The 42,768-nt window shown below is 44.8% G+C and carries 48 protein-coding genes, 1 rRNA gene, 1 pseudogene and 1 riboswitch; of the genes and pseudogenes, 26 read left to right on the plus strand and 24 right to left on the minus strand.

Features of this window, described 5'->3' with window-relative positions; translation table 11 throughout:
* Positions 1-21: 21 nt before the first annotated feature.
* Positions 22-136, plus strand: a 5S ribosomal RNA gene (gene rrf, locus Q7V21_RS10950).
* A gap of 543 nt (positions 137-679) precedes the next feature.
* Here rrf and Q7V21_RS10955 read toward each other — a convergent pair.
* The 6 genes from Q7V21_RS10955 to Q7V21_RS10980 form a co-directional block, all read right to left on the minus strand.
* Positions 680-1,630, minus strand: coding sequence for an endonuclease/exonuclease/phosphatase family protein (locus tag Q7V21_RS10955; RefSeq protein ID WP_304917330.1), 951 nt, complete (start codon positions 1,628-1,630; stop codon positions 680-682).
* Between the two features lie 304 nt (positions 1,631-1,934).
* Complete coding sequence (gene hpnC / locus Q7V21_RS10960; protein WP_304917331.1) at positions 1,935-2,828, minus strand: squalene synthase HpnC; 894 nt, start codon at positions 2,826-2,828, stop codon at positions 1,935-1,937.
* Entirely contained in the window at positions 2,818-4,104 is a 1,287-nt protein-coding gene (rmuC, locus tag Q7V21_RS10965; RefSeq protein ID WP_304917332.1) for a DNA recombination protein RmuC, read from the minus strand. Before rmuC ends, hpnC begins: the two co-directional genes overlap by 11 nt.
* Positions 4,095-4,754: an HAD family hydrolase gene (locus Q7V21_RS10970; protein WP_304917333.1), complete on the minus strand. Its 660-nt coding sequence runs from the start codon at positions 4,752-4,754 to the stop codon at positions 4,095-4,097. Before Q7V21_RS10970 ends, rmuC begins: the two co-directional genes overlap by 10 nt.
* Positions 4,754-5,455, minus strand: coding sequence for a bifunctional 2-polyprenyl-6-hydroxyphenol methylase/3-demethylubiquinol 3-O-methyltransferase UbiG (gene ubiG / locus Q7V21_RS10975; RefSeq protein WP_304917334.1), 702 nt, complete (start codon positions 5,453-5,455; stop codon positions 4,754-4,756). The genes Q7V21_RS10970 and ubiG overlap by 1 nt, the downstream gene beginning before the upstream one ends.
* Positions 5,452-6,771, minus strand: a complete 1,320-nt coding sequence (locus tag Q7V21_RS10980; RefSeq protein WP_304917335.1) for a TRZ/ATZ family hydrolase — start codon at positions 6,769-6,771, stop codon at positions 5,452-5,454. Before Q7V21_RS10980 ends, ubiG begins: the two co-directional genes overlap by 4 nt.
* Positions 6,772-6,808: 37 nt before the next feature.
* On the opposite strand from Q7V21_RS10980, the gene mtnA reads away from it, so the two are divergent.
* Genes mtnA through Q7V21_RS10995 form a run of 3 tightly spaced genes read left to right on the plus strand, consistent with a single transcriptional unit; the run spans position 6,809 to position 9,427 of the window.
* The gene (gene mtnA, locus Q7V21_RS10985) at positions 6,809-7,861 is read left to right on the plus strand and encodes an S-methyl-5-thioribose-1-phosphate isomerase (protein ID WP_304917336.1); all 1,053 of its coding nucleotides are present in this window, start codon (positions 6,809-6,811) and stop codon (positions 7,859-7,861) included.
* Positions 7,862-7,871: 10 nt separating this feature from the next.
* Positions 7,872-8,546, plus strand: coding sequence for an SDR family oxidoreductase (locus Q7V21_RS10990; RefSeq protein ID WP_304917337.1), 675 nt, complete (start codon positions 7,872-7,874; stop codon positions 8,544-8,546).
* Positions 8,540-9,427 carry a phosphotransferase gene (locus Q7V21_RS10995; RefSeq protein WP_304917338.1) on the plus strand — a complete coding sequence of 296 codons (888 nt, stop codon included), beginning with the start codon at positions 8,540-8,542 and terminating at the stop codon, positions 9,425-9,427. The genes Q7V21_RS10990 and Q7V21_RS10995 overlap by 7 nt, the downstream gene beginning before the upstream one ends.
* On the opposite strand, the gene pnuC is transcribed toward Q7V21_RS10995, so the two are convergent.
* From pnuC to Q7V21_RS11025, 6 genes are all read right to left on the minus strand, one after another.
* Entirely contained in the window at positions 9,424-10,047 is a 624-nt protein-coding gene (gene pnuC / locus Q7V21_RS11000; RefSeq protein WP_304917339.1) for a nicotinamide riboside transporter PnuC, read from the minus strand. The two genes, Q7V21_RS10995 and pnuC, sit on opposite strands and share 4 nt — an antisense overlap.
* Positions 10,047-10,304 (minus strand): YkoF family thiamine/hydroxymethylpyrimidine-binding protein, encoded by a 258-nt coding sequence (locus tag Q7V21_RS11005; RefSeq protein WP_014706177.1) that lies wholly within the window; start codon positions 10,302-10,304, stop codon positions 10,047-10,049. The genes pnuC and Q7V21_RS11005 overlap by 1 nt, the downstream gene beginning before the upstream one ends.
* 43 nt (positions 10,305-10,347) lie before the next feature.
* Positions 10,348-12,453, minus strand: coding sequence for a TonB-dependent receptor (locus Q7V21_RS11010; protein WP_304917340.1), 2,106 nt, complete (start codon positions 12,451-12,453; stop codon positions 10,348-10,350).
* 61 nt (positions 12,454-12,514) lie between these two features.
* Positions 12,515-12,620: riboswitch (TPP riboswitch) on the minus strand.
* A gap of 113 nt (positions 12,621-12,733) precedes the next feature.
* Entirely contained in the window at positions 12,734-13,303 is a 570-nt protein-coding gene (locus tag Q7V21_RS11015) for an SRPBCC family protein (protein WP_304917341.1), read from the minus strand.
* Between the two features lie 87 nt (positions 13,304-13,390).
* The gene (gene cysB / locus Q7V21_RS11020; protein ID WP_304917342.1) at positions 13,391-14,311 is read right to left on the minus strand and encodes an HTH-type transcriptional regulator CysB; all 921 of its coding nucleotides are present in this window, start codon (positions 14,309-14,311) and stop codon (positions 13,391-13,393) included.
* Positions 14,312-14,394: 83 nt separating this feature from the next.
* Complete coding sequence (locus tag Q7V21_RS11025; RefSeq protein WP_304917343.1) at positions 14,395-14,616, minus strand: hypothetical protein; 222 nt, start codon at positions 14,614-14,616, stop codon at positions 14,395-14,397.
* A 413-nt stretch (positions 14,617-15,029) separates the two neighbouring features.
* Here Q7V21_RS11025 and Q7V21_RS11030 point away from each other — a divergent pair, with 413 nt between their 5' ends.
* The 4 genes from Q7V21_RS11030 (at position 15,030) to Q7V21_RS11045 (ending at position 19,241) form a co-directional block, all read left to right on the plus strand.
* Positions 15,030-15,728 carry a phosphoadenylyl-sulfate reductase gene (locus Q7V21_RS11030; protein WP_304917344.1) on the plus strand — a complete coding sequence of 233 codons (699 nt, stop codon included), beginning with the start codon at positions 15,030-15,032 and terminating at the stop codon, positions 15,726-15,728.
* 11 nt (positions 15,729-15,739) lie between these two features.
* Complete coding sequence (gene cysD / locus Q7V21_RS11035) at positions 15,740-16,642, plus strand: sulfate adenylyltransferase subunit CysD (RefSeq protein WP_304917345.1); 903 nt, start codon at positions 15,740-15,742, stop codon at positions 16,640-16,642.
* Between the two features lie 115 nt (positions 16,643-16,757).
* Positions 16,758-18,185, plus strand: a complete 1,428-nt coding sequence (cysN, locus tag Q7V21_RS11040; protein WP_304917346.1) for a sulfate adenylyltransferase subunit CysN — start codon at positions 16,758-16,760, stop codon at positions 18,183-18,185.
* A gap of 288 nt (positions 18,186-18,473) precedes the next feature.
* On the plus strand, positions 18,474-19,241 hold the full coding sequence (locus Q7V21_RS11045) for an EAL domain-containing protein (RefSeq protein ID WP_304917347.1): 768 nt from the start codon (positions 18,474-18,476) through the stop codon (positions 19,239-19,241).
* On the opposite strand, the gene Q7V21_RS11050 is transcribed toward Q7V21_RS11045, so the two are convergent.
* Both Q7V21_RS11050 and Q7V21_RS11055 read right to left on the minus strand, forming a co-directional pair.
* A complete protein-coding gene (locus tag Q7V21_RS11050) occupies positions 19,224-19,745 on the minus strand; it encodes a DNA-deoxyinosine glycosylase (RefSeq protein WP_304917348.1) in 522 nt (173 codons plus the stop codon). The two genes, Q7V21_RS11045 and Q7V21_RS11050, sit on opposite strands and share 18 nt — an antisense overlap.
* A complete protein-coding gene (locus tag Q7V21_RS11055) occupies positions 19,742-20,185 on the minus strand; it encodes a DUF3465 domain-containing protein (RefSeq protein WP_304917349.1) in 444 nt (147 codons plus the stop codon). The genes Q7V21_RS11050 and Q7V21_RS11055 overlap by 4 nt, the downstream gene beginning before the upstream one ends.
* Before the next feature lie 307 nt (positions 20,186-20,492).
* Between Q7V21_RS11055 and Q7V21_RS11060 the strand changes: the two genes are divergently transcribed.
* The 7 genes from Q7V21_RS11060 to Q7V21_RS11090 all read left to right on the plus strand — a co-directional run bounded on the left by Q7V21_RS11060 (position 20,493) and on the right by Q7V21_RS11090 (position 26,011).
* A complete protein-coding gene (locus Q7V21_RS11060) occupies positions 20,493-22,151 on the plus strand; it encodes a nitrite/sulfite reductase (RefSeq protein WP_304917350.1) in 1,659 nt (552 codons plus the stop codon).
* A complete protein-coding gene (locus tag Q7V21_RS11065; protein ID WP_304917351.1) occupies positions 22,135-22,617 on the plus strand; it encodes a DUF934 domain-containing protein in 483 nt (160 codons plus the stop codon). The genes Q7V21_RS11060 and Q7V21_RS11065 overlap by 17 nt, the downstream gene beginning before the upstream one ends.
* Positions 22,618-22,627: 10 nt before the next feature.
* Positions 22,628-23,503 carry a symmetrical bis(5'-nucleosyl)-tetraphosphatase gene (locus Q7V21_RS11070; RefSeq protein WP_304917352.1) on the plus strand — a complete coding sequence of 292 codons (876 nt, stop codon included), beginning with the start codon at positions 22,628-22,630 and terminating at the stop codon, positions 23,501-23,503.
* 69 nt (positions 23,504-23,572) lie between these two features.
* A complete protein-coding gene (gene ribE / locus Q7V21_RS11075) occupies positions 23,573-24,055 on the plus strand; it encodes a 6,7-dimethyl-8-ribityllumazine synthase (protein ID WP_304917353.1) in 483 nt (160 codons plus the stop codon).
* On the plus strand, positions 24,056-24,517 hold the full coding sequence (gene nusB, locus Q7V21_RS11080) for a transcription antitermination factor NusB (RefSeq protein ID WP_304917354.1): 462 nt from the start codon (positions 24,056-24,058) through the stop codon (positions 24,515-24,517).
* A 47-nt stretch (positions 24,518-24,564) separates the two neighbouring features.
* Complete coding sequence (gene thiL / locus Q7V21_RS11085) at positions 24,565-25,542, plus strand: thiamine-phosphate kinase (RefSeq protein ID WP_304917355.1); 978 nt, start codon at positions 24,565-24,567, stop codon at positions 25,540-25,542.
* The gene (locus tag Q7V21_RS11090; protein ID WP_304917356.1) at positions 25,523-26,011 is read left to right on the plus strand and encodes a phosphatidylglycerophosphatase A; all 489 of its coding nucleotides are present in this window, start codon (positions 25,523-25,525) and stop codon (positions 26,009-26,011) included. The genes thiL and Q7V21_RS11090 overlap by 20 nt, the downstream gene beginning before the upstream one ends.
* A gap of 34 nt (positions 26,012-26,045) precedes the next feature.
* Here Q7V21_RS11090 and Q7V21_RS11095 read toward each other — a convergent pair whose 3' ends face one another.
* The 5 genes from Q7V21_RS11095 to moaB are packed head-to-tail and all read right to left on the minus strand — an operon-like array spanning position 26,046 to position 29,877.
* Positions 26,046-26,981, minus strand: a complete 936-nt coding sequence (locus Q7V21_RS11095; RefSeq protein WP_304917357.1) for a carbohydrate kinase family protein — start codon at positions 26,979-26,981, stop codon at positions 26,046-26,048.
* Positions 26,982-26,983: 2 nt separating this feature from the next.
* Positions 26,984-28,132: a ribonuclease D gene (gene rnd / locus Q7V21_RS11100; RefSeq protein ID WP_304917358.1), complete on the minus strand. Its 1,149-nt coding sequence runs from the start codon at positions 28,130-28,132 to the stop codon at positions 26,984-26,986.
* 36 nt (positions 28,133-28,168) lie between these two features.
* A complete protein-coding gene (locus tag Q7V21_RS11105) occupies positions 28,169-29,059 on the minus strand; it encodes an alpha/beta fold hydrolase (RefSeq protein WP_304917359.1) in 891 nt (296 codons plus the stop codon).
* 54 nt (positions 29,060-29,113) lie between these two features.
* Positions 29,114-29,365, minus strand: a complete 252-nt coding sequence (locus tag Q7V21_RS11110; protein ID WP_304917360.1) for a glutaredoxin family protein — start codon at positions 29,363-29,365, stop codon at positions 29,114-29,116.
* The gene (moaB, locus tag Q7V21_RS11115; RefSeq protein ID WP_304917361.1) at positions 29,362-29,877 is read right to left on the minus strand and encodes a molybdenum cofactor biosynthesis protein B; all 516 of its coding nucleotides are present in this window, start codon (positions 29,875-29,877) and stop codon (positions 29,362-29,364) included. Before moaB ends, Q7V21_RS11110 begins: the two co-directional genes overlap by 4 nt.
* A gap of 95 nt (positions 29,878-29,972) precedes the next feature.
* On the opposite strand from moaB, the gene Q7V21_RS11120 reads away from it, so the two are divergent.
* The 9 genes and pseudogenes from Q7V21_RS11120 (at position 29,973) to radA (ending at position 37,637) form a co-directional block, all read left to right on the plus strand.
* Positions 29,973-30,653: an OmpA family protein gene (locus Q7V21_RS11120; protein WP_304917362.1), complete on the plus strand. Its 681-nt coding sequence runs from the start codon at positions 29,973-29,975 to the stop codon at positions 30,651-30,653.
* A 40-nt stretch (positions 30,654-30,693) separates the two neighbouring features.
* Entirely contained in the window at positions 30,694-31,419 is a 726-nt protein-coding gene (rlmB, locus tag Q7V21_RS11125) for a 23S rRNA (guanosine(2251)-2'-O)-methyltransferase RlmB (RefSeq protein WP_370654061.1), read from the plus strand.
* A 104-nt stretch (positions 31,420-31,523) separates the two neighbouring features.
* Positions 31,524-31,868, plus strand: a complete 345-nt coding sequence (gene rpsF / locus Q7V21_RS11130; RefSeq protein WP_069296734.1) for a 30S ribosomal protein S6 — start codon at positions 31,524-31,526, stop codon at positions 31,866-31,868.
* A gap of 15 nt (positions 31,869-31,883) precedes the next feature.
* A complete protein-coding gene (gene rpsR, locus Q7V21_RS11135) occupies positions 31,884-32,111 on the plus strand; it encodes a 30S ribosomal protein S18 (protein WP_014706206.1) in 228 nt (75 codons plus the stop codon).
* A 38-nt stretch (positions 32,112-32,149) separates the two neighbouring features.
* Positions 32,150-33,058, plus strand: a complete 909-nt coding sequence (locus Q7V21_RS11140; RefSeq protein WP_304917363.1) for a DUF2232 domain-containing protein — start codon at positions 32,150-32,152, stop codon at positions 33,056-33,058.
* Positions 33,059-33,106: 48 nt separating this feature from the next.
* Positions 33,107-33,550, plus strand: a pseudogene (gene rplI / locus Q7V21_RS11145) (50S ribosomal protein L9); the annotation flags it as partial.
* Between the two features lie 205 nt (positions 33,551-33,755).
* The gene (gene dnaB / locus Q7V21_RS11150) at positions 33,756-35,171 is read left to right on the plus strand and encodes a replicative DNA helicase (RefSeq protein ID WP_304917364.1); all 1,416 of its coding nucleotides are present in this window, start codon (positions 33,756-33,758) and stop codon (positions 35,169-35,171) included.
* Positions 35,168-36,256, plus strand: a complete 1,089-nt coding sequence (alr, locus tag Q7V21_RS11155) for an alanine racemase (RefSeq protein WP_304917365.1) — start codon at positions 35,168-35,170, stop codon at positions 36,254-36,256. The genes dnaB and alr overlap by 4 nt, the downstream gene beginning before the upstream one ends.
* On the plus strand, positions 36,249-37,637 hold the full coding sequence (radA, locus tag Q7V21_RS11160; protein WP_304917366.1) for a DNA repair protein RadA: 1,389 nt from the start codon (positions 36,249-36,251) through the stop codon (positions 37,635-37,637). The genes alr and radA overlap by 8 nt, the downstream gene beginning before the upstream one ends.
* A gap of 12 nt (positions 37,638-37,649) precedes the next feature.
* Here the strand turns inward: radA and Q7V21_RS11165 are convergent, their stop codons facing one another.
* On the minus strand, positions 37,650-38,027 hold the full coding sequence (locus Q7V21_RS11165) for a PilZ domain-containing protein (protein WP_304917367.1): 378 nt from the start codon (positions 38,025-38,027) through the stop codon (positions 37,650-37,652).
* A gap of 42 nt (positions 38,028-38,069) precedes the next feature.
* Positions 38,070-38,255 (minus strand): hypothetical protein, encoded by a 186-nt coding sequence (locus Q7V21_RS11170; protein ID WP_304917368.1) that lies wholly within the window; start codon positions 38,253-38,255, stop codon positions 38,070-38,072.
* A 97-nt stretch (positions 38,256-38,352) separates the two neighbouring features.
* Between Q7V21_RS11170 and hemJ the strand changes: the two genes are divergently transcribed.
* A complete protein-coding gene (hemJ, locus tag Q7V21_RS11175; RefSeq protein WP_304917369.1) occupies positions 38,353-38,784 on the plus strand; it encodes a protoporphyrinogen oxidase HemJ in 432 nt (143 codons plus the stop codon).
* 42 nt (positions 38,785-38,826) lie between these two features.
* Here hemJ and Q7V21_RS11180 read toward each other — a convergent pair whose 3' ends face one another.
* The 3 genes from Q7V21_RS11180 to Q7V21_RS11190 all read right to left on the minus strand — a co-directional run bounded on the left by Q7V21_RS11180 (position 38,827) and on the right by Q7V21_RS11190 (position 41,593).
* Positions 38,827-39,360 (minus strand): BON domain-containing protein, encoded by a 534-nt coding sequence (locus tag Q7V21_RS11180; RefSeq protein ID WP_304917370.1) that lies wholly within the window; start codon positions 39,358-39,360, stop codon positions 38,827-38,829.
* A gap of 83 nt (positions 39,361-39,443) precedes the next feature.
* Positions 39,444-39,800, minus strand: coding sequence for a YraN family protein (locus Q7V21_RS11185; protein ID WP_304917371.1), 357 nt, complete (start codon positions 39,798-39,800; stop codon positions 39,444-39,446).
* Between the two features lie 5 nt (positions 39,801-39,805).
* On the minus strand, positions 39,806-41,593 hold the full coding sequence (locus Q7V21_RS11190) for a penicillin-binding protein activator (RefSeq protein ID WP_304917372.1): 1,788 nt from the start codon (positions 41,591-41,593) through the stop codon (positions 39,806-39,808).
* A gap of 164 nt (positions 41,594-41,757) precedes the next feature.
* Between Q7V21_RS11190 and rsmI the strand changes: the two genes are divergently transcribed.
* The gene (gene rsmI / locus Q7V21_RS11195) at positions 41,758-42,603 is read left to right on the plus strand and encodes a 16S rRNA (cytidine(1402)-2'-O)-methyltransferase (RefSeq protein ID WP_304917373.1); all 846 of its coding nucleotides are present in this window, start codon (positions 41,758-41,760) and stop codon (positions 42,601-42,603) included.
* The last annotated feature ends 165 nt before the right edge of the window (positions 42,604-42,768 follow it).

A 42,768-nucleotide genomic window follows, 5' to 3' on the forward strand; every position in this document is an offset into this window, starting at 1 on the left:
AAAAGCAAGCAGCCAGTTATGCCTGGCGGCCATAGCGAGTTGGCACCACCTGTTCCCATCCCGAACACAGAAGTGAAACAGCTCAGCGCCGATGATAGTGTGGGAGTTCCCATGTGAAAGTAGGTCACTGCCAGGCTTTAATATAAAACAAGCCCGACGCGAAAGCGCCGGGCTTTTTTTATATTTAAAACGGGTGGTGTTCTTGCCTGAGCATGGCAACACCCCATGTGACATTTTTGCCAGGAGCAAAACTGGACAGCGCTAGCTGCCCGCAGGGTGAAGTGCATGGATGCACTTCATCTAAGTAGGTCACCGATAACCGCTCCTGCGTTATCGGCATACGATGTGTAAGGGTGCACAAGTGTCGCGTTAGCACGATAGCGATAGCGACTTATACATCCATGACAATAACTGCCAGCTTTAATACAAAAAAATACCCGGACCTCATAGAGAACCGGGTATTTTTTTGTCTGGTGTTTTTGAGCTTAATGTTTCTTGTTTTTATTATGCCCAGGAGCATTTTCACTATTCCCGGGACCAGCAGGATCATGGCCAGGCGGAACATGACCATGTTTATTGTGGTGACTGCATCCAGTAAGTATTAAAAATGCGAAGACAAGAAATATTGAAACAATTTTTGATAACAAAATACTTTCCTTAACGTTAACTGCAAAAAAAACTAGGTTGGGCTCGGTACATCATTTTGTTTTACATTTTCAGAAGCCATTTTTTGTCTAGCAAGATTTACATCTTCTTTTGTGGCTTCAAGTTCTGATCCTGAATTTTCAACTGAGCTAGTTGTATATATCAATTGTGTTAGCAAAGCAAAATGATCAGAACCAAAATGAGACAAACGACGAATATCATATAGCTTGAAATGCCGGCTATGGAAAAGATGATCCAGAGGCCACCTCATAAACCAGTAATCAGCATGAAATGTATTAAACATTCCTCTGCCAATACGTGGATCTGATAACTGACTTATTTTACGAAATAAGCGGGTCGTCGTAGACCAGGCGACATCATTAAGATCTCCTGTCACAATAACAGGAATATCTGCCTTGGCGACGCTTTTGGCGATCATAATGAGTTCAGCATCGCGTTCAGAAGATTCGTCATTTTCAGTTGGACTTGGCGGAGCTGGATGAAGGAAATGCACACGTATATTTTGTCCGGATGGCAGAGTCAGCAATGTGTGCATAGATGGAATGGTGTCTTCCACCAAAAACTCGGTTATAGATTCTGATAATACATATCTAGAATAAACATGCATGCCATACAAATTTTCCTGTGGGCAACTTATTCGATACGGATAATCACTTTCGATGACTTTAAGTTGGTTTTGCCACCATTGATTGGTTTCCAGAGTAACTAAAATATCGGGATCATTTTCATTTACCAAAGCTATAAGTTTTTCAACATTTTTGTTGTGCATCAGAACATTGGCGGTCATGATTTTTATGCTGTTTTCAGCATCCAAATGATCGGCTTGTGATACTTCTCGCGAGTGAAGTCTTGTGTATGGCAATATCCACCACGAGTGATATGCAATTACAAACAATGTTGGAATAAACAATAGCCAAAAGCTGAGCTTGGAATAATCCAGCAACAACGCCTCAGCGATCAGCAATAAAGTAGCCAGAACAACATATTGTATCCGTGGAAAGTCATGCACCCGAATCCACCATTTTTCATTAGTAGATAAGCTGAGAAATGAAGCGCCAAGTAATAAAATGACTAATGGTGCGAACAGATAGATTAGGTTCAAAAGGATTCCACAATGGTAAGCTTGGTTTGTATGACGTTATCATAAAATAGTGACAAAACAGCCAACTATTGTTCTGTAATTTTGCTAAAACTGGGGGGGACTTACGACAGGAGTCAAACAATATCAACATCATAGCTTTGCAGTGAAAATATTTGATGTATACCCGCTAAAGTAATTTATAAATGGTTTTTCTATAACGTGAGTTCAGGGCACTGTTTAAAATCACTGCAATCATTGTTTTGCGAGTTAGTCTGGGGCGATTCAACATCGCATGATTAGATTGTTGTTTGAGTGCTGACAAAGTGGTTATTCCAGCCAAAGTCATTGCCCTGATTTCCCAGCCCAAGCGACCAGGAATTGTTGAACCAAGCTCGATCCCCTCGGTTATTATCTTTTCGGTACGAAGATAAAGACTGCGGAGTACGGGAGCTAATTTACTGGTGTCAGTCTGAATCAAACTTGCTGCATCAATCCCTATCGCTGCAAGTTCGTCTTCAGGAATATATACACGGTTCTGTTCAGTAAAGTCCTGCTCCAAATCTTGATAGAAATTGATTAGTTGCAGTGCAGTACAGATAGCATCGGATTGCTGAAGCTGTTGCTGGCTTGGGTTACCTTCTAAATGTAAAAGAAGTCGCCCCACCGGATTTGCAGAAAACCGGCAATAGTCGAGAACTTCATTAAATGTCGCATAACGAGACTTGACCACATCCTGCCTGAATGCAATCAGTAGATCTTCCAGTAATTGAATGGGCAGATTAAAACGAATGACAGTGTCTGCTAAAGCAAGGAAGATAGGATCGTTGCCCTGATATTTATGTTCAGCGATGTCGGATATGTGCTGACTGTAACCATTAAGTTGACGCAAACGTTCTTCCGCGGCAATCGTATCCTCGTCGGCAAAATCATCGGCAGTACGGGCAAAAGCATAAATGGCCGCGATAGGGCGGCGTAATTTCTGGGGTAATAGAATGGATGCTACCGGAAAATTCTCGTAATGCGATTTCGCCAAGTTTTGACAAAATGCATACGCTTTTTCAAGCTCAGTTTTATTCCTCATCACTAAGGTTTTGCACTGGCCGTGGTAGTTGTTCTATGGGGGGTAATTCAGTGATCTCGTTTTTACTGCTAATGCCCATTTCAGTAAATTTACGAGCGCCAGGCAAGACCTGACGTTCTAATGAGCCCACGGCGCTATTGAAATGATTAACGCTGCTGCCAAGACTATTTCCAAGCTTGCTCAGGTGATTACCGAAGGTGGAAAGCCGTTTGTAGAGAGTTTCACCCAGCTCCCGAATGACTTCAGCATTTTCGGCCAATGCCTGTTGTTTCCAACCATAGGAAACAGCACGTAATAAAGCGATGAAATTGGTCGGGGTCGCTAAAATAATGTTCTGACTCATGCTGTCTTCCAGCAGGGCAGGATCCACTTCCAGTGCAGCGGAAAGAAACTGTTCGCCGGGAATAAATAACACGACAAATTCAGGTGATTGAGAATATTCTGCCCAGTAATTTTTGCGGGAAAGTTCTTTAATACGACCACGAATGATTTGCGCGTGACGCTTTAATTCCAGTTTGCGTGTAGCATCGTCTTTGGCTTGAATAGCAGACAAATAAGCATCCAGCGGTGTTTTGGCATCGACGATGATTTCGCGCTTTTCAGGTAATCGAACAATCATATCGGGCCGAATGCTGCCGGTTTCAGTGGCGGTATGGGTTTGTTCGTAAAAATCACAATGCGCCACCATGCCACTGAGTTCAGCTAAACGACGTAAAGTCATTTCACCCCATTGCCCTCGAACTTCCGGACGACGCAATGCCTGAACCAGATTCTGCGTTTCCTGCTGCAACTGCTGCTGGCTTAGATTCATTTGCGCAATAGTGGTGTTCAGACTGCCGTAGGCTTCTTTGCGGTCCTTTTCAATTTCCTGAATTTGCTTGCTAGTTTGCTGCAAGGCTTCATTTATCGGTTTGAGCATTTGTTCGATGGCTTTTTCTTTGGTGCTTAAATCTGCTTTAGCTTCACTTTGAAAGCGTTTGAGATTTTCTTCAGCCAGTCGCAAAAAATTGGTGTTATTCTGCGTTAATGCTTCATTGGAAAGTTGATTAAACGTGTTGGCTAATTGCTCACGGGTTTGGGACAGGATGTCATCCATCTGCCGTTTGTTCTTTTGTTCCAATTGTAATATCAGGTCTAATTCAGCATTGTTTTTTTCCAGCTCACGAATTTTGCCACTGCGAATAAACATACCGATAGCAATGCCGAGCAAAATGCCAAGCAGTAGAACAATCAATAAGTCCTGGTGCTGCTGAAAAAACTCGGGACTTAAATCCATTGCAAAATCTCATAAGGATGATTAATCATACAATCTGCCTGCCAAGCTTCAGGGTTATCGGTTTCGGAAATATAGCCGTATAAAGCTACGACAGAACGCATATGAGCATTATGTGCCGCTTGAATATCCCGCTCTGCATCACCGATATAAATACAATCCACCGGCTTGGCATCCAGCAATTCACAGGCATGTAACATCGGTGCCGGGTGAGGTTTGCTAAATGGCGTGGTATCGGCGCTGACAATACAAGCTGCAGTTTCGGTTAATTGCAATGCGTTCATTAGCGGGATGGTGAGAAATGACGGTTTGTTAGTGACTACTCCCCAGCGAATGCCTTGAGCCGTCAGTCCATCAAGCACTTGCTGCATGCCGATAAACAAAGCCGATTCACGGGCAATATTTTCGGCATAAAGACTTAAAAAGCGTTGCTGCAATGCCGGATAAATTGGATCTTCTTTTTCAATACCAAAACCCAGTTTTAACAATCCAGCACTTCCATGACTTGCTACCGGGCGGATCCGGGCATGATCTAATGGGTGATGACCTTCTTGTTCTAATAAGGTATTTAACGCAAAGCCCAGATCAGGCGCGGTATCGACCAAAGTGCCATCCAAATCAAATAGTACGACATTAAAAGGAGAAATAAACATCAGATCCGTCGGCAATGAACAAGATAATTAACATCGACATCTCTGCTGAGCTTGTAACGTCGGGTCAGCGGGTTATAACTGATGCCAGTGATGTCATAAACATGCAGACCTGCTTCACGGCAGCAACGCGCTAGTTCCGCCGGACGAATAAACCGTGCGTAATCATGAGTGCCTTTCGGAAGCATTTTGGCGATATATTCGGCACCAAGGATGGCTAACAGATAGGCTTTGGGATTACGGTTTAACGTTGAAAAAAATACATCGCCATCCGGTTTAGCCATCGCCGCACAGGCGTTAACAATCGCTTGCGGATCGGGCACATGTTCCAACATTTCCATGCAGGTTACTACATCAAATTCTTCTGGATGTTTTTCTGCCATGGCTTCTGCAGTGGTCAGCTCATATTTGATTTTCAACCCAGCTTCCAAAGCGTGCAATTTGGCAACATTCAAGGGCATTTCACCCATATCAATACCAATGGTTTCTGCGCCACTTTTCACTAATGCTTCGGTAAGAATGCCACCACCACAACCAACATCGACAGCTTTGGCATTTTTTAAACGTGTTCTTTCAGTAATGAATGCCAGTCTTAAAGGATTAATTTCATGTAATGGTTTGGATTGACCTTCGGGATCCCACCAACTTGATGCCAACGCATCGAATTTAGCGACCTCGACCGGATCAACATTTTGTTTTGTCATGAGGTAGACCTTATTTTTGTTGCCCATTGCTGAGCCTGGGCAGATATATGTTGTGTATTCATAGTGGTCAGTTGGCGTTGTTTCAGCAATTGCTTGCCCGCTACCCAGACATCAGAAACCTTATCGCGACCCGTTGCATAAACCAATTGTGACGGTAAATCATAAAAGGGTAGGGTTTCTATATCACTGAGATCGATAGCGATAATATCGGCAGCTTTACCGATTTCCAGCGTACCGGTGATGGCATCAATACCCAGTGATTTAGCTGCATTAATAGTCGCCATTTGTAAGGCTTGGTAAGCTGGTACCACGCTGGGATCACCTGCCACACCTTTTGCTAATATCGCGGCCTGGCGCATTTCAGCAAACATATCCAGATTATTATTGGATGCTGCGCCATCGGTTCCGATGCTGACATTAACACCGCGCTTAATGAGTTCGGCGACTGGACAAAATCCACTGGCGAGTTTCAAGTTAGATTCAGGGCAGTGAGCGATGTGAACACCCGCTTCGGCGCACCAGTCCATTTCTTCTTCGGTCAGCTGTGTCATATGTACAGCAATCAAACGTGGTGACAGCAGACCTAAATCCTTCAGCCTTGCTAATGGCCGTTTGCCAAACTGAGCAAGACTGTCATTGATTTCTGCAGCTGTCTCATGAATATGCATCTGAATAGGCAAATCCAGTTCTTCAGCATTAATAATGATGGCTTGCAATGTTTCGTCAGAAACAGTGTAGGGGGCATGTGGTGCGTAGTTTGTGGTGATGAGCGGATGATGTCGGTACTTGTCATGTAAGGCTTGTCCTTTATGTAAGTACTCATTTACATCTTTGGCCCAATTGGTCGGAAATTCGATCACCACCATGCCAAGGCTGGCACGTATACCGCTGCTATCAACTACTCGCGCAGTAGCTTCAGGGAAAAAATACATATCACTGAAACAGGTAGTGCCACCACGGATCATTTCGGCGATGGCCAAAGCCGATCCTGCTTCTACAAATGCATCACCGACAAATTGTTGTTCAGCTGGCCAGATATGGTTATTGAGCCAGGTCATCAAAGGCAGATCATCGGCTAAACCACGGAATAATGTCATGGCGGAATGGCCATGATTATTAATTAATCCAGGCATCACGCAATGTTCATCAAGATCCTGTGTCTGAGTAGCTTTATACAGCTGTTCCGCTTGGCTTTGCGGTAATAGCGCTACAATATTGCCCTCTTGGACAACAATAGAATGATTTTCAAGAACGAGATGTTCAGCCGTCATCGGCAGACACCAGCGGGCATTAATGATCAGATCGACGTTTTTCATAGCGTTCGATTATAACCGCCATCAGCAGGAGAACACAGTGCAAAGCATCAGTGAAATGATTCGGCCTATCAAATGGCATGATCAACAACTGCATTTACTGGATCAACGATTGCTTCCTTTACAACAGGTTTGGCTCAGTTTTGAGCATACCGATGATGTGACCAGGGCGATTCGGGATATGGTGGTAAGAGGTGCGCCGGCAATTGGTGTGACAGCGGCATTTGCAGTGGTATTGGCTGCACGTGAAGCCTGGAATAAGGCTGGTGTGAACTGGAAACAAGCTATGTATGAGCCCTTGGCAAAACTGGCCGCATCTCGTCCTACCGCGGTTAATCTGACCTGGGCAATCGAACAAATGACAGCGATTTACGTCAATTTACCGGAAACTTATTCTCCGGAAGCGGCTTTATTGGATGCGGCTATGCAAATTCATCAGCAGGATATTGCGGCCAATCAGACCATGGGGAAACTGGGGTCAGCTTTGATGAATGCTGACAGCATGGTGTTAACGCATTGTAATGCAGGTGCATTGGCGACTGGCGGCTTTGGCACTGCGTTAGGGGTGATTCGGCAGGGATATACCGATGGCAAAATAAAACATGTCTATGTCGATGAAACACGGCCCTGGTTACAAGGTGCGCGACTAACTGCCTGGGAATTAATGCAGGATAAGATCCCCTGTACTTTACAAGCCGATGTCGCTGCTGCAGCGTTAATGGCCTCAGGCAAGATTGACTGGATTATTGTCGGTGCTGATCGTATTGCTGCTAATGGCGATGTGGCCAATAAAATTGGTACTTATTCATTAGCTGTATTAGCCAAATATCATCAGGTAAAAGTTATGGTGGTGGCACCATTATCCACGATTGACTGGCAGACGGAATCGGGTAAACAAATCCCAATTGAACAACGCCCGTCTATTGAAGTGACCCAGATAAGCAACCAGCAAATTGCGCCAGATGGCGTGCAGGTATCCAATCCAGCATTTGATGTCACACCGGCAGAGCTGATAAACGCTATTGTTACTGAAGCAGGCGTTGTTTTGTCACCATCAACGGCTACAATGAAAACCCTTCGTAAGCAGATGTAAGGAGCAGGATATGTCACAAACCGCACTGGTAACAGGCAGCAATCGGGGTATTGGTCTCGAATTGTGCCGGCAATTAAAAGCCCGTGGATTTGATGTTATTGCGACATGTCGTCATCGATCTCCGGCATTGGCTGAGCTTGATGTCGAAATTATCGAAGATGTTGAAGTCAGCGACCCCATCAGTCTTAAAGCGCTTGCAGAGAAACTTGGCGATCGTAAAATTGACTGGCTGATTAATAATGCCGGTATTGCAGCAGGTCTGGGGCTTAATGATATTGACTCTAATGCTATTGATAGTTTTAAGAGCATGTTTGAAGTGAATAGTCTGGGACCATTATTAACCACACAGGCATTAATGAACCATCTGAAGCAGGGCAGTAAGGTCGGTATTATTACCAGCCGTATGGGCTCTATCGCCGATAATGATTCCGGTGGCAGTTATGCCTACCGTATGTCCAAAGCCGCAGTAAATGCTGCAGGTAAATCGCTGTCGATTGATTTGAAACCCAAAGGCATTGCTGTGGCCATTTTGCATCCGGGTTGGGTCAGAACAGATATGACCGGCCATGGCGGCTTGATTGATGCTGACGAATCAGCAGCAGGTTTGCTCGATCGAATGGCAGAATTGAATCTCGATAACACCGGCACTTTCTGGCATATGAATGGTGAAGTGTTGCCTTGGTAAAATACCCATCGCTCTCTGAGCAACAGCAACAAAACTTGCCGGCACTGCTAAAACCGGCAAGCAGAATTCCCGCCCAGTTTAGCGACAGCAGCCATCAACTGTGGTTTTGTGACACAGTTGATGGGCCGATGGTGTTGAAATTATGTGATCATGCCAATATTCAACAATCGAATTTCTGGCGGGGCATGAATAGTCTTTTTGTCATCGATTTTCCAGCATCTCTGGCAAATATCACCACTGTTTATCAACAAATTTCAACGCTGAGTTCTTTGGATATTCCTCCATTGGTTGCCACCGAAAAATCAGCTTTTCTATTGACCAAATGGTTATCCGGCGACGAGGTTAACGCCTCAATGTTAAATCTGGAAACGATTAAATCGCTCGCCAGCCACCTTGGCCGCTTGCATCAGCAACAGCTTCCACAATGGGGTAGTTTGCAACAGCCGGAATTCACAGCAAAAGACTGGCCGTTTCGCCTGAAAACCACCTTGCAGCAATTAGCTCATCAACAAGCCGATTTGATTGATCAAGCTGTTTTACAACAGGCATTGAGTCAAACCGAACAAATTGCAGAAAACCTGTTTGTGCCGATAATGCCCGATTTGCGCTGGGATCAGTTTTTGATGCAGCAAGGCAAACTCTCTGCGTTGGTGGATTTGGATGCAATTGTATATGGGCCAAAAACATTAGAGTTTGTCTTACTCGAATATTTATTGGATTCTGAACAAGCAGAAGTTTTTGCTGCGGAATATCAGAGCTATCAATCTATTCCAGATCTGACGGCTGTCCGGCTGCCATATCGACTATTACTGTTTTTGATGAATGTCTTAGGTGAGACAGATTTGAGTTCCTGGCTCAATCATCCACAACGCTTTCATTAGGCCGTTTGAATATGCTGCTGTGCTGCTAATAACTTGCGCCATTTGAAGTACCCGGCCATGGCGAGAAACAGATAAATACTGAACATCACGATAGTGGCGTAAAACCCGGTCAGGGCATAAAGCACAATTGCAGAACTGTTGATGACTTGCCAATACAACCAGTTCTGCAGAACTTTACGTGCCATTAATACGGTATTCATCACTGAAAACACCATCACAAAGGCATCGAGATAAGGATATTGAGTGGCATGGGCTGACAGGTAATAGCCAAAGATAAGGCTGAGAAAACCACCCGTGGCAATAAAGATCAAATGATATTGCCAAGGCCAGCTGTGAATATAAAGTTCGGCCGTCTGGTTCTCATGTCGATGCCAGAGAATAAAGCCATAGACTGCCATGCCGATGTAATACAGATTAAGCAGCGCCTGCATTGGCAACTGGTTTTCCCAGAACAGGATGGTGTAGATAATGGTGCTGATAAACGCTAAAGGCCAACACCATTGTGACTCCCGGGCGGCAAACAGGATATAACCAATACCCAGTAGAGCGGCAAACACTTCCCAGCCACTCATACTCGCCAATCCCGTTAGCGTAATATCCCACCAGCCTGTTTCAGACATTAGTCTTTGACTTGATGACGATCGTTACCGATCAGTTTCAACACAAAAACGCTATGCGGCATTTGAGCAAATACGGCTTCAATTTCACTGTCCATTGCATCCATCACATCCCGGTATTCACCAAAAATCTGCGTGCTTAAGGTATTACGATGCACGATCAATTTTGGGTTATTTTCCAACTTGGCAATAAACGCCAGAATCGGCTCAACAAATTGTTCAGTCAGCGGATAAAGGCTGATATCTACAGAAATTCGCATACTGGTTTCCTGAGGAAAAGGGGGCACTTGTGCCCCTGGTAAATTAGTAGTCGTAAGAGACGGTCATGCCAAATGTCCGTGGATCGGCATATTGGGTATAAACACGATCTTCATATCCGGCAGAAGGATCGATACCAAAGAAGAAGCCGCGGGTGTAATAATCTTTATCAAGCAAATTACGACCCCACAAGGTAAAGGTCCAGTTTTGTTGCTGATATTGCAGACTGGCATTGGTAATGGCATAGGAGCTGGATTTTGCATTATGGCTGTTGGAGTAATAAAACTCATCCTTGCCCTCAACATTGGCACGCAAGGTCCATTGTGGAGTCAGATACACTTCGCTGCCAACACTGAACGTATAGGCGGGAGCATGGGCTTGTCTTCTGCCCTGGATTTTTACACCAGCTTCATCAAGCTCCGGATTGTCGTATTCATCAAAAGTTGCATGTAACAGGCCCAATGCTGCAAAGGTTCTGAAGCGTTCATTTACAAGCCAGTCCACACTGGCTTCGAGGCCCATATTGCGGCCTTTCGCGGCATTATCCTGATAATCAATAAAACGGGTGCCACCACTATCACGCGGAACACTGACCGAGGTTTTTACCTGGGCGTCTTTTCGTAAACCATAAAAAGCGGTGATATCGGTCCTCAGGCTGCCATCCAGCCACAATGACTTCATGCCTGCTTCCAGATTCCATAAATATTCATTATTGAATTTACGTAAACCGGGTGCCAGATCTGCTTCGGTATTAACACCACCAGCCTTATAACCACGGGATAAAGATGTGTATAAAAGATGTTGTGGGCGGAATTGATAATTCAGGCCGACTTTGCCGCCGAATAACACGTCGCTGTCATCCAGATCCAAGCCTTGCGAATCTTCATAATCTGCATCCCAATGCTCCACACGCAATCCGGTAATCAATGTGAGTTTATCGGTTAAGGCGGTATCCAGTTGGCCATAAAGGGCGCTGTTAAAGGTTTTATAGATATTGTTCAGAGGATATACATCAGGGGTATCATTATCGAAGTATTTACGCTTCAGATCCTGGCGTTGATCGGCCAGATAAATACCCACTGACCAGTCTGTTGTATTAGCAAAAATACGGCCATCTTCATTTGATAAAGCCCTGAACTCAAATGAATAATTTTCCCGTTCACGTTTGTACTGATCAAAACCACTATAAGGAAATAAACTTGGATCGAACTGGCCTTTATACGACCAGTCATCATCATAGCTATATTCCAAATCAGATTTGGAATAGGTCAAAGTTGATTGCAACTGCACTTTACTGTTGGCGCGCCAGTCAGTTTTCAATGCAAACGCATTGGTGTGCTGTTTGTCTTTACCCGGCTGATCTGACAGGCTATTCCGGCTGTTATCCAGCGTGAAAGCGTCATACCCATTGTCGATATTTAAATGCAGCAAATTGAGATCAATGGTCAGCTCATCGTTGACCAGCCATTTCAAATGTCCCCGCGCAGTCAGTTCATCCTGATTTTGCGTGTTATCGCGGCCTAGAAAATCATTATCCATATAACCGTCTGAACGATGGGTATGTACAGCTATCCGACCGAGTAATGTGTCTTTGATTAATGGGCCGCCAACAGCAACACCGACACTACGGGTATTGTAATTGCCAACTGTGGACTGAAAATTCATATCCAGATCGTTGGTCGCCTGCTTGCTTTGCATATTGATGACACCAGCTAATGCATTGGCACCATATAAAGTACCTTGCGGTCCGCGTAATACTTCAACTTTTTCGATATCGAATAAGGTCGCCGCTCCACCACTGCGACTAAAGTCTATGCCGTCAATATAAAGTCCTACCGATGGATTGAGAGGTGCTAGAAATTCACTGCGTTCGCCAATACCGCGGATCTGAAAAAACTGGCCACGTGAAGCACCACTGGAAAGATTCACATTGGGGGCCAGATTCAACACATCTTCAATATGTTGAGCGCCGCGACTCTCGATAATGTCTTCATCAAACGTTGTCAGACTGATCGGAATATCCTGGGCTTCGGCAGGACGAAAGTCTGCACTGACCAACATCGACGGTAAATCATTATTGGTGTTTTGAGCAACTGCACAGGGGGAAAAAAGTGCACTGGTAACTGCGATGGAGAGCAGTGTTGGTTTCATGTCTATCCTTTTTAATTTCATAAAAAGGACAGGGGATCACGCCATTTGCATTGATCTAGCAAGAAGGTGTTGCCGCCTGTCCCTACGCCAGTATTACCTGGATCAGGTTCATCGGGTCTCCACCAACTGGTGAATCTCAGGCCTTTCGACCACCCCGAGGCTTGTATTAGCAAGTAGGTAAAATATACAGAAAAATATGGTTTTTTCCCATCATTAATATTTTCTGCCACATACAAAAAAGGCATCCGAAGATGCCTTAAATGTTCAAGTTAGTGATAACTTAATTTTCGATTTTGGCTTTTAATGAATCCAGACCGGTACGGAAAATACCTTGAATCGCATTTGTTGCAGTTTCATCATTTAACTCTTTAGGTTCATGATGATTGCCAGTGTAGCCACGGAAAAATTTAGCTAACCAGATAACTTTGGTTTGATCGCCTTCAGCTTCAACTGTTAGCCATGCTTTATAACGACTGACTGGAACAGCAGGGATATCATGCATTTCACCTTCAATATCTACTTGACCCACAGAGCTCATGGAATCGATATCATATTGATAGCTCATTTTTTCAGCATCGAAACGCTTCAAGGTTTCCGTGATAGTGGCATCATTTTCAAGCGTTAATGTACGAGTAGCGCCTACTTCATTTCCACCTTGCGCTTCTGTTGAAGCAATGGTTGGATGCCATGTATGCAGACTGTCAAAATCTTTAACCATGTTCCATACAGTTTCAGCATCAGCATTAATCAACACAGTTTCTTCGACTTGCAGACGTGAAGCACCATGAGCGAATACCAATGCTGGTAACAGGAACAAGCCTGTAATCAGGCCTTTTAATACAGCTTTCATTATATTTCCTTCTTATATTTCATTTGGAATGCCAAAAATCAGCCCAAATAAACTACCATCACATTCCGAAATGCTAAAGGGAAAAATTCACAACGCAATAGCGTTTTGAATCGTTGAACGTTGTAAGTGCGGTGCAAAAAACTCAATAAAAGCATAGCTATACCCACGCAGATAGCTGCCTTTACGAATTCCCATATGCGTTATACTTGGTTTAAATAAACCACTGGCATCCATTGCCTGCAAAGGAGCATCTTTAACTGGATCAAATGCCATGCTAGCGATAATGCCGATTCCAAGACCAAGTTCCACATAGGTTTTAATGACATCGGCATCGGTCGCTGTGAAAATTACATTAGGTTTCAAACCCTGTTCAATAAAGGATTGATCTTGTTGAGCGCGACCAGTAAACCCCATGACATAAGTAAGAATGGGATATTTTGAAATTGCTTCAAGAGTTAGCTTCTTTTCATTTAACAGCGGGTGTCCTGGCGGCGTAATCACCGTACGATTCCACTCATAGCAAGGCAAAATCGCCAAATTATCGAACTTAGATAATCCTTCGGTGGCTATAGCCAAATCCACTTTTCCGGTAGCGGCCATTTCAGCTACTTCGGGTGGTGTTCCTTGCACCATATTTAAATGCACATCCGGATATTGTTCTGAAAATGCTTTTATAGCTTTGGGTAAAGCATAACGAGCTTGAGTATGTGTGGTGCCAATTGAAAGTGTACCTTTCTTTTCATGGCGGCTATCAGCAGCTTGTTCACGTAAATTGTCTACTTCCTGCAATACACGCTCAGCCATAGCAATCACGGATTCTCCAAGCGGAGTGATTGCTGACAAACGTTTGCCATGACGTTCAAAAATCAATAAACCCAATTCATCTTCTAACAACTGGATCTGGTTGCTGACACCCGGTTGGGAAGCATGTAATGCTTGAGCTGCAGCCGAGATGCTAAGACCACGACGAGCGACTTCACGTACATACTTAAGTTGTTGCAACTTCATGCGCTATATCCGTTTCTGTTTCGAAAGTAAGTTAAATGTATATCGTTTTTGATATAAATGGGATGAGAAAAATTTACCCTAAATTACATCTCAATTACCGGTACACCACGTTGTGGAAGTTGTAATGGGACTGTGATTTGATATTCATCACTTTGCGAAGTTGATTCATTTTCCGTTGACAACAGATTTTGTGCTTCGGTTTGACTCAACGCGATGTATTCGCAACTATTTGCGGTACAAATTCTTATCGCCATGGTTAATGGTTCCGCAACATTCTGTGATTCATTAACTATAGAATTATCCATTTGCATCCAAACCGGGGGAGCCGGATTTTGGACTGGATTAGTTAATCCATCCGAGTTAGCGGGATTTATTATTAAAGCCGTAATAAGAGCAGAACACGCTGCTGTTATAACTAACAAAATTCGGTAAGTTATCATCTTCAGCCTCTCATCCTGGAGTTGATTTGGAAATAGAGCATCGGTTAAACACCGTGAAAGAAATGTGAACACTTGAGAGTCTTTATCAGTACAGGTTAAGGCTTTGTTAACAACAATGAATAACCTGATTAGTTTAAGAGTTTCTTTATATATTTAAAATCTATATAGATAGAAAATAATATTCATTGATTGAATATTGCCAGCTGTTAAACTTGCTGCCCATAACAACATTTTCAAGATTAGTTGTAAAAACCAGATGAATAACAAAGTAATTTGATATGACTGAAATAAATGAAAAACTTCAACTGAAAATTGATGCAGCAAAAAATCTGCTTGAACAGATTGCGGCTGATTATAGTCCTGCTGTTTTAGCGACCAGTTATGGCGCTGAAGATATGGTGCTGATGGATCTGATCGCTAAATTTGCACCGCAAATCGGTATTTTCACGCTAGATACTGGTCGACTGCCCAAGGAAACCTATGATTTAATGCAACAGGCCAAAAATCATTATCAGCTTGAGGTTGAAGTTTATTACCCCGATGCTTTAACTCTTGAGCAGTTTGTTACCCATAATGGACCCAATGCGTTTTATGACAGTGTAGAACTGCGTAAACAGTGCTGTGGTATCCGTAAAGTTGCTCCATTAAATCGTGCCTTAGCGGGTAAAAAGGCTTGGCTGACCGGCATGCGTCGCTCACAGTCGGTTACCCGTAATGAGTTACCGGTATCGGAATGGGATGCCGATCATGAGTTGCAAAAATTCAGTCCATTGACGGACTGGTCCAATGGCGAAGTATGGAAATATATCCGCGCTTTTGATGTTCCTTTTAATGAATTGCATAACCAGGGCTATGCCAGTATCGGTTGTGCGCCCTGCACCAGAGCGATTACTCCTGGCGAAGATATCCGTGCTGGTCGCTGGTGGTGGGAAAATCCTGAAACAAAAGAATGTGGCTTACACGTAAAGGCTAAGTAACAGAGAATTTTATGACTGAAAAACAACTTACACACTTAAAACAACTCGAAGCAGAAAGTATTCATATCATGCGTGAGGTGGCTGCCGAGTTTGAAAATCCGGTCATGCTATATTCGATTGGTAAGGATTCTGCGGTCATGCTGCATCTGGCGATGAAAGCATTTTATCCGGGCAAGCCGCCATTTCCATTAATGCATATTGATACCACCTGGAAGTTTCAGGAAATGGTCAGATTCCGCGATCAACGAGCCAAAGAGTTGGGACTTGAACTCATTGTGCATACTAATCAGGAAGGCGTTGAAGCGGGTATCAATCCTTTTGATCATCCTCGTTACACCGACATCATGAAGACTGACGCACTAAAACAGGCGTTGAGTAAATATGGATTTGATGCGGCATTTGGTGGTGCCCGCCGTGATGAGGAAAAGTCTCGTGCTAAGGAAAGGGTATATTCGTTCCGTGATAAAAATCATCGCTGGGATCCTAAAGCTCAACGTCCTGAATTATGGAATATCTATAACAGCCGGGTGAATAAAGGCGAAAGCATTCGTGTTTTCCCGCTTTCAAACTGGACAGAACTGGATATCTGGCAATACATCTATTTGGAGCAGATCCCGATTGTGCCCTTGTATTACGCTGCTGAACGCCCAGTCGTTGATTACAACGGTCTGACCATTATGGTGGATGACGACCGTATGCGTATTCCGGAAGGGCAGCAGATCCGCATGGAAAAAGTTCGTTTCCGTACCTTGGGCTGCTATCCATTAACCGGTGCCGTGAAATCCGATGCTGATACCTTGCCTGAAATCATTCAGGAAATGTTGCTGACAACAACCTCTGAGCGCCAGGGGCGAGCCATTGATCACGATGAAGCCGGCTCGATGGAGAAAAAGAAACAGGAAGGTTATTTCTAATGCTCATAATGAGAGGAGCATTGACTCTCTCATCAAGCAGCAAACCGAATTGAATATGATGCTCAAATTGATGAGTATCTTGACCCGTTAAAGATAATTAAACCAGGCACTCAACATGACATACGAAACTGATGCGCTGATTGCGACCGATATCGAAGCCTATCTCAAGCAACACGAAAACAAGGAACTGCTGCGTTTTCTGACCTGCGGTAATGTGGATGATGGAAAAAGTACGCTGATTGGACGGTTGTTACACGATTCCAAAATGATCTATGAAGATCAGCTGGAAGCGGTGACACGTGACAGTGTGAAATCTGGAACTACTGGCAATCAAGTCGACCTGGCTTTGCTAGTTGATGGACTGCAAGCTGAACGTGAGCAGGGCATTACCATTGATGTGGCCTATCGTTATTTTTCCACCACAAAACGTAAATTTATCATTGCTGATACACCGGGACATGAACAATACACTCGTAACATGGCGACCGGTGCTTCAACCTGTCAGTTGGCAATTATTCTGATTGATGCCCGTTACGGAATGCAGACTCAGACCCGTCGCCATAGTTTTATTGCTTCATTATTGGGCATCAAACACATTATCGTTGCCATCAATAAAATGGATTTGATGGATTTCAGCGAACAGGTATTTAACGATATTCGTAAAGCGTATAGCGAATTTGCCCGTGAGCTGGAAATTGAAGATATTCACTTTGTACCGATGTCGGCATTAAACGGCGACAATGTGGTGAACAAAAGCGAAAACATGCCTTGGTATCAGGGCAACACAATGATGGAGCTACTGGAAAATATTGAGATTGGCAAGGATGCCAATATCCAGGATGCGCGTTTCCCGGTGCAATTTGTCAGCCGGCCGAATCTGAACTTCCGCGGTTATTGTGGCACCCTGTCTGCCGGTATTCTGAAACCCGGTGATGAAATCACCGTGTTGCCATCCGGTAAGGAAAGCAAAGTGAAAGCGCTGGTGACCTATGATGGTGAATTGGATTATGCGGTTCCGGGTGAGTCGATAACCGTTACCCTGCAGGATGAAGTCGATGTCAGTCGTGGCGATATGATTGTACATCGTGATCATCAGCCGCATGTTTCCAGTCGTTTTAAAGCCATGGTGGTATGGATGACAGAACAACCGCTGGTGGCAAACAAACAATACAATATCAAGGTTGGCGTATCTGACAGCACCGGGGTGATGACACAGGTTGATCATCAGGTGGATGTAAATACTCTGGCTCATAATCATGTGACTGAGCTCAAACTTAATGAAATCGGCTTATGTGAATTTTCATTGAACAAACCGGTCGTGTTTGATGCCTACAAACGCAATCGTACCACCGGTGCCTTTATCATTATTGATAGGCTGACCAATGTTACGATTGGTGCGGGAATGATTACTGAAGCAATTACCGGCATTACGAATGAAGCAGCGGTTACGGATATTTCAGCATTTGAGCTTGAACTAAATGCCTTAATACGTAAACACTTCCCGCATTGGGATGCCAAAGATATCAGCCAACTGCTGAACTAAAAAATGCAAAAACAAATCAGGCCGCGTACGCGGCCTGATTTGTTTTAATGGCAAGCAATAGTTTTTTTATCACTCAATTAGTACCAAGCATGTTGCTAAACCTTTTGAATAATCAAATGTTGGAACTTAGCGCGTTTGAAATGCAAAATCTCTACGGAGCCTTAGTTAGTTTGCTATTTAGTTAGCTGCGATAAATGCGAGTGAAAAAATATCAGAATTATGTGAACCGGTTTTAGTAGAAATTTATGAATTGCGTTAAATTCTGCTGAAATTGTGATGGTGAATTAAATGAAAGAACAGGCGGATTTTCGAAAAATTGGTTGTGGTGAGTGCTTGAAAAGCAGTTTACTCGGCTTTGATTTTTCGATGGCCTTCCAACCCATCGTCAACACTGCCACTCAAACGGTTTATGCTCAGGAAGCTCTAGTAAGAGGTGTGGAAGGACAGGGTTCTGCATTTGTTTTTGCCAATGTGAATGACAGTAACCGCTATCGCTTTGATCAGGCATGTCGAGTCAAAGCAATTAAACTTGCCGCAGAGCTCAACATCGATTCTAAACTCAGCATCAACTTTATGCCCAATGCAGTGTACAAACCCGAGTTATGTATCCGAACGACACTTGAAGCTGCAGAGATCTATAACTTCCCGATTGAACGTATTATTTTCGAAGTGACGGAAGGTGAACAGATTAACGACCATGAACACCTGCAGGATATTATTCAGTCTTATCAGCAGCATGGATTTTCAACTGCCATAGATGATTTTGGGGCTGGCTATGCGGGGTTGAATCTGCTGGCAAATATGCAGACCGATTTAGTGAAATTGGATATGGCTTTAATACGCAACATACATAACGATAAAGTCAGGCAGTCCATTACGCGAGGCATCATCGCTTTCTGTAATGATTTGGATATTACCGTGATAGCGGAAGGTATCGAATCTGCAGATGAGCTTTATGTTTTACAAGAGATGGGGATTGAGTTATTTCAGGGCTATTATTTTGCTAAGCCAAGCTTTGAATCCCTGGCCACGGTTACATCAGATTGGTGGCGCTGATAATGCTTGATGCCAAAGCTTTTGTTTCATTTCATATGACATAGCTGCATGTGCCGGGCTGGTTGAAGGTAGTCTTTGGTAATCTAGTAAAATGCCAGCGGATTCCAGCTGTTTCATCACATAACGTTTGAATAGCTGTTCTGCTTTACCACCATTAAAAAAGATTTGCCCTATTGTCGGATGACGCTGCAGCAAAGCCACAAAATCATTGGTAATTATCGACTCCGTTTCAATATGCTGATCCAGACTTCCCGGGCGACGGCAACTTTTCAATACATCCCATACGGCAATCTGCTGTTGTTTCAATATGTCACAACGTTGTTCATAACCTAACAAGTCTGATTGACCAAAAAAAGACGTCATAACAGGCCAGAATGCATTACGAGGATGAGCGTAATAACGTTGCTGTTTTAATGATTCCATTCCTGGCATCGAGCCGAGAATAAGGATTCGCGGAGTTAAACCGACAATAGCTGGAAAGCTGGTGGCGTGTTCTAGGGTCACTGATAGAGACTATCCTGATGTCTTATCCAACCATGTGGATGGCGGTTGGCTGGATCATGATGGGTCCAATGAATCAAGCCGCCTTTATCATTCCAGATATATTCGCCGTAAACGCGGACTTCGTCGCCTTCTCTAATATCATCAATTCTTGGTGCCAAATCAATATTGTGAACAATTAACAGAGTTTGCCCGCTGGGTAATTCAATAATAAACCGTTGATGTCGACTGCCTTCATGATCATCTGATAATAGCCGTGTTACCGTGCCGGACACCTCAATCTGAACATCACTTTGCCGCTGTTCAAACAGTTGTTCAACACTGCCAGCAGGTGAAGAGACATTATTTTGCGGTTCGGGCTCATAAAAGCTTCCCATAAAGATCAAAATGGCAAAGCCAAACAGGATCCAGATGCGTTGCTGCATACGGGTAAATTTCGACATTATTGATTGCTCCACCAATAACTCAATCGAATGATTTACTGGTTGTTTTTCAAATTACCTGAGATTTTCAAATGATAAACTGTTTACCTGCTTGACCATAGCAAAGGTTTTAATCATCAGAAGATTAGTTTTCAGATAGCTCAAAAAGCGAATGAGTTTTGTCGATGAAAATTAAAATAGCTCAATGAAATGGCTTTAGTGGATTCTTTAAGTAACAATTAATATCGATATAGCCATTTATAATTTCCTGTTATAAGCCAGCATCGTTATAATGTGCGGTTCCATTGAAACCGTTTAGAGACCATAAATGTATCAATACGACAAGTATGATCAGACGATGATAGATCAGCGAGTTGCACAATTTCGCGATCAAACCCGTCGCTTCCTTGCCGGCGAATTGACTGAAGAGCAATTCCGTCCGCTGCGCCTTATGAATGGTTTATACATTCAGATCCATGCGCCTATGCTGCGAGTCGCCATCCCATACGGCATGATGTCATCGCGTCAGGTACGGAAAATTGCTGAAGTTGCCCGCCGCTATGACAAGGGTTTTGTGCATTTCACCACCCGCCAGAACTTTCAGATGAACTGGCCAAAACTTGAAGATGTGCCGGATATTCTGGCAGAACTGGCCAGTGTGCAAATGCATGCCATTCAAAGTAGTGGTAACTGTATCCGTAACACTACTTCCGATCATCTGGCCGGTGTTAATGCCAACGAGATTGAAGATCCGCGGCCATGGGCTGAAATCATTCGTCAATGGTCAACGTTTCATCCAGAATTTGCCTACTTACCTCGAAAATTCAAAATTGCTGTTATCGGTTCCAATGAAGATCGTGCAGCGACCAAATTACATGATATCGGTTTGCATCTGGTTAAAAACCATGAAGGTGAAGTCGGTTTTGAAGTGCTGGTGGGTGGTGGTTTAGGCCGTACGCCAATTATTGGTGAACAGATCCGACCTTTTCTGGAAAAACAGGACTTGCTGTCTTATCTTGAAGCCATTCTGCGTGTTTACAACCGTCTTGGTCGTCGTGATAACAAATACAAAGCACGTATCAAAATTACTGTCCGGGAACATGGTATCAATCATATCCGCGAATTGGTCGAAGCAGAGTGGGTGCATATTCGCGATCAGCTGAAACTGGATGCGAAAGAAATCGACCGGGTAAAACAGTATTTCACTGAACCAGCTTATGAGTTGGATGCGGTTGATTCCGATAGCAGCTATGCCGATCTGTTGGCACAAGACAAAGAGTTTGCGCTTTGGGTCAAACAAAACACTGCCGATCATAAAGTTCCAGGTTACCGGGCGGTCTATGTTTCATTGAAAAAACCGGGACAAGCGCCTGGCGACATTACTTCCGAGCAACTGGAAGTGGTTGCTGACTTGGCAGATGAATTCAGCTTTGGCGAAGTACGTTCAACCCATACGCAAAATCTGGTTTACACCGATGTAAAACAAGCTGATTTATATGCCTTGTGGTTACGTTTGAATGCCGAAGATTTGGCAACACCAAATATTAATACTCTGACCGATATCATTTGCTGTCCGGGGCTGGATTATTGCGGTCTGGCTAATGCGACTTCTATTCCATTATCCAAAGGCATTGCTCAACGCTTTGATGATTTGGATTACCTGCATGATCTGGGCGATATCAAAATTAAGTTTTCCGGTTGTATGAACGGTTGTGCACATCAAAGCGTCGGTCATATCGGTATATTGGGTGTCGATAAAAAAGGTGAAGAGTGGTACCAGTTCACCTTGGGTGGCAGCTCAGAAGCTGATGCTTCATTGGGTGAGCGTCTGGGACGGGCGATTCCAAAAGACGAAGTTGTCGATACCGTAGCGCATTTGCTAGATGCTTATATCGACCTGCGCCATGAAGATGAGAGTTTCCTCGCGACTGTGCGCCGGGTTGGCGTTGATCCATTCAAGGAGCGTGTTTATGCAGAAGATCATTAAAGATCGCGAGATCGTTGACGACAACTGGCAGCATCTTGATGATGAGGCGGCTCTAGTTGCCGGCAATATCACGGTTTCGATCACTCGTTGGCAGGAACAGCACGAAACATTAAGTCGTCATGAGGGTGGCTTGGGTATTCGACTTTCAGGTGATGATCCCTTGGAAGAAATTGTTCCTGATTTGGGACGTTTTCAACTCGTTGTCTTGCTGTTCCCTGCATTCACCGATGGGCGTTGTTATTCTTATGCACGTTTACTGCGGGATCGGTATCACTTTAAAGGTGAAATTCGTGCCCAGGGTGATGTGTTATACGATCAATTGTTTTACATGTCGCAATGCGGCATTAACAGTTTTGAACTGGCAAATCCAAACCGTTTGGTCCAGGCGCTGGCGGCATTCGATGCTTTCAGCGAAAGCTATCAGGCCACCGTTTTAAGGCCTGAACCTTTGTATCGCCGTCGTTAATTTCTCGAAGATGGCTGTTTATGCAATCGGTGATGTTCAGGGATGTTTTGATGAACTGATTAAATTACTTGAAGCAGTCAGATTTGATCCTCAGCAGGATCAAATCTGGTTGGCTGGTGATTTGGTTAACCGAGGCCCAAAATCGTTAGACACTTTGCGTTTCGTGCGACATCTGGGTGGGCAGACAGCAAAAGTCGTGTTGGGCAATCATGATTTGCACATGTTGGCGCATGCTGCAGGGAATAACGAGTTCAGTCATCGCCTGGATACCATTGAGCCGGTTTTAACGGCGGAAGACAGCGATGAATTGATTGACTGGTTGCGTCATCAACCGCTGTTTTATCATGACAAACAATTGCAATTCTCCATGGTACATGCCGGTTTGCCACCAGAATGGAGTATCGATGAAGCACTGTTGCGTGCTGCTGAAGTGGAGTCTGTTTTACAATCCGATAACTGGCGTGATTTTTTCAAACATATGTACGGCAATAAACCCAAACGTTGGTCTGCCGATTTAACAGGTTGGGATCGGTTACGTTTTATTACCAACTGTTTTACTCGTTTACGTTATTGCCATGAAGATGGCAGTCTGGCGCTGAAATTCAAAGGTGCGCCCAAAGATAAACCTGCAGAACAGAAACCCTGGTTTATGATGCCGAATCGTGCCAGTGCTAATGACAGGATTGTGTTTGGCCACTGGTCGCAATTAGGCACGGGACAGTATGACAATGTTTTTTCGTTGGATAGTGGTGCGGTGTGGGGCGAACAGTTAACGGCAGTAAGGATTGATCAATCGCCTTATCAATGGACCGTGGTAGATGCTGATGCAGATGCTTTGCCGCATGCACGAAATAAAACGGCTGCTGAAAAGCAGCGCTGGCTGTAACTGACTGTTAGGCATTCATTTTTAAACACAGTACAATATCTTTTTTTCTCTTTTGGACATTTCTGAAATATGAGCAATATCAAAACCTTTTCAGGTGACTTTTCCGCAAAAGGCATGCGAGTGGGTATCGTTGCTGGCCGTTTCAATGATTTTATCGTTGATAATCTGATTGCCGGTGCAGTGGATACATTGTTACGTCATGGTGTTGCGGAAAAAGATATTGAAATCGCCCGTGTTCCTGGCGCAGTGGAAATTCCCTTGGCTGTACAACGGATGGGTAAAACCGGCAAATACGATGCGATCATCGCATTAGGCGCAGTTATTCGCGGTGGCACTCCTCATTTTGAATATGTTGCGGGAGAGTGCTCTAAGGGACTTGGTCAACTGACGCTACAACTTGATATACCAATTGCTTTTGGTGTACTGACCGTCGATACCATTGAACAGGCCATTGAACGTGCTGGCACCAAAGCCGGTAATAAAGGAGCTGAAGCCGCGATGGGCACTATTGAAATGGTCAATGTATTACGTCAAATCGGAGCTGCCAAATAAATGGCTGGTGGACTGCCCCGGACTCAAGCTCGACGTGCCGCTGTGCAAGCGCTTTATCAATCATTGGTTAATAATCAGGCTCCTGAAAAAGACACCATGGATTTTGTTATTGCTGAATACGCCAACAAAATCGACAAAAACTATTTTCAACTGCTGGTCGAAGGTGTCACCAAAGAAATCGATACCATTGATGCTGAACTGACCCATGCGGTAGATAGAAGTTTATCCACCATTGATCCGGTTGAGGTTTCAGTATTACGACTGGCAGTTTTTGAATATATGCATCGTCCTGATATCCCATATCGCGTTGTGTTAAATGAAGCTGTTGAACTCGCCAAGTCATTTGGTGGTGAACAAGGCCATAAATACGTCAATGGCGTGTTAGATAAGATGGGCGCACGTTTGCGCCAGGTCGAATATCAGGCGGCCAAAGCAGCACGCGCCCAGAAAAAAACGAATTGATTATCAGCCCCGAAAAGATGCAACCATCCAGACGGGGCTTTTTTTGAATGAAGCAATCTCCTGAGTTTTCACTGATACAGCAGTATTTCCATGCTTTAACGGCTAGCCGTGAAGATGTGATTGTGGGAATTGGTGATGACTGCGCCGTTTTAAACAATCCGCAAGATACCTATACCGCGATTTCCATTGATACCTTAGTGCAAGGCATACATTTTTTTGCCGATGTTGATCCGTATCGTTTAGGCATCAAAGCGCTGGCGGTTAATCTCAGTGATCTTGCTGCAATGGGAGCGGAGCCGGCTTGGTTTACATTGGCGCTAACATTGCCAGAAATAAATGATGACTGGTTGAAACAGTTTTCAGCCGGTTTAGCTGAAATTGCTCAACAACATCGGGTTCAACTGGTCGGCGGGGATACGACTCGCGGCCCGTTAACCATTACCATTCAGGTTCATGGGCATTTAGCCAAAGAAAATATTTTGCAGCGCAATGCTGCTCAAGGCGCTGATTTGATCTGTGTGACCGGTTGTTTGGGAGATGCTGCCGCAGGCCTTCAATACAGATTGGGGCAACTCGATAGCGCATTATTAACTGATACGGATATTGAATACTTGCTTCAACGTCTGGAAATGCCCACACCACGTAATCAAATTGGTCAGCAACTGGTTGGCCACGCACATGCGGTGATTGATGTGTCGGATGGTTTACTAGCCGATTTGAATCATATTCTTAAAGCCAGTAATAAAGGTGCAAAACTGGATTTATCAGCTTTGCCATTCTCTACCGTGCTGCAAAAATTGCCGACTGAACTGGCCAGACAACTGGCGTTGACTGGCGGCGATGATTACGAATTATGCTTTACCGCGACGGCTGACAATGTAGCGAAACTCAAACAACAGTTTCCGGACATGATTCATGTGATCGGTGAAATCACTGAAGACAAAGGTATTAACTATCAGAATGCCCAGGGTGAGTGGCAAGCATTCTCAGAGATAAAGGCTGGCTATGACCACTTCGCTAGATAAGGTCACATTTCAAGACTTACTTAAAAGACCTGCCTGTTTGCTGGCCTATGGTTTTGGCTCAGGTTTATCGCCCAAAGCACCAGGCACCATGGGCACGATTGTGGCGTTGCCTCTTTATTGGCTGATCCACGATCTCGACTTGTTGAGTTATTTACTGATCACGTTGATAGCATTTATCGCCGGGATTTGGATTTGTCAGCAAGCCGTGAACTGGTTGAAACAGGACGATCCCTCTGCAGTGGTATGGGATGAAATTGTTGGTTATCTGGTGACAATGATTGCGGCTCCAGCGGGATGGCAATGGATGTTGCTGGGGTTTGTATTGTTCAGATTGTTTGATATCTGGAAGCCGTGGCCGATATCACTTGCCGACCGCAAGCTACATGGCGGCTTTGGCATTATGGTCGATGATGTGATCGCAGGGGTATTTGCTGCGGTGATTTTGCAGCTTTGCCATTATTTGCTCTGAAACTGCCATACAGCAGTCTCAGAGCCAGATGGTGTTAACTTAAACGCATTCCAAAGTTTTGCTCAAACCGTTCAGCAAAACTTTCGCTGGTAAATTGATGATTCTGCGTTCCAGGCTGTTCAATTTTAATGGCACCTAATAACGATGCGATTCGACCAGTGATTTCCCAGTCCTTGCCATGCAGAATGCCGTGTAACAATCCCGCTCGATAGGCATCACCACAGCCTGTTGGATCGGAGACTTTTGCCGCTTTGGCGCAAGGAATATCAATGCGTTTGCCTTCAGTATAGATAGATGAGCCTTCAGCACCACGCGTAATGATTAGTGCCTCAACCAGCTTGGCAATTTCATCGGGTGGCAAACCGGTTCTATCTTCAAACAGCTGGGCTTCATAATCATTAAGCGCAATATAGGTTGCCTGCCGGGCAAACTGCAATAAATCCTCACCATTAAACATCGGTAGACCCTGGCCCGGGTCAAAGATAAACGGAATACCGGCATCAGCAAATTGCCGAGCATGTTGAATCATGCCATCACGCCCATCTGGAGCAATAATCCCCAGCTTGATACCCTGAGCTTCACTGATCGAAGTTTCATGGGCCAGGTTCATCGCTCCGGGATGAAAAGCAGTGATCTGATTATCATCAATGTCAGTAGTGATATAAGCCTGAGCAGTGAAGTAATTATTTTTGACGTGTACATGACGACGGTTAATCGCAAACTTATCCATCCACGCGGCGTAGGTACCGAAATCACTACCAACCGTGCCCATTGGAATCGGTTCATCACCCAGCATTTTCATATTAAAAGCGATATTACCTGCACAACCACCAAATTCACGACGCAGCTCCGGCACCAGAAACGACACATTCAACATGTGTACTTTGTCAGGCAAAATGTGATTTTTGAATTGATCCGGAAACACCATAATATTGTCGTAGGCGAATGAGCCACAGATTAGTACCGACATATTTATACCTCTTTTGTATGAATCTGTTGTGTATCAGCAGTAACCGACAGATGACCTTCAATAAATGCAGTTAGATGATGCCCAACAATTTGATTACGCCAACCTTGTAATAATGGCAAATCGGTTTCACCACGAACCAGTCTCTCAATATCCTTGCGGCTGGCCACTGCGATGGGGGTAATCGATTGGTCATCACAGAATTTGCGCAGTAATGCCATCAATGCATCGATCAGCGCTTCCTGCTGGTTACTCAGTGGTTCAGGTTTAAGCAATATCGGCCATTGTTCCGGAGGAGTTTGTTTTGCTTTGCTGATGACTTCAATTATCGCGCGACCGCTACGTTCAATATCTCGAGCTTCAAGACCTCGGATCTGACTGAGTTTTTCAATTTTTTCCGGTGCAAAACGAGCGAGATCCAACATCACTTCATCTTTGATGATCCAGCGTCTCGGCCGATCTCTATCAATAGCCCGTTGCTCACGCCAGGCTGCCAGTTGCTGTAATACGGCAAGTTGCACACCTTTTAGTTTGCCGGCACCGCGAATCTTACGCCAGATAGTCTCCGGATCAGCGATGTAATTATTAGCATTGGCAAGGTCAGCAAAATCTTCTTTAAGCCATTCAGTACGACCTTGTTTTTCAAGATCGGCTGACATTTGATGGTATAACTCACGCAGATATCGAACATCATCAGCAGCGTATTCCAGCTGTTCGGCACTTAACGGACGTTGGGTCCAGTCTGCTCTGGAATGAGCTTTATCCAGATTCACATCCAGTCGTAATTTAACCAGATTGCCATAACCAATCTGATCACCATCGCCCAGAATGGTGGCGGCTAATTGTGTATCAAACAGATTCTGTGGCAGGGAGTTTTTTAATAAATACAGTAATTCGAGATCTTGTCTTGCAGCGTGGAAAACCAACGTTATTTGCGGTTGATACATAAGATCAAGCAAAGGCGATAGATCTTTGATGGCGATAGGATCAACGCAGGCAATGACATCATCATTGGCAATCTGGATCAGGCAAAGTTGGGGGTAATAGGTCTTCTCGCGCAGGAATTCTGTATCAATAGCCAGCCATTTACTGTGCTGAATATCCTGGCAAAATTGCGTTAACGCCTCATCCGAATCAATGTAAAGAACAGTCATGTTATCCAGCTAAAAAAGCAGGCAGTATAACTGTTTTTAGAGGACATTGCGGGCATGCACCCGGCTGACAATATCGTTAATGGCTTCAATGATGATTTCTGGTTGTTCATGCGGAATAGCATGGCCACTTTGATGGGCAAACATATGTGAGCTGATCGGCGAGAGCCTGGACAAATCCTGTTGCAGATGAATCCAGGTTTTCTCCCGTTGTTGTTGGCCTGCATCCCCATACCATTCAGGTTTGCCACGGCTGATGACAATTAAAGGCACCACAGGTAAAGCTGAATTTTTCTGTAATTGTGCTGAACTTTCATCCAGTGCTGAGATTTCAGCCCTGGCAGCATGAAAAGCCCGTTCACGCAAAATTGGTGGTTTATTGGCATGAGCCTGGCTATCGGTAGCTTTTGGCAAAATCATGATAGTGCCGCGGCGATCGAAATTGTTAGGAAGTTTAATCTGAAACTGGTTGTATTGATCTTCATGAGAAGCATCTACTAACACCATGCCAGCGACCATTTGCGGATTATTGGCTGCAAAAATACGGATGTTGTACCCACCAAATGAATGACCCACCAGAACATACGGTGGAGCAATATCAGCCTGTTCAAGTAAAATCTCTAACTCACTGGCAATTCTGTTGCTGGTTCGTGGTGCTGGGCCAAAATCACTCCAGCCGTAACCGGGTCGGTCAAACACACAGATCCGAGCATTATGGGAAACCGCTTGCTGAATTGGCAGCCAGTCAGTTGAATCGTCGCCAAGGCCTACATCAACAATAACAGTCGGGCTGCCAGACCCCGAACAGTGAATATGTAACTGATAGCCACCAACATCAAAGCGTTTGCCGGGAATTGCTGGAAACTCCGCAGCAATCAGGGGTGTGGAGACAGACCAGAACACTAAAAAAGGCCAGATCAACACTTTCATTTGGTGGCTCCAAAAAGGATAACTCGACAGTAAAGTTAAGAGCCGCTGGTGACGCTAAAGTTCCTCTGTAGCAACAGCAGTTTTTTGCAGAATATCGTGTTGCTCAAATGGCCAGTTTAATTCACTGTTATCAGGAAATTTCAACACTGGAATTCGAATGCCATATTGTTCAACCAACAGATCATCATCGCCGATTTCAACGATTTGCAAATTGATCTGAGCAGCATTGGGGAGGGTGTTGACTCGCTCAATGGCAATATCACATAAATGGCATCCTGCCGTGGAGAATAGTTGCAGAGTTATCATTTCTCTCGCAGCCGGGGAATCAGTTCAACAAAGTTACATGGCCGATGTCTTACGTCGAGCTGGTATTGCAAGATGTCATCCCAGCCCGTTTTACAGGCACCGGAAGATCCTGGCAGGCAAAAGATAAACGTTCCGTTGGCCACACCTGCGATCGCTCTTGATTGCACTGTCGATGTGCGGATAATGTCATAGGAGATTTGCCGGAACAGTTCACCAAAACCAACAATCTCTTTATCAAATAAAACCTGAACTGCTTCCGGCGTGCCATCACGTCCCGTCAGTCCAGTACCGCCTGTGGTGATAATAACGTCAACCTGTTCGTCGCAAATCCATTGAGAAATAATGGCGCGAATTTGATAAATGTCATCGGCAACAATCTGTTTATCTGCCAGTTCATGGCCCGCAGCGAGCAATCTGTCCTGTAAAGTCTTGCCGGACACATCATCGGCTTCAGTGCGAGAATCGGAAATGGTCAGTACGGCAATTTTGACTGGGATAAAGGGGCGATCCATATCGAATGGTTCTCATTTAATTTGGTGATAAGCAAGTATAGTCACCATAGCACTTAGGGTCTAGAATGCAACGCAATAGTGAGGGAGTTAAAATAATGAAAAAAATTCTATTAGTCTCAGCCATTTCATCAGCGATCGTTTTGTCGGGTTGTGCTGCTGATGATCCAAATATGCGAACCAAAAGAGGAGCCGCGATTGGTGCAGCCGCTGGTTCAATCATTGGTTATGCAATTGATGATGGTGCAGGTGGAGTTTTAGCCGGTGCTGCTGTGGGAACATTGGCTGGTGCAGGCGTTGGTCGTTACATGGATAATCAGCAACGTGAAATGAAAGAGGCCTTGGCTCAAGAGCAAGCTCGTAATGAATTGCAAATCCAGCAGTTACAGGATGAATCATTAAAAATCGATATTTCTAACGAAGTGTCTTTCGATTTTGACAGTGCTGCGATTAAACCGGCGTTTGAACCGACGTTAAACAAAGTGGCCGACGTGTTACAGCGTTATCCAAAAACCATCATTCATGTTATCGGTCATACCGACAGCAAAGGTTCTGAAAGTTATAACCAACAACTTTCTGAGCGCAGAGCACAATCTGTCACCAATTATTTTGCTGCACGAGGAGTGATGAAAGAGCGCTTGGTCGCAATGGGCCGTGGTGAACTTGAACCTCGTGCCAGTAATGAAACTGAGGCAGGACGCCAATTGAATCGTCGAGTCGAAATTATCGTAAAACCAATTGTTGAGGGACAGGAAGCTGAAGCCTACAAAGCGCCGTAAAGGCACATCAGAAAGAAACCAGGCACCATCACAAGATCTGATTTTTGGTTTGCATGCAGTACAGGCGGCTCTTGAGTCGCCTGTTTCACGTGTGGCGGAAATCTGGGTGGCCGATGAGCGCCATGATCAACGTGTGGAAATTATTTATAAATTAGCCAGTGATTTGGGCATACGTTTACACAAAACCCAGCGCCAGCAACTGGACGATATGGTTCCGGAAAATCGTCATCAAGGCTGTATTGCGCGCTGTCATCCGTTGGCTGTGCTTGATGAAACCGATCTGGATGTATTGCTGGATAATTTGCAGCAAACGCCGTTTTTATTAATTCTGGACGGTGTGCAAGATCCACATAATCTCGGCGCTTGTTTGCGAACAGCCGAAGCGGCTGGAGCACATGCGGTAATTGCACCGAAAGATCGTGCCTCCGGTTTGACGCCGACCGCTATCAAGATCTCCAGCGGTGCGGCCGAACGCTTGCCGTTTATTCAAGTGACTAATCTTGCGCGCGTTTTGCGGGATCTGCAGCAACGTGGGATTTGGTTGGTTGGAACCTCGGGTGATAGTGAGATGAGTCTTTATCAAGCTGATCTCAAAGGACCTTTAGCGATCATTCTTGGAGCAGAAGGGCAGGGTATTCGCCGTTTGACCAGAGATCATTGTGATCAGGTAATGCATATACCCATGCAAGGAGGAGCAGAAAGTCTCAATGTATCCGTAGCTGCGGGCGTGTGTCTATTTGAGGCAGATCGTCAACGTCGCTTGTGAGTAAGTACTAAAATGAAGTAAAATCCGCGATTGCCTTTTAACAGGTAAAACTCCTTGCTTTCTGAAATTTTTCAGGAAGCTGTATAAACCGTGAGGAGCTCAAATTGAGACATTACGAAATCGTGTTTCTGGTCCACCCTGATCAGAGCGAACAAGTGCCCGGCATGATCGAGCGCTATACCCAAACATTGACTACTGCTGGTGGTCAAGTTCACCGTCTGGAAGACTGGGGTCGTCGTCAATTAGCTTACCCAATCAACAAAGTTCATAAAGCACATTACGTGTTGATGAATGTTGAATGTGATGTTGAGCAATTGAATGAAGTTACCACTGCATTCCGTTTCAATGATGCCGTTATTCGTCACCTTGTTGTCAGCATGGACGAAGCAGTTACTGATGCTTCACCAATGATGCGCAAAGACGACGAAAAACCCGTATCACAAGCCTAATCAGGAGATATCACGATGGCACGTTTTTTCAGACGTAGAAAATTTTGTCGTTTCACTGCCGAAGGTGTGAAACAAATTGATTACAAAGACGTAAACCTGCTTAAGAATTTCGTTACTGAAACAGGCAAAATCGTTCCTAGCCGTATTACCGGTACAAAAGCTCGTTACCAGCGTCAGCTGTCAACTTGTGTAAAACGTGCACGGTTTTTGGCATTGCTGCCTTACTGTGACATGCACAAGTAATTTAGCTTCCCAGTTGTAAGGTTAAGATCAAAATAATTATGTTGCGCGGTATAGCTGATTTTGCAATGAAAGGTCGCTGGCAAGCTGCATTTGCAGCGGCTTTGCTATCGGTTGCTGCAATGTTGCTACCGCCACTCAATTATCTCGCTAGCGGGGTAATTGTGTTAGCCACTTTACGCGTAGGTCCTAAAGAAGGTCTACGGGTAATGGCCGCAACATTGGTGGTATTTGCAGTTGTTGCCGGACTGCTCTTAGGGCAGATCTGGATTGCTTTGGCGTTATTACTGACCAGTTGGCTACCGGCTTATTTGGTGACTCTGGTATTAGGATACACTCGATCTCTGGAGCGGGCTCTTTTGGCCGCTGCCGGCGCGGGTATTCTGGTGGTATTGATAGCACATATTTTTCTGCCTAATCCTGCGTTATGGTGGCAGGAAATGTTGGCACCGTTTGTTCAGTTACTGTCAGAGCAATCTGGATGGCAATTGAATGCAGCAGACACCCAAAACTTTCTGGTCCAAATGGCCGGCATGATGACTGGGTTGATTGCCGCAGCAGTTAGCGTCAATATTATTTTGGGTATTCTGATCGGTCGCGCATGGCAATCCGCGTTATATAACGAAGGTGCGTTTGGTAGCGAATTTACCCAAATTACATTAGGTAAAACGTTGGCAATACTGACCGCTGCGCTGATGGCTCTGTCACTGACGCCGATAGCCGGTTCGCTGATGCTGTTGATAGATTGTTTGCCGGTTCTGCTGGTGCTGTTTGCAATACAAGGTATTGCAGTGGCCCACGCTATTGTCCGGGCGAAACAGAAATCAGTTGCCTGGTTAGTGGTAATGTATGTGCTAATGGTATTAATGCTGCCGCAAATGTTGATTTTGACCGCCACACTGGGTGTTTTGGAACAATGGTTTAATTTTCGCAAACGCGCACAAGCGTAATGCGGTTATTTTATAAGCAGTCTCTGACTGCGAATGAGGGTTAGAACGATGCAAGTAATTTTGCTGGAAAAAGTTCAAAAGCTTGGCAATTTGGGTGACGAAGTTAGTGTAAAAGCTGGCTATGGTCGTAACTATCTGGTTCCTGCTGGTAAGGCTCTGCCTGCTAACAAGAACAACAGAGTTAAATTTGAAGAACGTCGTGCTGATTTAGAAGCTGCGGCGGCCAAAATACTCACTGCGGCTCAAGAACGCGAGAAAAAACTGGTAGCAGCCGGTGATGTTGATATCATGGCTAACGCTGGTATTGAAGGTAAATTGTTCGGTTCAGTTACTGCTGCAGATATCGCTGATGCGGTAAATGCTAAAGGTGCTGATGTAGATCGTAACGAAGTACGTTTACCAACAGGTCCATTGCGCCACACCGGCGAATACAACATTGATGTGCAATTGCATGCTGATGTTATCGTCAGTGTAAAAGTCAATATCACTTCAGAAGCTGAACTTGCCGCTATTGCTGCTGCAGAAGAAGCGCGTAAAGCACGTGAAGCTTCACGTGAAGAAGCTGAAGCGATCGCTAAAGCGCAAGAACAAGAGTAATAGTTAGATCAACAGGAGCATAGAGTTTTCTATGCTCCTGTTATTTTGTGATTCAATTGTATTGAATCAAATGCTTGTATAACCAGCTTGGACAATTGCTGTGGAACAGATAACTTATCCAGAAAGCTATCAAGACAGCGCAACTCAGGCCCTGAAGGTACCACCGCATTCAGTTGAAGCTGAACAATCTGTGTTGGGCGGATTAATGCTTGATAACAGTGCCTGGGAACAGGTTTCTGATTTATTGGTTGAGCAGGATTTCTACCGTCACGATCACCAGCTCATTTTCCGCGGCATCGCGGAGCTAATGGAACAAGCCAATCCCGTAGACGTAATCACGCTGGCCGAATGGCATAATCAACGTGGTGAACTCGATAAAGTTGGCGAACTTGCCTATCTCGGCGCGCTTGCGCGCAATACTCCCAGTGCAGCTAATATCAAAGCGTATGCAGCGATCGTTCGCGAACGATCAATTTTGCGTCAGCTGATTCAGATTGGTAATAACATTGCCAATATGGCTTTTACACCAGAAGGGCGCAACAGCGAAGAAATGCTCGACACCGCTGAGCGACGTGTTTTTGAAATCGCTGAAAAAGGCGCAAAACGCGGTGGCGGCTTCATTCAGGTTAAAGATGTTTTAAGTAAAGTTGTCGATAAAATCGATACGCTGTTTGAGCAAGATAGTGGTATTACCGGCCTGCCAACTGGCTTTATTGATTTTGATGATCAAACTTCCGGCTTACAACCTGCTGATTTAATCATTATCGCTGGCCGACCTTCGATGGGTAAAACCACATTTGCGATGAATATTGCTGAAAATGCAGCAATTCACAGTAAACAACCGGTTGCGGTATTCAGTATGGAGATGCCTGCCGACTCATTAGCTATGCGGATGTTGTCGTCATTGGGTCGTATTGATCAGCATCGATTACGCACTGGCCGCCTGAATGATGATGATTGGCCCAGACTGACTTCGGCAATTGCATTGTTGAACGAAGCACCTTTATTTATTGATGATACCGGTGGTTTGACACCATCGGAACTGAGAGCACGGGCAAGACGGTTAAAACGTGAACATGGTTTGAGCTTGATCATTATCGATTATCTGCAATTGATGAGCGGCAGCTCCAATGGGCGGCAGGCCGAAAATCGGACTAATGAAATTTCAGAGATTTCACGTTCGTTAAAAGCCCTTGCCAAAGAATTAAATGTACCTGTTATCGCTTTGTCTCAGTTGAATCGTTCACTCGAGCAACGTCCAAATAAACGCCCAGTTATGTCGGATCTGCGTGAGTCAGGAGCGATTGAGCAGGATGCTGATATTATTGTATTTATCTACCGCGATGAAGTTTACAACGAAGATTCAGCAGAAAAGGGCAAAGCGGAAATCATTATCAGCAAACAGCGTAATGGTCCAATCGGTACTGTCGCATTAACCTTTCAGGGCAAATACACCCGTTTTGAAAATTTTGCTCCTGCATATTACCAACAAGATTACGGTGATAATGAATCGTGAGCCGCTATCCGTTTGCCCGAATTGATCTGGCAGCACTGAAACATAATCTGCAGCAAGTTCGCACCTACGCTCCACACAGTAAAGTGATGTCGGTCATTAAAGCTGATGCGTATGGGCACGGCGTGATTAAAATTGCTGAAGCATTAGATCAAAGTGATGCTTTTGCAGTGGCGAGATTAAAAGAAGCATTACAGCTTCGGCAGCATGGTTTTGAACAGTCAATTACCATTTTTGAAGGCGTCAGCAGTATTGAAGAATGGCGCTTAGCCGCTGAGCTGGGTTTCTCCCCTGTTCTGCATCAACAACAGCAGCTGGACATGTTGTTAGCTGCTCAGATTCAGCAGCCATTACCTTTTATATGGCTAATGCTGGAAACCGGAATGCATCGTTTAGGTTTAGCTGATCAGTCAATTCAACAGATTATTGATCAACTTGAGCAGCGAAAGGATTTGGTTGAACAACTTGGTCTGATGAGCCACTTTGCCAATTCCGATTTACTCAATGATGTGCGAAATCAACAACAATTAGCAGTCATGCAGAAGTTAGCTGCATCCTCTGGTTTAGCTGTTTGCATGGCCAATTCAGCCGCGATTGTCAGTTTGCCAGAATCTCATTATGACTGGGTCAGACCCGGGCTGATGCTTTATGGTGCTTCTCCTTTTGCCGATAAATCCGGTGCAGATCTGGGATTGATGCCGGTTATGCAAATGGTGTCCAAACTGATTGCTACCCAACAGTTACAACCCGGCGATGAAGTGGGCTATGGTGGTCAATGGACAGCAGATAGAGCTATGCGTATGGGTGTTGTCAGTATTGGCTATGGGGATGGTTATAGTCGTCATTTATCCAATACCGGCGAAATATTTATCAGAGGTCAACGCGTACCGGTTATCGGCCGTGTTTCGATGGATACCATCTGTGTCAATTTACAGGAATGCCCACAAGCCCAACTGGATGATGAAGTGATTATCTGGGGGAACGATGTCTTGCCAGTGGAACGGTTAGCCGAAAAAGCCGGAACCATTCCCTACGAATTATTATGCTGTGTGACACCGCGAGTAAACAGGGAGTATAAACATGGCTAAAGCCAAGCGTGTTTATGTGTGTCGTGAATGTGGCGCGCAGACACCACAATGGGCCGGTCGTTGTACAGACTGTGGTGCCTGGAACAGTCTGGAAGAATCGGTGCAAAGTGGTGTTAAACCTTCGACTGTAATGAATAAACATACTGGCTATGCCGGCCAGCAACAAAACACCGTTCAAGCATTAAAAACTATCACTTCAGAACAAGCTGTTCGCTGGTCTACCGGATTACCGGAATTGGATCGTGTGCTGGGTGGTGGCCTGGTTACAGGTTCCGTTGTGTTAATAGGCGGCGATCCTGGTATTGGTAAGTCGACTTTACTTTTGCAAGCCATGGCCAGTATGGCGGAATTAAGTGGTATTAATCCGCTGTATATCAGTGGTGAAGAATCGTTACAGCAAATCCGCCTGCGAGCGGAACGTCTGCAATTGCAGGACACTCCGGTGGATCTGCTGGCAGAAACGCATGCCGAGCAAATGATGGCAATCGCCCAGCAACGCCAACCACAGGTGATGGTTATTGATTCTATTCAGACGGTATTTACTGAGTTGCTACAGTCAGCTCCTGGAACCGTGGCACAAGTGCGTGAAAGTGCCGCGCAATTAGTCAGATTTGCCAAATCCAGTGGCATCACAATGATTCTGGTGGGCCATGTCACCAAACAAGGCGCTTTAGCCGGCCCCCGTGTGTTGGAACATATGGTTGATACCGTGTTGTATTTTGAAGGTGATAGCTCGACGCGTTTTAGAATCTTGCGTGCAGTCAAAAATCGCTTTGGCGCGGTCAATGAACTCGGCGTATTTGCGATGACTGAACTTGGATTGAAAGAAGTCAGTAATCCATCCGCCATCTTTTTATCGCGTGGAGAACAGGCCGTTCCCGGCAGTATGATCACGGTGATACGCGAAGGCAGTAGACCCATGCTGGTGGAAGTGCAGGCATTGGTTGATGAGAGTCCATTGGGCAATCCACGCCGTGTATCTGTTGGTTTAGAACAAAATCGCCTGGCGATGTTATTGGCAATTTTGCATCGTCATGGTGGCATAACCTGTCATGATCAAGATGTGTTTATCAACGTCGTGGGTGGGGTTAAATTAAGTGAAACCGGCGCCGATCTGGCAGTATTAACAGCGGTTATTTCCAGCTTACGTAATAAAGCCATACCGCAGGATTGGGTGGTGTTTGGTGAAGTGGGATTAACGGGTGAAATTCGTCCGGTTCAAGCAGGTGAAGAACGGATACGTGATGCGGCTAAACATGGTTTTAAAGTAGCGTTAGTGCCAGCTGCCAATGCGCCGCGCAAAGCTGTTTCAGGCTTGAAAGTGATTGCTGTACATCATTTGCAACAGGCAATTGATGCGCTTAAAGAAGGTTGGCAGTAATACCGATTTGGTTTAATTATCCGGCATATCCAGCAGAGCGGATAATTCCCGATGCAATAAGCCTTCATCAGCAAGGTTCAGTTCCACCAGTCTTTTTAAATGAGTAATGCTGTCGAGGTCGATCAGTTGGCAGTGAAAACCAATACTTTGTGTATCCATATGAGCAACCTCAGCCTGCATTTTAATGACAATCTGGGCACCATCGAGTAACAGATCAACATTAAAAACATCAGTCAGATTGCCAGACCAATTTTCAGGCCGGGCGATCAGCAAACCGTTGAGCGAGACATCAATTACCCGACAGTTCAAATAGACATCACCATGTGCTGCAATAACATGTGCATCTGCAGCAAACGGAATTCGGCTGAAATATCTGCGTTCATCGGACATCGGTGATCTCCTAATTTATATAAGGCTGATACTATCATTGTTTCATTTCAGGGTCTTTTGATCTTTCATCACCACCACTGCCGGAGGCTCATTTCGTCCAACCAAGCGGAAATTATGCAGTCTAGTTATTCTTCTATATAAGTCATTTCCAATATAGTTGACCAGAATGAGCCCCAGCCCTTCGAGTTGTAATTGAAAAAACCTCACCCGTTGTTGCTCGTTATTCATTTAGAATAACTCTAAACTTCATTCCTCGCGCTTAGTGTGACGTATTTTCAATTCATAACAGGGGCGGCGATGAAAGATCAACAAACCCTAGGAGTCATTGCAGATGTTGTGGGTAAAAGCGTTTCATTTAATGGCGGTGGTCACCTGGTTTGCTGCTTTGTTTTATTTACCAAGGTTGTTTGTCTATCACGCTATGTGTGACGATCAGGCTGGTAACGAGCGTTTTAAAATTATGGAGCGAAAGCTATACCGTGGAATCATGACACCAAGTGCTGTTATTGCCTTGGTATTGGGTATCTGGTTAATGAGTTATTACACGCTGGAGCAATTACAAACCATGCATTGGCTGCATGCCAAATTGACTCTGGTATTATTTTTGTTTGTATACCATGGAATGTGTGGTCGGATGCTTAAACAGTTTGCGGCGGATAAAAATAAACGTAGCCACGTGTTTTATCGGTGGTTTAACGAAATGCCGGTGTTGATTTTAATTGCCGTGATGATTCTGGCCGTTGTAAAACCTTTCTAAAAAAAAGCCCCTGCGAGAGGGGCTTTTTGCTTAATCAAATGATTAATCTATGTATTCAAAAATTTTCACTACTCGTAAAACGCCTTTGGTTGAACGGGCTACTGCGACAGCATAATCTGCTTCAGATCTAGTAACTTTACCCATTAAATAAACAATCCCACGTTCAGTTACCGCTTTTATAAATAAGGGATCAACATTTTCATCCTTAGTCATTTTGGTTTTCACCTTGGTGGTGATCCAGCTATCACTGGTACGTGACGTTAATGCGCTAGGCCCTGAAATAGCTAATTCGTTAAATACCTTTCGCACCTTTGGAATATCTTTAACCAGATTTTCGGCTTTTTGCTTGAGAGCTTCATTAGGTGTTTCGCCAGACAACAAGACAAATCCATTGTAGCTCGTCACATTAATATTACTTTGGCTGTGAATATCTTTGTCCTGAAAAATGGCATATTTAGCCTTCGCTTCAATAGATTGATCATCTAAAACCGCTCCAGCCGTTCGGCGGTCATAAGCTACTGCTGCCGTTGTTGCTGCACCACCGACCACGACAGCCGCGCAAGCTTGCAGCAGCATTATCGGTATCAGTAACATAAAAACCAGTCTAATTTGGTACATGGATTTGTTCCTCGTTGAATGTATGCAGATAAAATCGTGGCTTAGTTTAGTTGAAAAGCATCCCGAATCCACACAATTTTATCTGCTGTGCCGGCACTGATTGCTATGACATCAAAGCGACAATTGAAAGACCATCCGGATTGCATTAAATAATGTTGAGCTGTCGTGATGATACGTGATTGTTTAAAGCTTGTAATACTTTCCAGTGCGCCACCATGTGAGTCATTTCGCCGATATCGCACTTCAACAAAAACCAGAGTTTGCCCATCCTGCATAATCAAATCAATCTCACCGCGACGACAGTGAAAATTACGTTGAATCAGCTTTAACCCTTGCTTTAGTAAATAATCACAAGCTAATTGCTCCGCCTGTTTTCCAGACTGGAGATGTTCTGCCATCAGCTTTAATCTCTTTGCAGCGGTTCAATCAATCCATTACGAATAGTGGCAATCGGCATCAAACGTTCAATCTGACCCTGTTTATTAATCGACAGTTCACCTGTGGCACCCTGATATTTTTCATCTTCAGAACTGCTCATGGCTGTCAGGAAAGGAATCATTCGATAGGCATCGACACCTAACGCAGCCAAACGCATAAATGAACCTACATCACCACTGGCTTGCCGACGAACGGCTGCATAGGCAGGATCCTGTTCCGACTGTTCGGTGAACATCCATGGAATATCGGTAAAAATCAAACCATTCAAATCGATGTCCTGTTGGGCATTCGCCTCGCCACCATAGGCATGTGAAGTAGCCAGAATTGGCAACTGACCTGAACGATGGAAACGTAATTGTGTGACTAATTGACGGGCTTTCAACGGCCTGCCAACGATAAACATAAAGTCCACATCCTGACGTCTGCGTGGTTCAAACTCCAATGATTGTCCTAATGTTCGGCGGAGGTTCTGATAACGCTGATTACTGCTGTCAACTCCCAATATGGGCGTCAAAATGTGCGAATAGTCATTCTCTGCTTCATCATATTTGGCCCGGGTGACCAGCTGACCGCCTGAAGCTTGCCATTCATCTGAAAAAGCAGCGACTACCCGGTCGCCCCATTCACTGCGTGGACTTAATACGATGGCCCGTTTATAGCCCAGTTTTTTGGCATAGTCAGCCTGACTACGGGCATCATCTTCAGGTGCCAGAGCAAATTGGAAAAAGTTGGTATTTTCGACATTCTGGCTGATTCGATTGAGTGCCAGCACTGGAATAGATAAAGACTCATATGCAGCCAGTATTTCAACAGACAGCTTATCTAAAGGCCCGATAACAATGTTCGCACCATCTGCAACTGCTTTGTTGTATTGGGTAATAACATTATTGGAGTCGGGAGTGTTGCCGGGACGCACATCATAAAACTGCAGGCGAACATTAGAACGCGCATTGAAATGTGCGGCAATGATGCCCTGACGGATGGCCTGTGAGGCGTTTGCTGCAGGGCCGGAGTCAGGTAACAGTATGCCAATCAAATTCAGTTGGTCTGGAAGACGGACAGGGGCCTTAACGGTTTTCTTTAACTGCTCAACATTGGCGGGATGATTTGGATAACTGAATTCCCAATCCTCGATGGCGACTTCCATGGCTTCTGGATTGTTTTCATAAGCCTTAACAGCATAGGCTAAGGCAAACCAGCCACTATCTTCAGCAGGTGGTTGACCGGGATTGTATAAATCTAAAGCCTGAGGCGTCATTTTCATTAATGTCTGCCACAGTGCGACATGATTGTTTTCACGAGCACTTTCCGGCAGCATCTTATCAAGTTTGATATGAGCCAAGGCTTTTTCCAGCCAGTTTTCAGTCAAATCGTAAGCGGTGATCCGTAACTCCAGAATACGTTTTTGTTGGGCAGTATTCGTTGAAGCGAGATCGATTTTATCCAGATGCTGCAAAGCACTTTGTCCATCAAGATTTAATACAGCAATATCGGCGCGTAATAAGTGGGCTGTTAATTGTTCACGTGAGGTCAGTTGTTGCAGATTGGTTTCAGCAAGCAGGGCCTCGGCTTCTGCAAACTCACCCAATTCATAGTGCATGATGGCGGCACGGTATTGAAACGCTGATTTCAGCGCACCTTCAGAATCTGCTGCTTTAGCCAGATAGTCTTCAGCAGCTAAAGCATAGTCGCCTTGTTTTTCTGCTTCCGAAATCAAGGTCGTCATATCAGGACCAGAAGGTTTCGTTTCCATGGATATCGGCTGACAGGCGGATAGTGTCAAAAGAGCCAATAAGATAAGCAGGGCGGAAAATCGTTGCGTCATAAGCTACATCAAATTTAGTTCGGAGAAGGCATCATCTTACCTGTTCGCGTATATTACGACCAGAATCAATATTTCTTTTCAGGATATCAACCGTGAACGACGCTACAGCCGCACTTTATATTGTTGCCACGCCAATCGGAAATCTGGCGGATATTTCAGCGCGCGCTATTGAAGTTTTGTCTTCAGTCGATTTGATTGCTGCAGAAGACACACGGCACAGCAAATATCTGCTGCAGCATCATGGTATTGAAACTTCCACCATTTCGCTGCATGAACATAATGAGCAACAGCGCAGTGAACTACTGTTATCGCGTATTGCTGCTGGTGAATCGATTGCCCTGATTTCAGATGCGGGTACACCGTTAATAAGCGACCCCGGGTTTCGGCTTGTCAATATGGCACGTGACCAGGGCATCAAAGTTATTCCTGTTCCGGGCGCTTGTGCTGTTATTACCGCACTGTCTTCTTCCGGATTATCCGCTGAGCGCTTCGCCTTTGAAGGATTTTTACCTCCTAAAGCAACTGCACGCCGACAAGTTTTACAAAAGCTGGTCAATGAACCCCGTACCTTGATTTTCTATGAAAGCCCTAAACGCATGGTAGCCAGTCTGCAAGATATGCTGGCTGTGTTTGGTGGTGAGCGAAAAGCATGTCTGGCACGCGAACTGACAAAAATGTTTGAAACCATTGTCACTCTGCCTTTGGCTGAGTTGGTCGAGGTTGTGCTTAATGATCCCAACCATCAAAAAGGCGAGATTGTTTTACTTGTTGAAGGCCAGTCAACTGTGGTGGACAGTGATGAAGCTGAGCAGACTCGTGTATTGCAGATTTTATTAGAGGAGGTGCCATTGAAGCAGGCGGCAAGTATTACGGCATCTATTCTCGGCATCAAGAAAAACAAAGTCTACGACATGGCGTTGAAACTTCAGCAAAAATAAAGCTGCTCCGGTAAAATAGTCAGTTGAGATGGCCAGACAATCGCGCTTGATGTCCGCAAGGATTCAGAGTGAGGAAAGTCCGGGCTCCATAGGGTAAGGTGCCAGGTAACACCTGGGGGACGCAAGTCCACGGCCAGTGCAACAGAGAGTAAACCGCCTGAATGT

The organism is Methylophaga sp., assembly GCF_030651745.1.

What these genes read in the sequence shown, in the direction of transcription:
- hpnC (WP_304917331.1), bottom strand. Translation starts at nt 2,828, where the DNA reads ATGAGGAATAAAACTGAGCTTGAAAAAGCGTATGCATTTTGTCAAAAC.
- rmuC (WP_304917332.1), bottom strand. Translation starts at nt 4,104, where the DNA reads ATGGATTTAAGTCCCGAGTTTTTTCAGCAGCACCAGGACTTATTGATT.
- Q7V21_RS10970 (WP_304917333.1), bottom strand. Translation starts at nt 4,754, where the DNA reads ATGTTTATTTCTCCTTTTAATGTCGTACTATTTGATTTGGATGGCACT.
- ubiG (WP_304917334.1), bottom strand. Translation starts at nt 5,455, where the DNA reads ATGACAAAACAAAATGTTGATCCGGTCGAGGTCGCTAAATTCGATGCG.
- Q7V21_RS10980 (WP_304917335.1), bottom strand. Translation starts at nt 6,771, where the DNA reads ATGAAAAACGTCGATCTGATCATTAATGCCCGCTGGTGTCTGCCGATG.
- Q7V21_RS10990 (WP_304917337.1), top strand. Translation starts at nt 7,872, where the DNA reads ATGTCACAAACCGCACTGGTAACAGGCAGCAATCGGGGTATTGGTCTC.
- pnuC (WP_304917339.1), bottom strand. Translation starts at nt 10,047, where the DNA reads ATGTCTGAAACAGGCTGGTGGGATATTACGCTAACGGGATTGGCGAGT.
- Q7V21_RS11005 (WP_014706177.1), bottom strand. Translation starts at nt 10,304, where the DNA reads ATGCGAATTTCTGTAGATATCAGCCTTTATCCGCTGACTGAACAATTT.
- Q7V21_RS11010 (WP_304917340.1), bottom strand. Translation starts at nt 12,453, where the DNA reads ATGAAACCAACACTGCTCTCCATCGCAGTTACCAGTGCACTTTTTTCC.
- Q7V21_RS11015 (WP_304917341.1), bottom strand. Translation starts at nt 13,303, where the DNA reads ATGAAAGCTGTATTAAAAGGCCTGATTACAGGCTTGTTCCTGTTACCA.
- cysB (WP_304917342.1), bottom strand. Translation starts at nt 14,311, where the DNA reads ATGAAGTTGCAACAACTTAAGTATGTACGTGAAGTCGCTCGTCGTGGT.
- Q7V21_RS11025 (WP_304917343.1), bottom strand. Translation starts at nt 14,616, where the DNA reads ATGGATAATTCTATAGTTAATGAATCACAGAATGTTGCGGAACCATTA.
- Q7V21_RS11030 (WP_304917344.1), top strand. Translation starts at nt 15,030, where the DNA reads ATGACTGAAATAAATGAAAAACTTCAACTGAAAATTGATGCAGCAAAA.
- cysD (WP_304917345.1), top strand. Translation starts at nt 15,740, where the DNA reads ATGACTGAAAAACAACTTACACACTTAAAACAACTCGAAGCAGAAAGT.
- cysN (WP_304917346.1), top strand. Translation starts at nt 16,758, where the DNA reads ATGACATACGAAACTGATGCGCTGATTGCGACCGATATCGAAGCCTAT.
- Q7V21_RS11045 (WP_304917347.1), top strand. Translation starts at nt 18,474, where the DNA reads ATGAAAGAACAGGCGGATTTTCGAAAAATTGGTTGTGGTGAGTGCTTG.
- Q7V21_RS11055 (WP_304917349.1), bottom strand. Translation starts at nt 20,185, where the DNA reads ATGTCGAAATTTACCCGTATGCAGCAACGCATCTGGATCCTGTTTGGC.
- Q7V21_RS11060 (WP_304917350.1), top strand. Translation starts at nt 20,493, where the DNA reads ATGTATCAATACGACAAGTATGATCAGACGATGATAGATCAGCGAGTT.
- Q7V21_RS11065 (WP_304917351.1), top strand. Translation starts at nt 22,135, where the DNA reads ATGCAGAAGATCATTAAAGATCGCGAGATCGTTGACGACAACTGGCAG.
- Q7V21_RS11070 (WP_304917352.1), top strand. Translation starts at nt 22,628, where the DNA reads ATGGCTGTTTATGCAATCGGTGATGTTCAGGGATGTTTTGATGAACTG.
- ribE (WP_304917353.1), top strand. Translation starts at nt 23,573, where the DNA reads ATGAGCAATATCAAAACCTTTTCAGGTGACTTTTCCGCAAAAGGCATG.
- nusB (WP_304917354.1), top strand. Translation starts at nt 24,056, where the DNA reads ATGGCTGGTGGACTGCCCCGGACTCAAGCTCGACGTGCCGCTGTGCAA.
- thiL (WP_304917355.1), top strand. Translation starts at nt 24,565, where the DNA reads ATGAAGCAATCTCCTGAGTTTTCACTGATACAGCAGTATTTCCATGCT.
- Q7V21_RS11090 (WP_304917356.1), top strand. Translation starts at nt 25,523, where the DNA reads ATGACCACTTCGCTAGATAAGGTCACATTTCAAGACTTACTTAAAAGA.
- Q7V21_RS11095 (WP_304917357.1), bottom strand. Translation starts at nt 26,981, where the DNA reads ATGTCGGTACTAATCTGTGGCTCATTCGCCTACGACAATATTATGGTG.
- rnd (WP_304917358.1), bottom strand. Translation starts at nt 28,132, where the DNA reads ATGACTGTTCTTTACATTGATTCGGATGAGGCGTTAACGCAATTTTGC.
- Q7V21_RS11105 (WP_304917359.1), bottom strand. Translation starts at nt 29,059, where the DNA reads ATGAAAGTGTTGATCTGGCCTTTTTTAGTGTTCTGGTCTGTCTCCACA.
- Q7V21_RS11110 (WP_304917360.1), bottom strand. Translation starts at nt 29,365, where the DNA reads ATGATAACTCTGCAACTATTCTCCACGGCAGGATGCCATTTATGTGAT.
- moaB (WP_304917361.1), bottom strand. Translation starts at nt 29,877, where the DNA reads ATGGATCGCCCCTTTATCCCAGTCAAAATTGCCGTACTGACCATTTCC.
- Q7V21_RS11120 (WP_304917362.1), top strand. Translation starts at nt 29,973, where the DNA reads ATGAAAAAAATTCTATTAGTCTCAGCCATTTCATCAGCGATCGTTTTG.
- rpsR (WP_014706206.1), top strand. Translation starts at nt 31,884, where the DNA reads ATGGCACGTTTTTTCAGACGTAGAAAATTTTGTCGTTTCACTGCCGAA.
- Q7V21_RS11140 (WP_304917363.1), top strand. Translation starts at nt 32,150, where the DNA reads ATGTTGCGCGGTATAGCTGATTTTGCAATGAAAGGTCGCTGGCAAGCT.
- radA (WP_304917366.1), top strand. Translation starts at nt 36,249, where the DNA reads ATGGCTAAAGCCAAGCGTGTTTATGTGTGTCGTGAATGTGGCGCGCAG.
- Q7V21_RS11165 (WP_304917367.1), bottom strand. Translation starts at nt 38,027, where the DNA reads ATGTCCGATGAACGCAGATATTTCAGCCGAATTCCGTTTGCTGCAGAT.
- Q7V21_RS11170 (WP_304917368.1), bottom strand. Translation starts at nt 38,255, where the DNA reads ATGAATAACGAGCAACAACGGGTGAGGTTTTTTCAATTACAACTCGAA.
- Q7V21_RS11180 (WP_304917370.1), bottom strand. Translation starts at nt 39,360, where the DNA reads ATGCTGCTGCAAGCTTGCGCGGCTGTCGTGGTCGGTGGTGCAGCAACA.
- Q7V21_RS11185 (WP_304917371.1), bottom strand. Translation starts at nt 39,800, where the DNA reads ATGGCAGAACATCTCCAGTCTGGAAAACAGGCGGAGCAATTAGCTTGT.
- Q7V21_RS11190 (WP_304917372.1), bottom strand. Translation starts at nt 41,593, where the DNA reads ATGGAAACGAAACCTTCTGGTCCTGATATGACGACCTTGATTTCGGAA.